53 protein-coding genes and 2 tRNA genes (2 of these 55 running past the window's edge) are annotated in these 57671 nt (G+C 63.5%); 35 read left to right on the top strand and 20 right to left on the bottom strand.

What is annotated here, in order from left to right:
* From LD110_RS04955 to LD110_RS04915, 9 genes are all read left to right on the top strand, one after another.
* On the top strand, window positions 1-967 hold the 3' portion of the coding sequence (locus LD110_RS04955) for a hypothetical protein (protein WP_225496781.1). The gene continues 800 nt to the left of window position 1, outside the view; only the last 967 of its 1767 coding nucleotides appear in the window; the start codon falls outside the window, past its left edge; the stop codon is at window positions 965-967.
* A 66-nt stretch (window positions 968-1033) separates the two neighbouring features.
* On the top strand, window positions 1034-2011 hold the full coding sequence (locus LD110_RS04950) for a tetratricopeptide repeat protein (protein WP_225496780.1): 978 nt from the start codon (window positions 1034-1036) through the stop codon (window positions 2009-2011).
* The gene (locus LD110_RS04945; RefSeq protein WP_225496779.1) at window positions 2011-3114 is read left to right on the top strand and encodes an NADH:flavin oxidoreductase/NADH oxidase; all 1104 of its coding nucleotides are present in this window, start codon (window positions 2011-2013) and stop codon (window positions 3112-3114) included. The genes LD110_RS04950 and LD110_RS04945 overlap by 1 nt, the downstream gene beginning before the upstream one ends.
* Before the next feature lie 20 nt (window positions 3115-3134).
* The gene (locus LD110_RS04940; protein WP_225496778.1) at window positions 3135-4052 is read left to right on the top strand and encodes an ABC transporter ATP-binding protein; all 918 of its coding nucleotides are present in this window, start codon (window positions 3135-3137) and stop codon (window positions 4050-4052) included.
* Complete coding sequence (locus tag LD110_RS04935; RefSeq protein WP_225496777.1) at window positions 4034-5605, top strand: transporter; 1572 nt, start codon at window positions 4034-4036, stop codon at window positions 5603-5605. The genes LD110_RS04940 and LD110_RS04935 overlap by 19 nt, the downstream gene beginning before the upstream one ends.
* A 74-nt stretch (window positions 5606-5679) precedes the next feature.
* Complete coding sequence (nagB, locus tag LD110_RS04930) at window positions 5680-6462, top strand: glucosamine-6-phosphate deaminase (RefSeq protein WP_225497320.1); 783 nt, start codon at window positions 5680-5682, stop codon at window positions 6460-6462.
* Window positions 6463-6470: 8 nt separating this feature from the next.
* Entirely contained in the window at window positions 6471-6809 is a 339-nt protein-coding gene (locus LD110_RS04925) for a DUF3039 domain-containing protein (protein WP_225497318.1), read from the top strand.
* Window positions 6809-8218 carry an MFS transporter gene (locus LD110_RS04920; RefSeq protein WP_225496775.1) on the top strand — a complete coding sequence of 470 codons (1410 nt, stop codon included), beginning with the start codon at window positions 6809-6811 and terminating at the stop codon, window positions 8216-8218. The genes LD110_RS04925 and LD110_RS04920 overlap by 1 nt, the downstream gene beginning before the upstream one ends.
* Window positions 8215-9987 carry a DEAD/DEAH box helicase gene (locus LD110_RS04915; protein WP_225496773.1) on the top strand — a complete coding sequence of 591 codons (1773 nt, stop codon included), beginning with the start codon at window positions 8215-8217 and terminating at the stop codon, window positions 9985-9987. Before LD110_RS04920 ends, LD110_RS04915 begins: the two co-directional genes overlap by 4 nt.
* A gap of 22 nt (window positions 9988-10009) precedes the next feature.
* Here the strand turns inward: LD110_RS04915 and LD110_RS04910 are convergent, their stop codons facing one another.
* Both LD110_RS04910 and LD110_RS04905 read right to left on the bottom strand, forming a co-directional pair.
* Complete coding sequence (locus tag LD110_RS04910) at window positions 10010-10678, bottom strand: isochorismatase family protein (RefSeq protein WP_225496771.1); 669 nt, start codon at window positions 10676-10678, stop codon at window positions 10010-10012.
* Window positions 10678-12006, bottom strand: a complete 1329-nt coding sequence (locus LD110_RS04905) for a nicotinate phosphoribosyltransferase (RefSeq protein WP_225496769.1) — start codon at window positions 12004-12006, stop codon at window positions 10678-10680. The genes LD110_RS04910 and LD110_RS04905 overlap by 1 nt, the downstream gene beginning before the upstream one ends.
* A gap of 37 nt (window positions 12007-12043) precedes the next feature.
* Between LD110_RS04905 and clpS the strand changes: the two genes are divergently transcribed.
* The 6 genes from clpS (at window position 12044) to rdgB (ending at window position 16441) form a co-directional block, all read left to right on the top strand.
* Window positions 12044-12409, top strand: coding sequence for an ATP-dependent Clp protease adapter ClpS (gene clpS, locus LD110_RS04900; protein WP_225496767.1), 366 nt, complete (start codon window positions 12044-12046; stop codon window positions 12407-12409).
* The gene (locus LD110_RS04895) at window positions 12402-12968 is read left to right on the top strand and encodes a DUF2017 domain-containing protein (RefSeq protein ID WP_225497316.1); all 567 of its coding nucleotides are present in this window, start codon (window positions 12402-12404) and stop codon (window positions 12966-12968) included. Before clpS ends, LD110_RS04895 begins: the two co-directional genes overlap by 8 nt.
* A 212-nt stretch (window positions 12969-13180) precedes the next feature.
* Window positions 13181-14137: a glutamate racemase gene (murI, locus tag LD110_RS04890; RefSeq protein WP_225497314.1), complete on the top strand. Its 957-nt coding sequence runs from the start codon at window positions 13181-13183 to the stop codon at window positions 14135-14137.
* Complete coding sequence (locus LD110_RS04885) at window positions 14134-14931, top strand: MBL fold metallo-hydrolase (protein ID WP_225496765.1); 798 nt, start codon at window positions 14134-14136, stop codon at window positions 14929-14931. The genes murI and LD110_RS04885 overlap by 4 nt, the downstream gene beginning before the upstream one ends.
* Before the next feature lie 50 nt (window positions 14932-14981).
* Window positions 14982-15740: a ribonuclease PH gene (gene rph, locus LD110_RS04880; protein WP_263854928.1), complete on the top strand. Its 759-nt coding sequence runs from the start codon at window positions 14982-14984 to the stop codon at window positions 15738-15740.
* A gap of 68 nt (window positions 15741-15808) precedes the next feature.
* The gene (gene rdgB / locus LD110_RS04875) at window positions 15809-16441 is read left to right on the top strand and encodes an RdgB/HAM1 family non-canonical purine NTP pyrophosphatase (protein ID WP_225497310.1); all 633 of its coding nucleotides are present in this window, start codon (window positions 15809-15811) and stop codon (window positions 16439-16441) included.
* Window positions 16442-16572: 131 nt separating this feature from the next.
* On the opposite strand, the gene LD110_RS04870 is transcribed toward rdgB, so the two are convergent.
* Complete coding sequence (locus LD110_RS04870; protein WP_225497308.1) at window positions 16573-17337, bottom strand: DedA family protein; 765 nt, start codon at window positions 17335-17337, stop codon at window positions 16573-16575.
* A 172-nt stretch (window positions 17338-17509) separates the two neighbouring features.
* On the opposite strand from LD110_RS04870, the gene LD110_RS04865 reads away from it, so the two are divergent.
* Both LD110_RS04865 and LD110_RS04860 read left to right on the top strand, forming a co-directional pair.
* Window positions 17510-18532, top strand: a complete 1023-nt coding sequence (locus LD110_RS04865) for an exonuclease domain-containing protein (RefSeq protein ID WP_225496763.1) — start codon at window positions 17510-17512, stop codon at window positions 18530-18532.
* Between the two features lie 83 nt (window positions 18533-18615).
* The gene (locus LD110_RS04860) at window positions 18616-19140 is read left to right on the top strand and encodes a DUF4395 domain-containing protein (protein WP_225496761.1); all 525 of its coding nucleotides are present in this window, start codon (window positions 18616-18618) and stop codon (window positions 19138-19140) included.
* 4 nt (window positions 19141-19144) lie between these two features.
* On the opposite strand, the gene LD110_RS04855 is transcribed toward LD110_RS04860, so the two are convergent.
* On the bottom strand, window positions 19145-20230 hold the full coding sequence (locus LD110_RS04855) for an ADP-ribosylglycohydrolase family protein (protein WP_225496760.1): 1086 nt from the start codon (window positions 20228-20230) through the stop codon (window positions 19145-19147).
* Between the two features lie 34 nt (window positions 20231-20264).
* Between LD110_RS04855 and LD110_RS04850 the strand changes: the two genes are divergently transcribed.
* The 6 genes from LD110_RS04850 (at window position 20265) to LD110_RS04825 (ending at window position 28146) form a co-directional block, all read left to right on the top strand.
* Window positions 20265-20642, top strand: a complete 378-nt coding sequence (locus LD110_RS04850; protein WP_308012406.1) for a DUF202 domain-containing protein — start codon at window positions 20265-20267, stop codon at window positions 20640-20642.
* Window positions 20643-20655: 13 nt separating this feature from the next.
* On the top strand, window positions 20656-21033 hold the full coding sequence (locus LD110_RS04845; RefSeq protein ID WP_225496758.1) for a DUF202 domain-containing protein: 378 nt from the start codon (window positions 20656-20658) through the stop codon (window positions 21031-21033).
* Between the two features lie 134 nt (window positions 21034-21167).
* Complete coding sequence (locus tag LD110_RS04840) at window positions 21168-22151, top strand: MIP/aquaporin family protein (protein WP_225496757.1); 984 nt, start codon at window positions 21168-21170, stop codon at window positions 22149-22151.
* A gap of 78 nt (window positions 22152-22229) precedes the next feature.
* On the top strand, window positions 22230-23444 hold the full coding sequence (locus LD110_RS04835; protein WP_225496756.1) for an exonuclease SbcCD subunit D: 1215 nt from the start codon (window positions 22230-22232) through the stop codon (window positions 23442-23444).
* The gene (locus LD110_RS04830; RefSeq protein WP_225496755.1) at window positions 23441-26518 is read left to right on the top strand and encodes an AAA family ATPase; all 3078 of its coding nucleotides are present in this window, start codon (window positions 23441-23443) and stop codon (window positions 26516-26518) included. Before LD110_RS04835 ends, LD110_RS04830 begins: the two co-directional genes overlap by 4 nt.
* A gap of 92 nt (window positions 26519-26610) precedes the next feature.
* On the top strand, window positions 26611-28146 hold the full coding sequence (locus LD110_RS04825) for an MFS transporter (protein WP_374200300.1): 1536 nt from the start codon (window positions 26611-26613) through the stop codon (window positions 28144-28146).
* 35 nt (window positions 28147-28181) lie between these two features.
* Here the strand turns inward: LD110_RS04825 and LD110_RS04820 are convergent, their stop codons facing one another.
* Complete coding sequence (locus LD110_RS04820; protein WP_225496754.1) at window positions 28182-28931, bottom strand: IclR family transcriptional regulator; 750 nt, start codon at window positions 28929-28931, stop codon at window positions 28182-28184.
* Between the two features lie 384 nt (window positions 28932-29315).
* Here LD110_RS04820 and LD110_RS04815 point away from each other — a divergent pair, with 384 nt between their 5' ends.
* The 3 genes from LD110_RS04815 (at window position 29316) to LD110_RS04805 (ending at window position 32882) form a co-directional block, all read left to right on the top strand.
* Complete coding sequence (locus LD110_RS04815) at window positions 29316-29804, top strand: flavin reductase family protein (RefSeq protein ID WP_225496753.1); 489 nt, start codon at window positions 29316-29318, stop codon at window positions 29802-29804.
* A gap of 86 nt (window positions 29805-29890) precedes the next feature.
* Window positions 29891-31345 (top strand): 4-hydroxyphenylacetate 3-monooxygenase, oxygenase component, encoded by a 1455-nt coding sequence (hpaB, locus tag LD110_RS04810; protein WP_225496751.1) that lies wholly within the window; start codon window positions 29891-29893, stop codon window positions 31343-31345.
* Window positions 31346-31550: 205 nt separating this feature from the next.
* Entirely contained in the window at window positions 31551-32882 is a 1332-nt protein-coding gene (locus tag LD110_RS04805) for an MFS transporter (RefSeq protein ID WP_225496749.1), read from the top strand.
* Window positions 32883-33088: 206 nt separating this feature from the next.
* On the opposite strand, the gene LD110_RS04800 is transcribed toward LD110_RS04805, so the two are convergent.
* Window positions 33089-33760, bottom strand: coding sequence for a phosphoribosyltransferase (locus LD110_RS04800; RefSeq protein ID WP_225496747.1), 672 nt, complete (start codon window positions 33758-33760; stop codon window positions 33089-33091).
* Between the two features lie 116 nt (window positions 33761-33876).
* Between LD110_RS04800 and LD110_RS04795 the strand changes: the two genes are divergently transcribed.
* On the top strand, window positions 33877-34290 hold the full coding sequence (locus LD110_RS04795) for a MarR family transcriptional regulator (RefSeq protein ID WP_225496745.1): 414 nt from the start codon (window positions 33877-33879) through the stop codon (window positions 34288-34290).
* A 76-nt stretch (window positions 34291-34366) separates the two neighbouring features.
* Here the strand turns inward: LD110_RS04795 and LD110_RS04790 are convergent, their stop codons facing one another.
* Together LD110_RS04790 and LD110_RS04785 are read right to left on the bottom strand one after the other, a co-directional pair.
* Entirely contained in the window at window positions 34367-35200 is an 834-nt protein-coding gene (locus LD110_RS04790) for an alpha/beta fold hydrolase (protein ID WP_225496744.1), read from the bottom strand.
* A gap of 5 nt (window positions 35201-35205) precedes the next feature.
* On the bottom strand, window positions 35206-36606 hold the full coding sequence (locus LD110_RS04785) for an amino acid permease (protein ID WP_225496743.1): 1401 nt from the start codon (window positions 36604-36606) through the stop codon (window positions 35206-35208).
* A gap of 260 nt (window positions 36607-36866) precedes the next feature.
* On the opposite strand from LD110_RS04785, the gene LD110_RS04780 reads away from it, so the two are divergent.
* From LD110_RS04780 to LD110_RS04760, 5 genes are read left to right on the top strand one after another with little or no spacing between them, the layout of a single operon-like run.
* Window positions 36867-37577: an NUDIX domain-containing protein gene (locus LD110_RS04780; protein ID WP_374200311.1), complete on the top strand. Its 711-nt coding sequence runs from the start codon at window positions 36867-36869 to the stop codon at window positions 37575-37577.
* Window positions 37574-38881 (top strand): quinolinate synthase NadA, encoded by a 1308-nt coding sequence (nadA, locus tag LD110_RS04775; RefSeq protein ID WP_225496742.1) that lies wholly within the window; start codon window positions 37574-37576, stop codon window positions 38879-38881. Before LD110_RS04780 ends, nadA begins: the two co-directional genes overlap by 4 nt.
* A 32-nt stretch (window positions 38882-38913) precedes the next feature.
* Window positions 38914-40626 carry an L-aspartate oxidase gene (nadB, locus tag LD110_RS04770; RefSeq protein ID WP_225496741.1) on the top strand — a complete coding sequence of 571 codons (1713 nt, stop codon included), beginning with the start codon at window positions 38914-38916 and terminating at the stop codon, window positions 40624-40626.
* A complete protein-coding gene (gene nadC, locus LD110_RS04765) occupies window positions 40619-41542 on the top strand; it encodes a carboxylating nicotinate-nucleotide diphosphorylase (RefSeq protein WP_225496740.1) in 924 nt (307 codons plus the stop codon). Before nadB ends, nadC begins: the two co-directional genes overlap by 8 nt.
* Window positions 41539-42696: a cysteine desulfurase family protein gene (locus LD110_RS04760; RefSeq protein ID WP_225496739.1), complete on the top strand. Its 1158-nt coding sequence runs from the start codon at window positions 41539-41541 to the stop codon at window positions 42694-42696. The genes nadC and LD110_RS04760 overlap by 4 nt, the downstream gene beginning before the upstream one ends.
* A 69-nt stretch (window positions 42697-42765) precedes the next feature.
* Here LD110_RS04760 and LD110_RS04755 read toward each other — a convergent pair whose 3' ends face one another.
* From LD110_RS04755 to LD110_RS04745, 3 genes are all read right to left on the bottom strand, one after another.
* Window positions 42766-43254: a GtrA family protein gene (locus LD110_RS04755; RefSeq protein ID WP_225496738.1), complete on the bottom strand. Its 489-nt coding sequence runs from the start codon at window positions 43252-43254 to the stop codon at window positions 42766-42768.
* Between the two features lie 111 nt (window positions 43255-43365).
* Entirely contained in the window at window positions 43366-44010 is a 645-nt protein-coding gene (locus LD110_RS04750) for a DM13 domain-containing protein (protein ID WP_225496736.1), read from the bottom strand.
* An 85-nt stretch (window positions 44011-44095) separates the two neighbouring features.
* Window positions 44096-44761 (bottom strand): DUF1684 domain-containing protein, encoded by a 666-nt coding sequence (locus LD110_RS04745; RefSeq protein ID WP_225496735.1) that lies wholly within the window; start codon window positions 44759-44761, stop codon window positions 44096-44098.
* Window positions 44762-44912: 151 nt separating this feature from the next.
* Here LD110_RS04745 and LD110_RS04740 point away from each other — a divergent pair, with 151 nt between their 5' ends.
* Together LD110_RS04740 and LD110_RS04735 are read left to right on the top strand one after the other, a co-directional pair.
* Window positions 44913-45755, top strand: coding sequence for a hypothetical protein (locus LD110_RS04740; protein ID WP_225496734.1), 843 nt, complete (start codon window positions 44913-44915; stop codon window positions 45753-45755).
* A gap of 75 nt (window positions 45756-45830) precedes the next feature.
* A complete protein-coding gene (locus LD110_RS04735; RefSeq protein ID WP_225496733.1) occupies window positions 45831-46637 on the top strand; it encodes a transglutaminase family protein in 807 nt (268 codons plus the stop codon).
* 190 nt (window positions 46638-46827) lie between these two features.
* Here the strand turns inward: LD110_RS04735 and LD110_RS04730 are convergent, their stop codons facing one another.
* The 7 genes from LD110_RS04730 to bcp form a co-directional block, all read right to left on the bottom strand.
* Complete coding sequence (locus tag LD110_RS04730) at window positions 46828-47292, bottom strand: MarR family winged helix-turn-helix transcriptional regulator (protein WP_225496732.1); 465 nt, start codon at window positions 47290-47292, stop codon at window positions 46828-46830.
* Window positions 47289-48419, bottom strand: coding sequence for an LLM class flavin-dependent oxidoreductase (locus LD110_RS04725; RefSeq protein ID WP_225496731.1), 1131 nt, complete (start codon window positions 48417-48419; stop codon window positions 47289-47291). The genes LD110_RS04730 and LD110_RS04725 overlap by 4 nt, the downstream gene beginning before the upstream one ends.
* Before the next feature lie 153 nt (window positions 48420-48572).
* Window positions 48573-51770 carry an efflux RND transporter permease subunit gene (locus LD110_RS04720; RefSeq protein ID WP_225496730.1) on the bottom strand — a complete coding sequence of 1066 codons (3198 nt, stop codon included), beginning with the start codon at window positions 51768-51770 and terminating at the stop codon, window positions 48573-48575.
* 75 nt (window positions 51771-51845) lie between these two features.
* Entirely contained in the window at window positions 51846-53348 is a 1503-nt protein-coding gene (locus LD110_RS04715) for a malate:quinone oxidoreductase (protein ID WP_225496729.1), read from the bottom strand.
* Window positions 53349-53427: 79 nt separating this feature from the next.
* Entirely contained in the window at window positions 53428-55083 is a 1656-nt protein-coding gene (locus tag LD110_RS04710) for an ABC transporter substrate-binding protein (protein WP_374200310.1), read from the bottom strand.
* Window positions 55084-55292: 209 nt separating this feature from the next.
* A tRNA-Leu gene (locus LD110_RS04705) sits at window positions 55293-55374 on the bottom strand.
* Window positions 55375-55493: 119 nt separating this feature from the next.
* Window positions 55494-55967, bottom strand: a complete 474-nt coding sequence (gene bcp, locus LD110_RS04700; protein WP_225496727.1) for a thioredoxin-dependent thiol peroxidase — start codon at window positions 55965-55967, stop codon at window positions 55494-55496.
* A 173-nt stretch (window positions 55968-56140) separates the two neighbouring features.
* Between bcp and LD110_RS04695 the strand changes: the two genes are divergently transcribed.
* Window positions 56141-56608, top strand: a complete 468-nt coding sequence (locus LD110_RS04695) for a MarR family winged helix-turn-helix transcriptional regulator (RefSeq protein ID WP_225496724.1) — start codon at window positions 56141-56143, stop codon at window positions 56606-56608.
* Window positions 56609-57107: 499 nt separating this feature from the next.
* Here LD110_RS04695 and LD110_RS04690 read toward each other — a convergent pair.
* Together LD110_RS04690 and LD110_RS04685 are read right to left on the bottom strand one after the other, a co-directional pair.
* Window positions 57108-57183, bottom strand: a tRNA-Lys gene (locus LD110_RS04690).
* Between the two features lie 114 nt (window positions 57184-57297).
* Window positions 57298-57671 carry the 3' end of a sorbosone dehydrogenase family protein gene (locus LD110_RS04685; protein WP_374200309.1) on the bottom strand. It continues 772 nt past the right edge of the window, so only the last 374 of its 1146 coding nucleotides appear in the window; the start codon falls outside the window, past its right edge; the stop codon is at window positions 57298-57300.

Genomic DNA, 57671 nt, shown 5'->3' with positions numbered 1-57671 from the left:
CGGAACCGCCGTCGGAGCGCAGGCCAGCAAGACGCCGCAGCCCTCACCGTCGGCGTCCGATGCAAACGCTGGGACGGACTCGGGCGATCCAGTGGTAGTCGACGCGCAGCTTAAGCGCATCCTGGAACAGGTGGCCAGCGCAGTCGCGGCCGGAGACGCCGCCAAGGACGCTGCCAAGCTGCAGCCGCGCGTTGACCGTATGGAGCTGCAGGTCCGGACGCAGAACTACAAGATCCGTTCCCAGGTGGGCAGCTACGAGGCCCGCATGCCCGTCCGCGCCAGCAAGCTTCTAACCAAGGTGGTCAGCAGCAAGCGGGAGTGGCCGCGCACCGTTGTAGCCGTGACCCAGGGCGACGGCAACGTGGTTCCACAGGTATTGACCTTGGTCCAGGCCGGTCCGCGTGAGAACTACAAGCTGTGGAATTCGGCGCCCCTCCAGCCCGGAACCAGCTTCCCCTCTATTCCGGCAGGCTCTACGTCGGCGCTGGCTCCCGGGGACAAGGGAGACCTGCAGTTCAGCGGCAAGGATGCCCTCACTGGGCTTGCCGACCGACTGAACAACCCCAACTCGGCGTTCAAGGACAAGCTGACGGAGAGTTCGTCGTCGCCCTATATCTCCGGAACGCTTGCGTACCAGGCGGACACGGTCAAGAACGGAGCAAACGGAACCTTTGCCTTCTCCCACAAACCGGTGGACGGCGACACCCAAGTCTTCCGCACGGCGGACGGCGGTGCTTTGGTGATCGGTCGGCTTGAGTTCGCTTTTGACGGCACGCCGAAGGCGGAAGGCGACAAGCTGGTCCTCAATGAGGACTCCGCGGTCTTCGCGGGTGGCAAAGAGACGAGCACCGGCATGGTTCTGAACTTTGCTGAGTCCGTTGCGGTTTATGTTCCGCCGGCGGGGTCCAAGGATCCCATGCGGCTCGTTGCCGCCACGCGCGGCCTGGTGGGTGCCAGCTTCAAGTAGGCCTCGCCCAACAAAGACCCGGCTGGCGGCGGTGGAGCGTCAGGGGCAGCGGCTAGAGTGGACCATATGAGTTCGCCTGGATCACGCCCCGCCCCACCTGCCGCCAGCACGCTCAACCTGCGCGGCGCCGTCGATCTTTCCTCGCTCCGCCGCCCTGCTCCGGCTGCGCCGACGGCTGGATCTCCGGCCTCTGGCGAAGCCGGTGGTGCGCCGGAAGGGACGCCGCAGCTTCGCGTCGACGCGACGGAAGCCAACTTCCAGAGCCTGGTGCAGCTGTCCGCGCAGGTGCCGGTGGTTTTTGTTCTCTGGTCCCAATACGCGCCGGAGTCCTCGGGTCTCCTGGACACCATGGAGCGGGTCATCACCGGCCTTGGCGGAAAGGTTGTCCTGGCGGCAGCCGACGTCGACGCTTTCCCCCAGCTCGCCCAGGCCTTCCAAGTCCAGGCGGTGCCAACAGCGCTTGCCGTAGTCAAGGGGCAGCCGGTTCCGCTGTTCCAGGGCGGTGCTTCCGAGCAAGAGATCCGTGCCCTGATGGACGAACTGCTCAAGGTGGCAGCTGCAAACGGAGTCTCCGGTAGCGTTGGCGGCGCCCAGCCCGGGGAAGCTGCAGCGCCGCCGCCACTTCCGCCACTTCATCAGGCTGCTTTCGACGCCATTGAAGCGGGCGATTACGACGCCGCAGCCGCTGCCTATCGGCAGGCTCTCGCCGAAATGCCGGCGGACTCCGAAGCCAAGGCTGGCCTGGCCCAGGTGGAGCTCATGCAACGACTGGAAAAGGTTTCCGCCCCGGAGGCTGACGCCCTTCGCCAGCGCGCGGCGGAGCAGGCCGACAATCTTGAGGTGCAGTTGGCAGTGGCAGACCTGGATGTATCCGGCGGCCATGTGGAGGATGCCTTCAACCGGATTGTCGCGTTCATCGGACGCCACCACGGACCCGAGCGAGAGACGGCCCGCGTGCGCTTGCTGGAATTGTTCGACGTCGTTGGCATCACCGATGAGCGGGTAGCGAAGGCACGGCAGAACCTGGCCAGGGTTCTGTTCTAATGGCATCCTCGGCCCTCTTCACGCCGCTCACGCTGCGCTCCTTAACCCTTCCCCACCGCGGGTGGGTTTCGCCGATGTGCCAGTACAGTTGTCCGCCGGAAACTGGCGAAGGTGTGCCGAACGACTGGCATCTTATGCACCTTGGATCGTTTGCCGCCGGCGGCGCTGCGCTAATCCTTACGGAGGCTTCTGCAGTCAGTCCGGAAGGGCGCATCAGTCCCTTGGATGCAGGTCTCTACAACGACCAGCAGGCATCCGCGTGGGCCAGGATAACGGATTTCGTCCATCGGCACAGCGCCGCAGGTGCACGGATCGGGATTCAGCTTGGGCACGCCGGCCGGAAGGCATCTACCTACGCGCCGTTTTCGGAGTCCAAGGGGACTGTCCCACCGGCGGAAGGCGGGTGGGAGACGATTGGTCCCGGCAGCCAGGCATTCGACGGTTACAGGGCGCCCCGCGCCATGCATGAGGACGAAATCCGAAAGGTCATCCAGGACTTCCGTTCGGCCGCCGTGCGTGCGGTTGACGCCGGATTCGACACCGTGGAAATTCATGCCGCCCACGGCTACTTGCTCCACCAGTTCCAAAGCCCGCTGATCAACAACCGCACCGATATCTGGGGCGGAAGCGAAGAGAACCGCAACCGCCTGACCCTCGCCGTGATTGACGCGGTCCGCGGCGCCATCCCGGATGGTATGCCTCTCTTGCTCCGCATCTCGGCGAGTGACTGGGCCGACGGCGGCGTGGACATTGACGCGTCGGTGCGCCTCTCGAAGGCGGCTGCTGAGCGGGGCGTTGACTTAGTGGATGTGTCCAGTGGGGGAGCAGTTCCTCATCAAAACATTCCGGTAGGGCTCGGCTACCAGACGGCCTTCTCGGAGAAGATCCGGCGCGAGGCCGGAGTAGCCACCGGAACCGTTGGATTGGTGACGTCCGCCACCCAGGCGGAACACTCATTGGCAACAGGCCAGGCCGACGCCGTGTTTATCGCCAGGGCAGCGCTGCGCGATCCGCATTGGTGGCTGCGCGCGGCCTTCAGCCTTGGACATGACCTCGAGTGGGCGCCCCAATACCGGCGGGCCATACCTCGGCACGTGTTCTGATCCCGGGATAGGGTTGTGCCATGACGGACCAGGGTTCTGCCTTCCCGCCTCATTCGGCGCAGCCGTCAGGCGATCCTGCGCCGCAGGGGCCACGGCAGATTGGAGCGCCACAGGCGGACGCGCGGCGGGGAGACGCTCGGCAGGGAGACGCTCGGCTCCCCGAGCCGTTGCCGGAGAACGCGCATGTGCCGGCACTTGCACTGCGCGGAGTCGCCAAGCGTTTCGGCGGGAAGATCGCAGTCGACGGGATCAGCCTGGATGTCCCTGTGGGGTCCTTCTACGGTGTTGTCGGTCCAAATGGCGCGGGTAAGACCACCACGCTCTCAATGGCAACGGGGTTGCTTCGCCCGGACTTTGGTACGGCGCATGTGCACGGCGTGGACGTGTGGGCCCATCCCCTGGAAGCAAAACGCCTCATGGGCATATTGCCGGATGGCGTGCGACTGTTCGATCGGCTCAGCGGCGAGCAGTTGGTGACCTACGCCGGCCTATTGCGCGGAATGGACCGCGACGTTGTCCGTTCCCGCGTGGCAGACTTGCTCGCAGCCTTAGACCTCCAGCAGGACGCTGGAACGATGGTTGTCGACTATTCGGCCGGCATGACCAAGAAGATCGCGCTTGCCTCCGCGCTCATCCACGCCCCGAAACTGCTGGTGCTGGATGAGCCCTTCGAGTCGGTCGATCCGATTTCCGCGGCCAATATTCGTAGCATCCTGGACAGTTACGTAGCCTCCGGCGGCACGGTGATCGTATCCAGCCACGTGATGGACCTCGTGCAGCGGATGTGTGACCACGTCGCCATCGTCGCTGCCGGGCGGGTCCTGGCTTCCGGCCGCACTGAGGAAGTGCGGGCCGGATCGAGCCTGGAAGAGAGGTTCGTGCAATTGGTCGGTGGAGGTCATCGTGCGGGGGGACTGGAATGGTTGCGCACCTCCTGAGCTTGAAGTGGCGGCTGCTCCTGAATGGATTCCGCCGCAGCCCCGGGCAACTCGTTGGCATTATCATCGGCTCGCTTTACGCCTTGGGCGTGGTGGCCGTCCTGGTGTTCGCACTTTTCATCCTTCGCTGGGCGCCTTTGGACGTGGCAGCGGCTGCGGTCACCCTGGGTGGTGCCGCCGCCATGCTGGGCTGGAGCCTTGTACCCCTGGTTGCGTCGGCCGCCGACCTGACCCTTGACCCTGCACGCTTTACGACGTCGGCAATTCCTGCGCGTGAGTTGCTGGCGGGACTTGCGCTGGCCGGCTTCATCGGGCTGCCCGGCATCGCCACCGCAATGGTCTCCCTGGCAACTGTTTTTACCTGGAGCCGAAGCTTCGCTGCCGCTTTTGGTGCTTTGGTAGGGGCCGCAATGGGGGCGCTGACCTGTGTGGTGCTCTCCAAAGTGGTGACGACGGCTACCGCGAGCCTTGCTTCCTCGCGGCGGTTCAAGGACATCAGCAGCATAGTGTTCATCGTTCCGCTAATGCTCCTCGGTCCGATTTTCGCGGGCGTAGTGTCGGGCGTTTCAGAGTCTGCAAGCTTCCTGATCGACTTGTCGGAGGTGGTTTCGTGGACTCCGTTGGGTGCCGCCTGGTCTCTCGGGGCGGACCTCGCTGCGGGCAACTTACTGGCGTCCTTGGCCAAGTTCCTTGTGGCCGCCTTGACGTTGGCGGTGCTCTTTGGGGCGTGGCATTTCCTGCTGCAACGGGCACTCGTCACTCCTCCCTACGCCGGGAGTACGGCCAGGAAGGGCGGCAGGCTCGGCCTTTTCCGTGCGCTACCTGCACATCCTGCGGGAGCCGTGGCAGCGCGTGCGCTGTACTACTGGCTCCGGGACCCGCGCTACGCCGGCTCCCTGGTGGTGGTTCCGTTGCTGCCTGTCCTCTTGATCTTCCCCGTGGGTCAGAGCGGCACATCCGCTCCACTGTTGGTGCTTGGTCCCTTGACGGCCTTCCTCCTGGCGTGGTCCATCTCCGCGGATGTGTCCTACGACAGCACTGCCTTTGCCTTGCACCTTGCCAGCGGTGTCAGGGGAGTGCATGACAGGCTTGGCCGGGCCCTGGCCTGCCTGTCCTTCGCGCTGCCCGTGACCCTGATTTTCACGGTTGGCTCGGTGGCCATGGCCGCACAGTGGGAATTGCTGCCGGGCATGCTTGGCTTGGCAATCGGCGTCCTGTTGTCGGGCCTTGGCCTGTCTTCGGTCGTGTCGGCCCGCTACACAGTCGCGGTTCCGCTGCCGGGTGAAAGCCCGTTCAAGAAACCACCGGGTAACGTTGCCCAGACCATCGCTGTGCAACTGATTGGGATGCTGGTGCTGACACTTCTGGTACTGCCCGAGGCAGCGATCCTCGTGTGGCAATTGGTTTCCGGTACAGGGGTTGCCGGATGGATCAACCTGCTGCTTGGGACGGTACTTGGATCAGTGCTGTTCGTGGTCGGTATTAGCCTGGGTGGCCGATGGCTGGATGCCCGGGGGCCGGAGCTTTTCGCGGAGCTATCGGCAAACAGGTGAACTTGCTCGCTAACCTCTAAACAACAGCAACACGGCGGACTCCGCGTGCGCCGTCCAAAAGAAAGGCCATGGCGTTGGAAGTTGTTATCCTCCCTGGCACCCGTCAAATCGCCGGTTTGGCGGCCGACGCCATAGAAGCACTGTTGCGGCGCAAACCCAATGCCGTCCTGGGCCTCGCCACAGGTTCGTCCCCGTTGCCCATCTACGACGAACTGGTGCGCCGCCACGCTGAGCGCGGACTGGACTTCAGCCAGGCACACGGTTTTGCGCTTGACGAATACGTGGGACTCCCGCCAGGCCATCCGGAGTCGTATCGGGAGGTCATTCGTCGCGAATTCACCAACCGGATCAACATCCAGCCGGAGAACGTCCACTGTCCCGATGGCTCAGCCGAGGACATCCCGGCAGCGTGCCAAGCCTATGAAGACGCCATGACTGAGCTTGGAGGCGTGGACCTCCAAATCCTCGGGGTCGGAACGGATGGCCATATCGGCTTCAACGAGCCGGGGTCGTCCTTTACCTCGCGGACACGCATCAAATCCCTCATCGAACAGACGCGGAAGGACAATGCCAGGTTCTTCAAAGGCCTCAGCGAGGTTCCCCACCACGTCGTTACCCAGGGGCTTGGCACCATCATGGACGCCCGGCATGTGATCCTGGTGGCGACAGGCGCCCAAAAAGCGCAGGCAGTCCGCGATTTCGTGGAGGGGCCGGTGGCAGCAATCTGCGCCGCATCCATACTGCAGTTCCACCCGCACGCCACCATCCTGATCGACGAGGCGGCTGCCTCCTCGCTCAAGTTGGCGGACTACTATCGGCATACCTTCGACAACAAGCCGAAGTGGCAGGGACTCTAGCGGCTAAGATGGATGGCATGACTACGCTGCCCCCGGATCCCTTCGAAAACGACCCCATGCGCGAGCTTTCCGGTCCCGGAGCGTCCACCGCCACCATCGAGCGCGAGGAACTCCGGGAGGAACTTGAGCCCGGCGACCGCGAGCGATTCGCGCACTACGTGCGCAAGGAAAAAATCATGGAGTCCGCCATGACGGGTGAGCCGGTCATTGCCCTGTGCGGCAAGGTTTGGACTCCCGGCCGCGACCCACGCAAGTTCCCTGTGTGTCCCACATGCAAGGAAATCTACGAAGGCCTTCGCCCTGGCAACGAAGGCGGGGACAAGGGCGGCCCGGGTAACTCCAAGTAGTGGAGGCGGGACCGCTTTCTCCCGCCTTCCGGTCGCTGACGATCGGCATCATTGCCCTCGTCAGTTGTGTAGCCTTCGAGGCGATGGCGGTCACCACAGCGATGCCGCTAGTGGCCAGGGACCTTGGCGGTGAGTCGGCCTACGGCCTGGCGTTTTCCCTGTTCCTAACGGCGTCCCTTCTTGCCACTGTGGCTGCTGGGGCTTGGTGCGACCTGAAAGGGCCACGGGCCGCGCTTCTGGCTGGCCTCCTCCTCATGGGTGGGGGACTGGCGGTGTCCGGGACGGCTTTTTCCTTTGTGACGATGGTGTTGGGAAGGGCAGTGTCCGGCCTCGGTGGCGGGTTCCTGATCGTAGCGCTTTATGTCATCATCGGTGAGGCCTATCCGGGCGCGGCCCAGGCCGTCGTCTTCGGATGGATGTCAGCTGCGTGGGTGCTGCCCTCACTGATTGGGCCCCTCGTATCGGGCTACCTCGCGCAAAGCGTCAGCTGGCGGTGGGTCTTCCTGGGCGTCATTCCCATCATCGCCGCAGCCTTGTTCCTTTTGTGGCCGCGACTGCGTAGTCTGAGGCCTCCGGCACAACCCACCATGGACGCTTCTTTCGGCCGGCGCCGCAGTGTGCTTGGGCTGATCCTCGCACTGGGGGTATTCGCAATCCAATGGTCGTTCCATGCGGGCGGTTCCGGAGTTCCCGGATGGCTGGCCGCCGCCGTCGGCACTGCCGGTGCGGCAGCCGTCGTCGTCGGCGTCCCGCGGCTCCTGCCGCCCGGAGTTTTCACCATTCGGCAAGGATTGCCGAGCGTCATGGTGACACGGGCCATTCTGGCCCTTTCTTTTTTCGGTGCCGAGGTGTTTGTGCCACTGATGCTTGTCACGGTGCATGGACTCCCCGCCGCCCTCGCCGGCCTGGCGCTGACTGGCGGCGCGCTGGGGTGGTCCGTCGGGGCATTCGCCCAGGGCAAGGCTAAGATTGAACGTCACTGGATTCTGGTGGCCAGTACGCTGGCTGCAGGCTTGTCTCTCGGCAGCCTGGCCTTGCTGACCCTGCCCGGCGTTCCACTCTGGCTGGTCATGCTGGACTGGTCCGTTGCCGGGTTGGCGATGGGCGCGGCATTGTCCACAACGTCAGTGCTCGTCCTTAAGCTTTCGTCACCGAGTGATCGCGGTCGCAATTCTGCTTCGTTGCAGTTGGCAGACCAGCTTGGCTCAGTGGCAGGTACGGCCGGTGCCGGGGCGGTCTTTGCCGCCCTGCATGCGCCGGAACATCCGGAACAGATTGGTGTTTTTGTGGTTATTTGGGTTTCGCTGGGGGCCATCGCCCTGCTGGGCATTCCGGCAGCTGCACGAAGCCGGGTGGCGGCCGGAGCACCCGGCCAGGCGATCGAATCGAAGCAGGTGGAGTCGGCGTGACTGAGACCCTATTCGGCGGACCCGTTCTGCCCCCGGCGTATCCTGAACGCGCAGCCTGGGGAACGGCGCCCAAACTCCGGGCCTGGCAGCAGGAAGCGCTGGACCTTTATCTGACGAGAGCGCCCAAGGACTTCCTGGCCGTGGCAACGCCGGGCGCCGGCAAGACCACGTTCGCGCTGCGCGTGGCGTCCATCCTGATCGATTCCGGGGTCGTCAACCGTGTGGTGATCGTGGCGCCGACGGACCACCTTAAGCGGCAGTGGGCCGATGCCGCGGCCCGGGTAGGCATCGCGATCGACCCCAACTTCAAGAACTCGGACGGCCAGCATGGCCGCGGCTTTATCGGCGTGGCAGTCACCTATGCCCAGGTGGCCAGCAAACCGCTCCTGCACAGGGCAAAAACCGAGGCCGCACGAACGCTGGTGATCCTTGACGAAATCCACCACGGCGGCGAGGCGCTGTCGTGGGGCGACGGCCTCAGGGAAGCGTTCGACCCTGCCGTTCGACGGTTGGCGCTGACCGGCACGCCTTTTCGCTCGGACACTTCCCCCATCCCGTTTGTGGACTACGTCGAGGATCGCGAAGGGATTCGGCGTTCCAAGGCCGACTACACCTATGGCTACGGCAATGCCCTGCGCGACCACGTGGTCCGACCAGTCCTGTTTATGGCCTATTCCGGCCAGATGCGGTGGCGCACCAGCGCCGGAGATGAGATGGCGGCCTCGCTTGGCGAGGCCGCTGTCACGAAGGACGTCACCTCCCAGGCCTGGCGGACTGCCCTGAATCCGGCCGGGGAGTGGATCCCGGCCGTGCTGTCCGCGGCTGACAAGCGGCTCAGCGAGGTTCGTCGCACGGTTCCGGACGCTGGCGGCCTGGTCATAGCAACGGACCACGAGGATGCGCGGGCGTATGCAGGGCAGCTGAAGAAGATTACGGGGGAGTCCCCCACAGTGATCCTCTCGGATGATGCCAAGGCCTCCAGCAAGATCGAGGAATATTCCGACGGCGACAAGCGCTGGATGGTTGCCGTTCGTATGGTGTCTGAAGGCGTTGACGTTCCCAGGCTGTCTGTTGGTGTTTACGCAACGTCCACTTCCACGCCGTTGTTCTTTGCCCAGGCCGTGGGACGCTTTGTGCGTGCCCGCAAGCGCGGCGAGACGGCGTCCGTCTTCCTGCCGTCAGTGCCGCCGCTTTTGGCCCTAGCCAACTCGATGGAAGCGGAGCGGGACCACGCCCTTGACCGTCCGCAGCAGGACGAGGACGGTTTGTTCGACGCCGAAGAGTCCTTGATGGCAGAAGCCAACCGTGAGGACAAGGCCTCGGACCAGCTCACCAAGGGCAAATTCGAGGCATTGGATTCGCAGGCCTCGTTTGACCGTGTACTTTTCGACGGCGGCGAGTTCGGGACCGGAGGAGACATCGGTTCCGAAGAGGAATTGGATTTCCTTGGTATTCCCGGACTGCTCGACGCCGAGCAGGTGGGCGTGCTCCTTCGGCAGCGCCAGCACGAGCAGCTGTCCCGGAAGAAGAAGCCCGCGCAGTCACCATCCGATGCTCCGGCCGTCCCGGACCACCGCCTGCTGATGGACCTGCGCAATGAGCTGGCTAAGAATGTGTCGGCATGGAGTGCCCGGACGGGAACGCCCCACGGAGTCATCCACAACAAGCTGAGGGACGTTTGCGGTGGCCCTGCCGTGGCCCAGGCAAGCGAGGCGGAACTCAAGGCCCGGCTGGCAAAGCTGCGGGACTGGTTCGTGGGTCGGCAGTAGGGCCCGCCGCTCAGTAGGAGACTCAGTGGGAGACTTCGACCTCGACGCCGCCGAGTTCCAGTTCGGCGATGGTCTCGCTGAGGTCCGGTGCAATCCCGGCCGTCAGGTCTCGCAGTACCGTCACGGAGTATCCCGCTTGCACGGCGTCCAGCGCTGTGGCTTTCACGCAATAGTCGGTGGCGATTCCCACAACGACGACGTCCTCCACGCCGTGGCTCTGCAGCCAGTCGTCAAGGCCAATGGCGTCCTTGGCTGATTCCTCGTCCGTCCCGGCGTCCTCGGCGGGGCCGGCGCCGGGAGGAGCAGCGGACCGGCCCATGGCCGCCCCGCCCGCGGGAACCTCGTCCTCCGGGGTAAGGACACCTTCGAACCCCGAGTAGGCCGCTGCGAACTGTCCTTTGCGGAAGAATGCCTGGATGTATTCGGTGTCCAGCTCGGGATGGAGTTCCGCACCCCGGGTTCCCGCAACACAGTGCGGGGGCCAGCTGTCGATGAAGTCGGGCTGGTCCGCGAAGTGTTCCCCCGGTTCAATGTGCCAGTCCTGGGTGGCCACAATGTGGTCGAAATGGCGGTGGTTGGCGTCGACGTATTCGCTGATGGCGCCTGCCACCGCGGCGCCGCCCTCGACTGCCAGCGATCCTCCCTCGCAGAAGTCGTTTTGTACGTCGACGATGATCAGGGCCCGTGACATCAGTCCTCCTCGAAGACCGTGGGAATCGCCGGTTCTCCTCGCTGCAGCCGGTTGATGACCGACGGGAGCTCGGCCATGGAATCGTCGTGGCGCTTGCCGGCCCGGACCACACCCTCGTGCCCTGTCCAGCCGGGAATCAATTCGCCGTTTTTCATGAACTGCTGCAAGAGCGCGCGGTCATTGCCGTCGTCCTGCGGGCGGTGGCCAATCCCGACGATCTCCTGCATTGCTTTGCCATGGTCGTCGAGCCTGCGGAGGGCATATTTCCTGCCGCCCTTGCTGATCTTGTTTTTGGCCGCCTTCGCAACGGACACGTACTCGCCGTCGTCGTTTGTCCTGCTGACGAGCTTGTAGACCATACTGGCCGTCGGGGCTCCCGAGCCCGTCACGAGTGAGGTCCCGACGCCGTAGGCGTCCACCGGCGCGGACTGTAGGGCCGCAATGGCGTACTCGTCGAGGTCAGAGGTCACCACGATCCGTGTGTTGATGTTCCCAAGGTCGTCCAGCAGTTCCCGGACAGATTGCGCCTGGGCAACGAGGTCGCCTGAATCCAAGCGCACGGCGCCCAGCTTGTCGCCCGCGAGTTCGACGGCGGTCCGAACCGCGTTCTCGACGTCATAGGTGTCCACGAGCAGCGTGGTGCCGGGACCCATGGAGGCGATCTGCGCTTCGAAGGCGTCGCGTTCGCTGTCGTGCAGCAGCGTGAACGAGTGGGCAGCGGTGCCGACGGTCTTGAGGCCGTAGCGCCGCCCCGCTTCAAGGTTGGAGGTGCTCGCGAAGCCGCCGATCACCGCAGCCCGCGCGGCCGACGTCGCGGACTCCTCCTGGGTGCGGCGAGAGCCCATCTCGATGCATGGGCGGCCGTGGGCCGCGCTGGTCATGCGTGACGCCGCGGAGGCGATGGCGCTGTCGTGATTCAGCACAGACAGGAGGTACGTTTCCAGGATGCAAGCTTCGGCGAAGGTGGATTCCACGATCAGGATGGGGGAGTACGGGAAGTAGACCTCGCCCTCCGCATAGCCCCAGACGTCACCGGAGAAGCGGTAGTCGGCAAGGTAGTCCAATGTTTCCGCATTGACCACTGCGTTGTCCTTGAGGAAGGCCAGCTCCTCGTCGCTGAAACGGAAGTTGACGATCCCCTCCAGGAGCCGCCCGGTTCCGGCCACTACGCCGTAGCGGCGGCCGTCAGGCAGCCTGCGGGCGAACGCCTCAAAGACCGAGCGGCGGTGGGCAGCCCCCGAATGGAGCGCAGCCTGAAGCATTGTCAGTTCGTAGTGGTCGGTGTAGAGGGACGTGCGCGGGTGGTCCCAGGCGGCGGATCTACTCACGAATTCACTCTAGTGCGCATCGCCCTAGAATGGACAGATGACCCCTAGCGTTGCGATTGGCACCGACATCGAGGAACGCACGGACACCGAACAGCAGTCTTCCACCAGTATTTTGGCGGCTCCGGAGGTCCCTTGGAACCTTGTCATCTGGAACGACCCCGTCAACCTCATGAGCTACGTGAGCTTCGTCTTCCAAAGCTACTTCGGATATTCCGAATCGAAAGCAAACAAACTGATGATGGAAGTCCACAAAAAGGGCCGGTCGATCGTGGCCCACGGCAGTAAGGAACAAGTGGAGCAGCACGCGGTGGCGATGCATGGCTACGGCCTCTGGGCCACAGTGGAGAAGGCAGCGGGCGGCAGCGCCAGTGGCGATTCAGCAGGGCGGCGTGGCCGTGGCTAAGGCCTTCAAGTACGGACTCAAAGGCATTACCGGCCATCTGGAGCCCGCGGAACGCGAACTCCTGCGCGGCCTGCTGGATGACGTGATTTCCATGTTGGAACCGGAGGAACGTCCGGACCAGGATCCGCTCGCAGCCCTCATCGGCCTGGATATGGACGTCAAGGAACCCACTGACCGCGCGCTGCAGCGCTTGCTCCCCAACGTCATGAAGGACGACGCCGCTGCGTCACTTGAGTTTCGCCAGCTCACCGAACGCTCGCTGCGGGAGAGCAAGGTGGGGGCCCTGCGTGCCACGGCCCTGGGCCTGGACAAGGAAGACCTTGTGCTGTCTCCGGAGGACGCCCGGCATTGGTCCCGGGCCTTGAACGACGTGCGCCTTGTGCTGGCCGAGCGCCTGGATATCCGGGACGAGGAAGACGCCGACCACATCCACACGATGCAGGATTGGTCGCAAGCCGAAGACGTGGAAAGTTACCTCGCCCTGGTCTACAACTTCACTACCTGGCTTCAGGAGTCCCTTGTGCAGGCAATGCTGGCTGCGATGGAGCGCAAGTCGTAGGTTTTGTGCATTGTCACCTGAACTGGTCATAAATGCCATGTGACAAAGCAGACACGTCGCGCAGGCCACAAGTGATGGCCGCAACACTTGGCAGGCCGTATTCTCAATAAATCATGAATTCAGCACCGGGGAATGAACACGCCGTCCCTTCCACTTCGGAAGCCGCGGCGGAGTCCGCAGCCGAAGGGTCCCTGCCCGAAGTCGAGGACCACATGGGGTCCCGTCCCATTGGAGTTTTCGACTCCGGCGTCGGCGGACTGACGGTGGCCCGCTCCATCATCGACCAGTTGCCCAACGAGGCCATCCTCTACGTCGGGGACACCGCCAACGGCCCCTATGGTCCGCTGCCCATCGCTGAGGTCCGCGCCAACGCCCTTGGCGTTATGGACGAACTGGTCGATTCCGGCGTGAAGCTTCTCACCATCGCTTGCAACTCTGCATCGGCCGCGGTCCTTCGTGACGCCAGGGAACGGTATACCGCCAAATACGGCATTCCGGTCATCGAGGTCATCCAGCCGGCCGTGCGACGTGCCGTGGCCGCGACCCGCAACGGCAAGGTTGGTGTAATTGGCACCTCGGCGACTGTCGGATCACGTGCCTATGAGGACACATTCGCCGCAGCCCCGGACCTGTCTATAACGTCTGTAGCCTGCCCGGAGTTTGTCAGCTTCGTGGAGGCGGGAGTCACTACGGGACCGGAACTGTTGGCTGTGGCGGAAGGCTATCTTGCCCCGCTGCGGGAGGCTGGCGTGGACACGGTAGTCCTGGGATGTACGCACTACCCCCTGCTCACCGGCGTCATTTCCTACGTTATGGGCGAGGACGTCACGCTCGTCTCCAGTGCCGAGGAAACCGCCAAGGACGTCTACCGTGCCCTGGTAACACACGGCCTGCAGCGCACATTGACTTCTCCACCCGTGCACGACTTCATCGCCACAGGCGACGCCGCGCAATTCGAAACCCTGGCCCGCCGCTTCCTCGGGCCCGAGGTTCTTTCAGTGCGCCATGTTGACCATGTTGCCGCGCAGTACCCCACCGGGAGCCTGGCCCGAATCACCCCGGAAATGCTGGCGGCAGCAAGGCGAGGCGCTTTGTCCGGCTCCGCCCGCCGGTCCAATTTCGTCGCTGCCGCCGACGGCTGGCCGCACCGTGGAGGCCAGGCCCTGTGAAGTTGACCATTGTGGGATGCACGGGCTCCTTCCCGGGGCCTGGCTCGCCGGCGTCGTGCTACCTGCTGACTGCCGACGACGGGATGCGGCGCTGGAAGATCGTCCTCGACCTGGGCAGCGGTGCCCTTGGCGCCATCCAGCGGTACACAGACCTTGAGGACATTGACGCGATATTCCTGACACACCTGCACCCCGACCACTGCATGGACTTGTGTGGGCTGCACGTGGCAGTGCGGTGGAAGCCTGGCGGCTGGGGGAGGGACAGGATCCCGGTGTGGGGCCCAGCGGCGACCGCGGACCGAATGGCCACAGCCTACGGCCTTGAGCTGGATCCTGGTATGCACGAGGAGTTTGACTTCTCCAACTGGACAGAACGGCAAACAGTGGAGCTGGGGCCGTTCAAGGTCACACCCTACGCTGTCAACCACCCGGTCGAGGAAGCCTACGCGCTCCGGGTAGAGGCCACGGAACCTGGACCGGACGGCCAGCCCGTGACCAGGATCCTTACCTACTCGGGAGACACCGACTCCTGCGCGGGACTTGAGGAGGCAGCAAAGGATTCGGATCTTTTCCTCTGCGAGGCCGCTTTCGAGGAGGGCCGGGACGACGGAATCAAGGACGTCCACCTCACCGGAAAGCGTGCCGGCCAGGCCGCGGCGGCCGCAGGCGCCCGCCGCCTACTGCTGACCCACATCCCCGTTTGGACGTCGCAGACCACCGTTATGGCTGAGGCCAGGCCGGAGTTCGACGGCGACGTGGCTGTTGCAGTAGCAGGCGTCCACTACTCCGTCTAAGGCCATTTCCGGCCGTCCGGGGCCGCCTCCGAAATCGATAAGCTGGAGGCATGACATCTGAAGCCCAAGCAACCCCAGTCATCCGCGCGGATGGCCGAACACCAGACCAGCTCCGCCCCATCAGCATCACCCGAGGCTGGTCCAAGCAGGCCGAAGGATCGGCGCTTATCGAGTTCGGGAACACAAGGGTACTTTGCACGGCTTCACTGACCGAGGGCGTCCCGCGCTGGCTCAAGGGTGAAGGTCGCGGCTGGGTTACCGCCGAATACGCCATGTTGCCGCGCGCCACAAACATCCGCTCCGACCGTGAGTCGGTCAAGGGACGGATTGGCGGCCGCACGCACGAGATCTCCCGGCTGATCGGCCGGTCGCTCCGTTCCATCATCGACACCAAGGCGTTGGGCGAGAACACCATAGTCCTGGACTGCGATGTCCTGCAGGCCGACGGCGGAACACGTACCGCTGCGATTACCGGCGCCTACGTGGCGCTCGCCGAAGCCATCCGCTTCGCTCGGGAGAACAAGTTGATCGCAGACAACGCCGAGCCCCTTACCGACACGATTGCGGCCGTCTCCGTGGGCATCATCGATGGTGTCCCTATGCTGGACCTGCCCTATGTGGAAGATGTCCGGGCGGAGACCGACATGAACGTTGTGGTCACCGGCTCAGGAAAGTTCGTGGAGGTCCAGGGAACGGCAGAAGGCGCCCCGTTTGACCGTGACGAACTGAACGCCCTGCTGGACCTGGCTCTCATCGGAACGGGCCAATTGGCCGCCATCCAGCGCGAAACGTTGGCGGAAGCCCCGTGAGCCCGGACTATCCCGTGAACCCGGACTACCCTGTTAGCCCGGACCACCCTGTCTCCGGCAACCCCACGCTGGCCGGTGCTCCCCGGCTTGTGTTGGCCACCCGTAACACAGGCAAGCTGAGGGAACTCCGGGAATTGCTGCGCGGCCAGGTGCCAGGGCTGGACGTCGATACCCAGGTTATTGACGCGGCCTCCGCCGGGGCTCCCGACGTGGCCGAAACCGGGGTCACATTCGCCGAAAACTCCCTGCTCAAAGCGCGTGCCGTCGCCGAGGCCACGGGCCTGGTGGCGATCGCGGATGATTCGGGATTGTCCGTTGATGTCCTCGGCGGGGCGCCGGGGATCTTTTCCGCCCGCTGGGCGGGTCGTCACGGTGACGATGCCGCGAACCTCCAGTTGCTGCTTGACCAACTGGCCGACGTTCCTGACCAGCACCGCGGGGCTGCATTCGTCTGCGCCGCAGCGCTCGCGGTTCCGTCGTCATCCGGCGATGCACACGAAGTGGTGGAGTACGGCCAGCTGGAAGGCAGCTTGCTGCGGGAACCGCGTGGTGACGGTGGCTTCGGCTACGACCCCATCCTCCTTCCCAGCGGCCTGGACCGCAGTTGCGCCGAGTTGGCACCGGAGGAGAAGAACGCCATAAGCCACCGTGGCAAGGCCTTTCGGGCACTGTTGCCCTCGATCGTGGAGGCGCTTCAATAACCGTTCTGCCTGGACCTTCAGCTCCAGAGGAGATGCAGGAGGCTCCCGTTCAGTTGAACGGGAGCCTCCTGCATCTCAGGTACCTATGTGGCTTTGGAACCCAAGCACCCCATCCGGCGCCGTTGCAGCCCCTAGCGCTCGCCGCGGGCTTTGGGTTCTTGTTCCTCGATGAACTCCCCAACTGCTTCGGTGCCCAGCTTCTCGCCCTGCCGTTTGGCCTGGGCGCCGCGCAATAGCTCGATGCCGATGGGGATGACGGAGACCAAGACGATCACGATGAAGATGATGTCCAGGTTGTCCTTCACCCACGGAACGCTGTCACCGAGCAGGTAGCCCAGCAGCGTGACGCCGCCGCCCCAGAGCACTGCGCCAATAACGTTGAAGATGAAGAATTTGCGCCTGTCCATTTCTGCCACGCCCACGATCACGGGAACAAACGTGCGGATGATAGGCACGAAGCGCGCGAGAATCAGCGCCTTGCCCCCATGCTTCTCGAAGAAGGCGTGGGCGCTTTCGACGTTTTCATGCTTGAAGAGCCGGGAATCCGGCTTGTTGAAGATAGCGGGGCCCGCTTTCCGGCCGATCAGGTAGCCGCACTGGTTCCCAACAATGGCGGACACCACAATGAGCCCGGCGAGCAGCCAGATATTGATTTTGATGGTGTCCGTGGCGACCAGCAGGCCAGCCGTGAAGAGCAGTGAATCCCCTGGGAGGAAGAACCCTACCAAAAGTCCGGTCTCCGCGAAGATGATGCCGCATACCAGCAGCACCACCCAAGGCGCCAAAGCAGGGTCGGCAAGGAAAACCTGAGGGTTGAGCCAGTCCGGGAGGAAGGACGCGAGGTGCGGCTGGACCGGTCCGGCGCCCCCGAGCATGGAAACGGCCGTGTCGCTGATCGCTGAAAAGTTCACTCCCCAAGCCTACTGGAGAAGGCTGAAGGCACCCTTAAACAAGGCGCCCCGACTCTCCAAAATGCGTCATGCCCTGAAAGGCCAAAAGTGCGCCACGCCCAGGGGCCCGAGCCGTGCCTGCCACGGATCCGGCCACTTGCGCCTGTAATCTTGGGGGGTGCCACTGGACTTCACCGCGATCGACTTTGAGACCGCCAACGGATTCCGGGGCTCTCCTTGTTCCGTTGGCCTGACCAAGGTCCGCGACGGCGTAGTGGTAGAAGAAGCGTCTTGGCTGATGCGGCCGCCTGCCAACCACGACCACTTCGACCACCACAACGTTCGAATCCACGGAATCCGTGCCGAGGACGTTGCCGGTGCTCCGCGGTTCGGTGAGTTATTCCCCGAGATTGGCGCCTTCATCGGTGACGACATTCTGGCCGCCCATAACGCAGCATTCGATTTGGGCGTTATTCGTTCCGGCCTTGAAGTGTCCGGGCTGGCCGTTCCGGCTTACGACTATGTCTGCACAGTGATGCTTTCGCGCCGATGCTACTCACTGGTGTCCAATTCCTTGCCTTATGCGGCTGAAGAGGCTGGCGTTGCCTTGGTGAACCACCACGATGCGGCCGAAGACGCGAGGGCCTGTGCCGGCATCCTTATCGATATCGCCCGGCGCAATAGCGTCGACAGTATTGCAGAGCTCTATCTTGCGCTTGGGCTCTCCGTTCCCCGACAGGCGGCGTTCCGTCCAGGCCAAGCGCTGTCCAAGCCCACCCAAGCCGCGCTCGCCGAGATGTCCCGGGCCACGGTGGCGAGGGCGGCTACGGCGACCATCGACGGCGAGCCGGCTCTCCGCCGTCGTTGGACCAACTGGCCGCAGGAGGGCGCCAACCCGGAGCCTAGTCCCACTGCAGAGCCGGGACACCCGCTGTTTGGCCAGACGGTGGTGTTTACGGGGGATCTTGCCATTGCCCGTCCGGAAGCAAAACAGCGTGCCGCTGAAATGGGCGCGAAACCCGAGAGTCGAGTCACCGGCCGTACCACGGTACTGGTGGTGGGCGATGGCTTCGTTGCGGGCGATCTGCGGACGGGACGCCTTACCGGAAAGGCACGAAGGGTGTTGGAGCTGCACGAGCGTGGTCAGCGGATCGAAGTGCTGTCCGAGGGCGAATTTATGCAGATGATCAGCAGTTCCTAACCTCTCCGCATGGTCACGCCCCATGGGTCACACTGCGCAATAATGCTTCCAGCGAGGCCACGTCGCTCCTACGCTTTTGACGCATGGGTAACGGCAGGAGAGAAGAAACTGCGGGCACGGCGAGCCGCGCAACCGATCTTTTCGCGTTTCCGAATCCTGTCAATGAGTACGCGGCACGCATTACTGCCGGCCTTGTGGTTGTGTTGGCAATTGCCACGCTCCTGGGCGGCTTCGGCTGGGGGCTGGTGCTCATCGCGGCAGGATTCTGGCTGCGCGTCCTCTTCGGGCCACGCGTGTCGCCGCTGGCAATCCTTTCGGTCAAAGTCCTGGCCCCGCGGCTAGGCCGGGTGAAGCTGGTGCCCGGTCCTCCCAAGCGTTTCGCACAAGGCATCGGGGCCGGGCTAACGACGGCGGCGGCAGTTCTTTACTTTGCTGGGGCGGCTCCAGCCGCGTGGGTCCTCTTGGGCTTGTTGATCGCAGCAGCCTCGCTGGAAGCCTTTGCAGGCTTCTGCCTTGGGTGCGCCATTTTCGGATTCCTGCAGCGCCGTGGCCTCGTTCCGGACGACGTCTGTGAGGCTTGCAGCAACGTCCCGTCCCGTACGGCGTGAACGGTTAGGCGCCTACTGCGTCGATCAGGCGGCCGGCCATGCCGAGGATGACGTCGGGACCCTCCAAGGCAGCCAGCCACTCTTTCGGCAGGGCCGCCTCGCCATAGAAGGCGCCCAGGATGTTGCCGGCGATTGACGCCGTCGAGTCACTGTCGCCGCTGTGGTTTACTGCCACGCCAATGGCGTTCCGGAAGTGCCGGGCAGGGTCCGCCTGCACCGGGTCCGCCTCCTCCGTGGCGAGCACCGCGTAAACCGCGACGGCGAGAGCCTCTTCGGCAACCCAACCCTCGCCGAGTGCGGCGGTCAGCTCCTCCGGGGCCACCGGGGAACCGGACCCTGCGAGCGTGACGGCGGCGGACAGGCGTTCCTGCACTTCCGGCGCCGGGGAGGGCAGGGCCGTGGAATGCTCCAGGGCAGCGGTCACTGCCGCCCGAACATCGCTTCCGCCGGCAATCGCGTTGATGATCAGGCTGAAAACACCAGCGCTTTGCAACGCGGACGGATGCCCATGGGTGAGGGCAGCGGCGTCAACGCTCAGCTTGTACACCGCCTGGCTGGGGATATGCGGGACCAAGCCGAAAGGGGCCGAACGCATTACAGTTCCGCAGCCCTTGGAATCCGGGTTGACGGGCCGCGCCTGGGTTCCCATTTCGCCGGTCGCGAGGCCGCTGAGGCATGCCGTTCCCGGAGCCCGTCGATGGTGCAGCACCGATTGCTCATCGATCCAGCGCGGTTGGGGCTGTGGCGCCGAGGACGGCACCGCCACGTCCTGGGTAGCCAGCCAGCGGAGGTACGCAAGCCAAAGCACGGCGGTCTCATCCGCTGCGACGCCCGCATTGGCCCACTCAAGGGCTTCCACAATGCCGTCCACCGTGTACAGCGTCATCTGGGTGTCGTCCGAGAAGTGGCTGCCGCCGTCGAGCTGCTCGAAGCCGGTCAACCCGGCGGGTCCGAAACGCTCCCGAATGGTGGAGATGGAGTCGAACTCGACGGCGTACCCGAGAGAGTCGCCCAGGGCGCCTCCCAGCAGGCAGCCCCGGACACGGGATGCGTGCGTGGGGGAGGGCAGTTCGACTGGGCTATGGCTCATGCGGGTAAATTTACCTTGGTTGGTATGACGGAATGTGACGGGGTGGAGGATCAGAGTGCGGGAACCGGCTTGGAGGCAGCAAGGAAAGACACCTGACTACCGGTTTTCGCTAGCCAATGAGAGGACGTTCCTGGCTTGGATTCGCACTTCACTGGCGCTCCTTGCAGGCGCTGTGGCGATTGACCAGCTGGCTCCGAACATCGCACCGCAACCGGTCCGTATTGTCCTCTGCGTCATCCTGTCGCTCATTGGCGCCTCGTTGGCCGGACTGTCGTACCGGCGCTGGGGGCAGATGGAGGCCGCTATGCGTCGCGACGAGGCTCTTCCGTTCTCCCGCGTCATGCTCTTTATGACCATCGTGGTGGCAGTGGCCGCCTTCACCTTCGCCGTCCTGATCCTGGTGGCGCGATGAAGAGGGCAAGCTTGTGAGCGGCGCCAGTGGAGACGCGCCGGGCGTCCCGGATGCCCGGGATCCAGGTCTGCAACGCGAACGTACCACCCTCGCCTGGCGCCGGACGCTCATCTCCCTGCTGGTGGTTGACCTCTTCATCTGGCGAGCCTGGCTGGCGTCGAAGAGCGCTCCCATGCAGGGCGGTCCGAGCCAGCTTGGGATCGACTACCAGGGTATTTGCGCTCTCGCAGCCGCGGCTGCCACGGTGGTTCTGGCCGTCGCAGCCTGGCAGCGTGCGCACCAGCTTCACTATGGAACTAATGCCCCGTCGTCGGCCGTAGTCCTTTCCTGTACGGCGGCTGTGGTCCTCCTTGGCGCTTCCGCCGTTGCCGCAATTTCCTTGGGCGGCTAGGCGGTTCCCGTTATGCCGACATTCAGGAACTGTCCAGAATCGGCTGGCAGGATACTCAACGTGTCCGGCCGTTCTGGCCATGAGTGCACAGCTTTCCGCTTAGCACGTCGACCCAATCAAAGGATCACTTCGTCATGTCCCTGACCGTGCCCGCCGTTCCTGTCCGCAGCCCTCGGCTGATCGCCCGTCTTTCGGCCGAAGCCCTTGGAACGATGTTCCTGGTGCTGGCTGGCATCGGCGCCGCAATGTTCACCGTTTCCCAGGTAAGCACTGTTCCGTCATCCTTGGCCGCGGGGCTTGCGATCGCCGCCTCCATGCTGGCGTTCGGGCACATCACAATCGGCCACTTCAACCCGGCGATCACTTTGGGCAGCATGATCGCGGGCAGGACGCGGCCGCTGGAAGCCTTGGCTTTCGTCGTTGCCCAACTGGTGGGCGGACTGGCCGGAGCCCTCGTGATTTTTGGCGTGGTACGTACGATTCCCAGCCTCCAGGACAGCCGTGCGGCTTTTGATACGGTGGCTGCCGGTTTCGGTGAACACTCCACCGCCCAGGTTCCGCTCGCGGGGGTCCTGCTGCTGGAAGTTATTGGCGTGGCGCTCCTGGTCGGCGTCTTCCTGGCTGCCACCTCGCGGCGCAACGTCAACCGGGCGATGGCTCCCTTTGCCGTCGGGCTGAGCTTCGCGGTTCTGGTGCAGTTGGGCATGGCCATTGGCAATGTCCCCTTCAATCCCGCCCGGGCTACGGCCAATGCCATCTTTAGCTCCAGTTGGGCACTCGAACAGCTGTGGCTCTTCTGGGTGGCGCCGCTGGCTGGGGCCACGATCGCCGGACTCGTTGTGCGGGGATTCTCCGACCTTGGCCAGCCTGATGCTGGCATTGTCCCTGTTGAGGCGCCCGAGTCGGTGGCCGGCACTGCTGACGCACGCCCTTCCGCTGACCTGCCCGACGACGGCGGGGCACCTTTCGCGGCTCCGGACGGGATCGCGGCGGGCCACCGTTCCGATCAGGCGCCAGGCGGTGCGCCCGGCGAGATCTCCTTGGGCCAGTCCGCGGCCAAGGGCGAAGACGACGGCGGTGACGAGGCCCGGGAGTTCTTCGACGGAAAGCGCGGCTAGCAGGCGGAGGTGGACTGTCTCCGCGACCGCCCGGCGGTGCGACGGAATTTTGTCAGTGCCTCGCCGTAGCGTAAAAACATGAGGCTTTTGCACACTTCGGACTGGCATCTAGGGCGGTCCTTCCACGGTGTTGGGATGCTGGAGGCGCAGCGCAGGTTTGTCGACCAGCTGATCGCCGCCGTCCACGAACACTACGTGGACGTTGTACTGATCGCCGGTGATGTCTATGACCGGGCCTTGCCCGGGTTGGATGTGGTCCGGCTGCTGGACGATGCCCTGGTTCGGCTGTCGGACGCGGGGGCCACTATGGTGCTGACCAGCGGAAACCACGACTCCGCCATTCGGCTCGGGTTCGCTTCGCGACTCCTGGAACGCGGGGGAGTGCACCTGCGCACGCGTGTTGATGACATCGCCGTGCCGGTCATGCTTCCCCTTGGGTCCCGGGCCGTTGGCGATAGCAAGCGGCCCAGTGTTGCCGAACCTTCGGAAGGGTGGCTTGCGATCTATGGCATCCCCTATTTGGAACCGCGCCTTGTAGCGGAGCAGTTGGGTGCTGAATCTGCCAGCCATTTCGGTGTCACTAGGGCGGCCGTGGACTTGATCGAAGAGGACCTCGCCGGGCGGCGCCGCGACTCCGCCGTTCCTGTCCATTCAGTGGTGCTCGCCCACACGTTCGCCAGTGGGGGCGTCACATCAGACAGTGAGCGGGAGTTGAGCATCGGCGGACTAGACGTTGTTCCCCTTGATCTCTTCAACGCTTTTGATTACACGGCACTTGGGCATTTGCATGGGAAGCAGGAGCTCTCTGGCCGGGTCCGGTATTCGGGCTCGCCGCTTGCATACTCATTCTCTGAGGCGGCCCATCGCAAGGGCGCCTGGGTGATCGATGTGGACGGTGGGGGCGTCACTTCAGTACAGGAAATCCTGTGGGAGGCGCCCCGAAAGCTCGCCACGCTGCGCGGAACGCTGGACGGACTACTGGCGGATCCTGCCCTTGACTGGGCGGAAGCAGCCTACTGCCAAGTCACGCTGACTGATGCTAGTCGACCTGCCCAAGCCATGGAGCGGCTGCGAACGCGTTTCCCGGAAACCTTGGTGCTTGCCTTCGAGCCAGAAGGAGCAGCGCGGGAGGCTCTCTCAAGCTACAGTGGCAGGCTGGCGGAGGCCCAGGATGATCTGGCTGTGTGCTGCGGTTTCCTGGAGCACGTACGCGGCAGGGAAGCCAATGCCGCCGAGGGAGAGATCCTGCGGGCTGCCCTGGAGGCTGTCTGGCTGGAGGAGGCTGAACTGTGAGAATCCATCGCTTGGAAATGTGTGCATTCGGCCCCTTCGCAACAGTGCAGGAAATCGATTTTGACGCGCTCGCCTCGCAAGGCCTGTTCCTGCTTAATGGCGCCACCGGTGCTGGCAAAACGAGTGTGCTGGATGCCATTTGCTTCGCCCTGTATGGCTCCGTTCCCGGTGCCCGGCAGGATGGAAAAAGACTTCGTAGCGACCACGCCGCACCGGATATGGAGCCGCGGGTGGTATGCGAGTTCTCAGCACGGGGAAGACGGTTCGAGGTCACCCGGATTCCCGCTTGGGATCGACCCAGCACGCGTGGACGTTCCGGTTTCACGCCACAGAAGGCCAAGACGCTCCTCCGGGAAAAGGTCGACGGGACCTGGGTGGAGAAGACGTACCGCAACGATGAGGCCGGTGCTGAGATCACGGGTCTCCTCGGCATGGACCGCGAACAGTTCACTCGTGTGGTGATGCTTCCCCAGGGCGATTTCGCCGCATTCCTCAGATCCAAGGCGGGGGAACGGATGGAACTGCTGCAAAAACTCTTCGGGACCTACCGTTTCGAGGCCATTGAACAGGAACTGGGGCGGCAGGCTGCAGCGGCCCGGATGGCGATGGCAGAGTACGAACAAGGCCTCAAACTCCTGCTTGACCGTGCGGAGGGAGAGGCCGCAAGCGTACTTTCTGAGGAGTCCCGGGCTGGGGCTGGCGATGCACCTGATCCACAGGAGCGAATTGCCGGTCTTGAGGCAGCTGCCCAGTCCGAAGAGCGGCGGCGGCACCTCGAGGCCGGGGAGTCAAAGGCATTGGCGTCCGGTCTGAGTGATAAGTTACGGCAGGCCCGCGAACGCGCCACGAGGCACACTCGGCTTCGCGCGGCAATGGTCCGCCAGGAAGATCTCGCCGGACGCCGTCCCGAGGTAATGGCAGTGCGCCAGCGCCTTGCGACTCATCACAGGGCTGCGGTTCTGGGGGGCCAGCTTGCCGCCGTGGACGCGGCAGTTTCGGCGGTCGCGGCGGCCCGAAGGGAAGCCCGGAACAGCATGAATGCGCTCGTTGCTGCGGGCTTGGATTCGGGCGACCTTGGGTCCGCAGCACTAGCGGCGGCGGATCTGGCAGAAGGCGCGCTGGATCCGGAGAACATCGCTTCCGAAACGGTGGATCGGGCCCTGCGCAGGGTCCAGGAAACCGCTGCCGTGTTGGAGGCACGTCTGGGCGAGGAAAAGCAGCGGTCAGAAGTTGAGCTGCGCATCGGCGAACTAGAGTCGTCGAATCGTGAGCACAAAGCACTCATCCTCAGATTTACACAAGAGCTTGCGCAGCTTGCATCCGAAGCCAACGCCCACCTCGAAGCCATTGCACTTCTTGAATCTGAGTCCGCCAGGATGCCGGAGTTGGAGGCCGCGGCGGAAGCGGCACGCTCTCGGAGGGAACTGACTATCCAGTATGCCGCTGCCACTAACGAGCTGGGCCTTGCCCAAGACAGCGAACGCAATGCAGCCGGCAACAGCCAGCGGCTGAGGCAAGCCTGGCTGGACCTCAGGGAAGCCCGCCTCACCAACGCCGCAGCTGAATTGGCGGCGGGACTGGCTGCAGGCGCCCCTTGTCCAGTCTGCGGAAGCTGTGACCATCCTTCTCCGGCACCCGCAGCGCCGTCTGTCCTAACAATTGCTGAGGAGGAGGAGGCCGCCCGGGCCCGTTTCGAGGAGAGCGACTCACTTGCCGACGCAGCGGCTGCCCGGCGCGCCGCCGCCGAACGGTCGGTGGCAGTTTTGGCGGCACAAGGCGGAGACATCGATCCTGAAGAGGCGTCCCGGGCTGAGCTGTCGGCAAAGGCATCCCTGGATGCTGCCCGGGCGGCGCATGCTCAACTGTTGCAGGCTAAGCAGCGCCTCGAGAAGGTGGAAGCGAACCTGGGGGCACTGCAAGAGGCCAAGGCCGCCACGGAAGCTGCGCTCGTTCAGGACCAGGCTGCCGTGGTCATGCTCAAGGAACGGCGTGATTCGCTGGACCAGATCCTTGGCGGTCTTCGCGCAGGGCATCCGACGTTGCACGGACGCCTTGACGCTCTCCGGGCGGATCTTGAACTTCTTGAAAGTGCATCTGCCGCCGCCGAACGGCTTGATCGAGTATTGGAACGGGCAGCCTCGGCGGAAACAGCCCTGGCCGACGCACTGCCCGGTGCTGGGTTCCACTCAGCCGAGCAAGCGCGAAGCGTTTTGATGGAAGAAGTGGAGGCCGCGGCGGCCGAAGGCATGGTCCGCCAGTACGACGCTGAAGTTGCGCGTCTTGAGGAACTTTTCGCCTCAGACGATCTGGTCCTCGCGGCCGCGGAGGATGCTGAAGGGGAGCCGGTTCTTTCAAGTGATGAGTTATCAAGCCTGGAAGCTCAGGCCCAGCATGCTTCCGAGGAGGTTCGGAGGATTGACCTTGCCGCAGGCCTGGCAGCCAAAGCCGCCGCCAACCTCACGAGGATTCGGGCTGAGTACAAGGATCGTGAGGAGGCCGGACAGGCACCGCGGGAGCACGCCACCATGCTGAACCAACTCGCTGATACGGCACGCGGATCGGGGGACAACAATTACCGGATGAGCCTGAACAGCTACGTCCTTGCGGCAAGGCTGGAGCAGGTGGCCGCGGCGGCTTCTGTCCGGCTGACCACCATGAGCGACGGCCGCTACACACTTCGCCACACGGACGCAAAAGCTGCCAGGGGCCAGAAGTCCGGACTGGGGCTTGAAGTTGTGGACGAGTGGACAGGACAACACCGTGACACTTCGACGCTCTCAGGTGGGGAATCGTTCATGGCTTCGCTGTCCTTGGCCCTAGGGTTGGCCGATGTTGTGCAGCAGGAGGCAGGTGGTGTTGACATTGAGACCTTGTTCGTCGACGAAGGCTTCGGAAGCCTCGATGAACAAGCCCTTGAGCAGGTGATGGACGCCTTGGAAGGACTTCGCGAAGGTGGGCGGGTGGTAGGGCTCGTCAGCCACGTTGCAGAGATGAAGCAACGCATCGGTAGCCAGCTCCAAGTCATCAAGGGCAGAAACGGCTCCTCCGTTCAGGTAACCAACACGGCCGCCTAGCCCATTTCCTGGCTTCGGGTAAACTAGTTCAGTTACCGGGTATCGCGCATCGGGAGGAGGGACGATGCGCTCGATTTGGTGAACCCGGAGTCATGAACGACCATCCTACTTCCACTCCCCACATTTATTCCGCCGGGACTCCGGCAACCGAGTACCATGCCCGGAGTTCCGTAGACGGCAGCAGTTCCGCAGAAAGCAGCGCTAAGGCACAAGGCACGCGCAAGCGCCTGCCGGGTCGTCTTGCTCGCTTGCCGGAGCTGGCTGGCCGGGGCTTCCTGCCGCTGGGACTGTTTGCTCGTTTACCGCTGGCCATGCTCACGGTAGGCACCCTCACATTAGTCACGTCCGTGAGCCATTCCTTTGCGCTGGGTGGCACGGCTGCCGGCGGCGTTGGCATCGGCTCTGCGCTAGGCGCACCCCTGCTGGGAGCCTGGGCCGATAGGTCCGGTCAGAAGCTGGTACTGCTTACGGCGACAGTGGCGAACACAGCAGCCGTTATCGGTCTGTTGATGGCCTGCTACATGATGCCGTCCGTGTCCGGAATAGGGGAGTCATGGCCCATGCTTGCGTGCGCGCTGGCCGCAGGCGCCACGTGTCCGCAGGTCGGCCCCATGGCGCGCGTCCGCTGGATGGCCCTGACCACACGAAGCATCGAAAACCGTTCGCCCGCCCCAGGGAACACCGCGGGAGAGTATGCCGCCAGGGACCACAACCCCGCCCTAACCCCTTTAGCCCGGGGTAGCCAGATACCAGCAGCGACCGTAGCGGCCTCCGGCAGCGTTGTCTCCGCCCGAGCCGATCTGGACACGGCCCTCTCCTACGAAGGCACCGCTGACGAAATCACTTTTGTGCTGGGACCGGCACTCGTGGGCGCCTTGGCGAGCCTTGTGGCTCCGTGGCTGCCTTTGGCGGTTGCAGCTGCGATGACCGCATTCTTTGTCCCGGCCTTTGCTGTCCACCCCAGCCACCTGGCGGTGGTGCCCGTACCGCACAAGCCGGCTGCCGGCGTCGGGCATGCGGCGGTTGGCCTGCCGCGTACGGGTGGCTGGCTCCGGGTTGCGGTTCCCGTCCTCGCGATGGTGTGCATGGGCACGTTTTTCGGCGCGACCCAGAACGCACTGAGCGCCTTCGCCGCGGAAGTGGCTGAGGCTGAACTCGCCGGCCTGCTCTATGCGGTCATGGGACTCAGCTCCGCCGTCGCCGCGTTGTCGGTTGCCTTCTGGCCGCGGCGATTCGGAATCGGCACGCGCTGGGTGACCGCAGCGGCAGCCATGCTGGCCTTGACGGGCTTGCTGTACCCGGTGTCAGGACTTGGGCCAATGGTGGCGGTGCTGTTGGTTCTTGGCATTCCAGTGGGACCAGTGATGGTCGCTATATTCAGCATAGGCGGGCTAGTTGCACCGAGCGGCCGGATGGCCACGGTGATGACGGCATTGGCCAGCGGGATCGTTGCGGGAACCGCATTGGGTTCCTTCCTTGCGGGTGTGCTGGCCCAGGGGAGTGGCTACACGGCAGCGTTCCTTGTAGCGTCAGGGGCCTCCGCTTGCCTCTTGGTTTTGGGGCTGACCGCAGCCGCAATCATCAGCCACGGCCGGGGGGCTGGGGAACCCGGGGAGGTCGGGAGCTAGCGCTCGCCAGGGCCTGGAACGGTGGACCCTGGCGATCAGGCGAGCTGCGACTCGATTCTTGCAGCGCTTGCAGCCAGCGCCTGGCCGACGGCGGCCTGATCCTGGTCGCGGCGGATATACACGACGGCGATCGCAGCTGGACGGCTTCCCGGTACCCTGATGGGCGCAGCCAGAGACGACAGCCCCGCGATAACTTCGTCGTGGCTGGCGGCGTAGCCGAGTCGCCTGGCTTCAGCTGCTTCGGGACGATAGGGCAGGTCCGGAGCCAGGACGGACCACTCTTCGGCCGTCATGGATGACTGGATCGCGATGCCCGGGGCACCGGCGGTAACAGAGTGCCGCGTACCGGGATGTTGGGCCAGCGTGGCGGCGGAGTGTCGCGGCTCCACAGTGACAAGGGTGACGCAGTCCTGCCGGTCCCAAACTGCCACGAACGCCGTCATGTTGAGGCTGTTGGCCAGCTGCGTGAGTTCGGGAAGCGCGGCGGTCTGGAGGTCACGCGAAACTGCGCGCGCCAGGACGGCAAGGCCCGCGCCCGGCTGCATGCGGCCGGCGTCGTCCCGTACCAGCAACGCGTGGTCTTCCAAGGTGCGCAGGATTCGGTATGCCACGGAACGGTGCACTCCCATTTCCGAGGCGAGTTCCGCAATCGATAAGGGCCGCTCGGCCGCCGCCAGGATTTCCAATGCCCTGATGCCTCGGGAAAGAGTCTGCGACGGCGGGACGGACTGCGCGGCGTCGGCCGGTGCTGGCGCCTGACGAGTGGAAGAACGAACGGGACTCATGAGCTCAATCCTATGTGGGTGGCCGTATGGCAGGATGGCGTCCTTCCCCGGGAGGGAAGGCCTTGTGGAACGTTGCTGGGGTGAGTATTTTCAAACTGAGTAATGCGATATTGGAATGACCTGTTCGATTATTGAACACCACCATCATGGATCAGATAGCTGGGGAATGCCAGCCCTCCGATCCGGTGTCACAGGGGATCAACGATGATTGCTGCACCCGGTCTCAGTGGGAGTGCCGGCCGTCGCGGTGGAGGCGCCAACCCGGGCGAAGGCGCCGACACGGGCGGAAGCGCCCGTTTTAGGTGGGACGCTCGCGCCGAAAGTGACGCGGGGGGCCAGAACCTGCCTGCGGAACGGGCAGCTGCACCTCCTCCGCGCCCCTGGATGTCACCACCGCGCGCGCATCATTTCCGCGGCAGCCTGGGACGCTTCGCAACGGGCGTGGCCATTGTGACCTTCGACGGTGTCACCAAACGCCACGGAATCACCGTCAATTCCTTTACGTCCGTGTCCATGGAACCGCCACTGGTCTTGGTCAGCATTGCGCGCAAGACCCGCGCCCATGATGAGCTTGCTGGCCGCCCCTTTAGCGTCAACATCCTAGGCGCGGAGCAGCGTCAGCTGGCCCTGCATTTCGCTGGCCGGCCCGGTTCTGAGCCTGAGTGGGTTGAAGGGCCGATTGCCCCCCGGCTGGCCCGGGTCCTGGCCTGGTTTGAGTGCAAGCCATGGGCAGCATACGACGGCGGCGACCACACCCTGTATCTGGGCGAGGTGGTGGACTTCGACTACCGCAGCGGCGACGCGCTGGCGTTCGCCAACAGTGTATTTACGACCATTCCGGAGAGCCAGTTGGGAATGGAGGATCTGCTCTGAGTTTCGGCCGGCGGAGGCCAGGCCCGGAGGCTCCGACGGTTCAGTTTCACCCTTCCGGGAACGAATTGAAGGAGTGGAGAAGCACCATGGGAATCCGCACAGGCCAGCAGTACCTTGACAAGCTCAACTCGATGAAGCCTCATATTCTGATTGATGGTGAGGTGGTCAGGGAGAAGGTCGCAGACCACCCGGCATTCGCAACGGTGGCACGGACATACGCGAAGCTCTTCGACATGCAGCACGATCCGCAGTACATGGAGGCGCTGACCTACGAATCCCCTACCACCGGCGACCGGGTGAACGCCTCATTCCTGCTGCCCCGGACCAAAGAGGACCTGGCCCGGCGCCGCGCTGCTATCAGGACGTGGGCTGAATACTCGAACGGATTCCTTGGGCGTACCGGCGACTACATGAACAGTGCGCTGACGGCCTTGGCGGGGGCCGAGAAATGGTTTACCCAGGCAGATCCAATGTTTGGCGAAAACATTAGGCGGTACTACGAAATGTGCCGTGAGAACGATCTGCTTGCCACACACACGCTTATCCCGCCGCAGGCCAATCGCTCGGTATCCGGATCCGAGCAATTGGGCGGGCAGTTGGCTGCGCGTGTGGTGGAGGAACGCGGCGACGGAATCATCGTCCAGGGCGCCCGCATGCTGGCAACAATCGCCCCCATTGCCGATGAACTCCTGGTGTTTCCCTCCACGTTGCTGAGGGCGGCTCCCGAGGATGCGCCATACTCCTACGCTTTTGCCGTTCCCAACGACTCCGAGGGGATGCGCTACTTGTGCAGGGCATCGCTGTACAACGGCGGCAGCGTGCACGACGAGCCGCTTGCCGGGCGTTTTGAAGAGATGGACGCGGTGGTGGTCTTTGACAACGTGTTCGTGCCGAACGAGCGGATCTTCATGCTGGGCCATCCGGAATTGTGCAACGCTTTCTACTCCGAAACTGGGGCGGGCGCACTGATGACGCACCAAGTCGTCTCGCGGACCCTGGCGAAGAGCGAGTTCTTCCTGGGCCTGGCATCCGAAATAGCGGGGGCCATTGGCATCGATGGCTTCCAACACATCCAGGAGGACCTCGCGGAGCTGATTGAAACGGTTGAGATCGAGCGTGCCCTGATGACAGCCGCGGAGGCGGAGGCCGCGCCAAGTCCCGACGGCGTGATGCTGCCGCGCTGGGCGACGCTCAACGCCGCCAGGAACTGGTATCCGAAAGTAGCACAGCGGTTCCCGCAGATAATTCGCAAGTTCTGCGCCTCCGGACTTATGGCACTGCCGGGCGAAGCAGATGTTGCCAGCGAAGCCCTGCCTGACATCGAAAAGTACCTCCAGGCCAAGACGCTGACCGGCCCGGAACGCATCAGGCTCTTCAAGCTTGCGTTCGATGCAAGTATCTCTTCCTTTGCGGGCCGGCAGTCGCTGTATGAGTACTTCTTCTTCGGCGATCCCGTGCGGATGGCCGGCGCGCTCGTGAACAGTTATGACCGGGAGCCTGCCCGATCGAGGGTGCGTGAGTTCCTGGCCCGTGAGGAGTAGCAAAGTCTGTTGGCAGTGGGCGGTCCGTGCCTCCTCGTCACGAGAAATAGGTGTTCTGAATCACAAAAAAGTACTGTACCCTTTTCCTAACTGACCGTTCTGTCGGTAATCCAGAGCCGGTGACCCCGTGAAGGATGCCACCACAAGGCATGTGCCAAGGCAGTAGGCAGGAAGTTCCCCACGCCCCAAAAACAATGGAGTTTTTATGACCGCAATGTCCTCTGTCGACACCCAGGCCGGTCCTAGCACTAAGCGCGAGGAGCGGAGGGTCCTCGCCGGAACCCTCGTAGGAACCACCATTGAGTGGTACGACTTCTTTATTTTTGCCCAATTGACGGCAACGCTCCTGTCGCCGTTGTTCCTGTCGCCGTTGGAGAAATCCAACCCGGGCCTGGCCCAAATACTGTCCTTCGCCACTATCGGCATCAGCTTCCTTTTCCGTCCACTGGGTGGTGTTGTCGCTGGACACCTGGGGGACAGGTTGGGCCGGAAGGCGGTACTGGTCATGACACTCGTGACGATGGGCGCTGCTACCGCGCTCATCGGCCTGTTGCCGACATACGAGGCCATCGGCTTCTGGGCGCCCGTGCTGCTCATCGCGCTCCGCGTTGCCCAGGGCTTCTCCGCCGGGGGCGAATGGGGCGGCGCAGCCCTGATGGCCGTGGAACATGCCCCCAAGCCAAAACGCGGACTGTTTGGCGCCTACCCACAGATCGGTGTTCCGATTGGCATGATCCTGGCCACGGGCCTGCAGTACTTCCTAACCTCCAGCATGTCCAAGGAAGCACTCACGACGTGGGGTTGGCGGGTTCCTTTCCTGCTGTCTCTTGTGTTGATTGTGGTGGGTTACCTCATCCGCCGGGCCGTGGGAGAAAGCCCGGTCTTCAAGGAAATCGCCCAGCGCAAGGCCGAAAGCAAGGCCCCACTGGGTGAGCTGTTCCGCGAGAACAGCAAGGAGGTCATCCTCGCGGCCCTGATCTTCATAGCCAACAACGCCGCAGGCTACCTGCTGATCGCCTTCTTTATCTCCTACGCCACCAAAGCCCTGAAGATGCCCGCGCCGCCGATCTTGCTTGCCACGACGATCGCCTCGTTCGGTTGGCTCATCTTCACCATGGTGGGCGGCTGGCTGTCCGACAAGATTGGCCGAGTCAAGACGTTCCTGCTCGGCTACGCCTTGGTGTTTGTCTGGATGATCCCGCTGTTCGCGATGATCGATTCCAAGGACCTCACGCTGTACGGGGCCGCGCTCTTCGTCCTGACGATTGGGCTGGGCCTGTCCTATGGCCCGATGTCCGCCATGTACGCGGAAATGTTCCCGGCCCAGGTGCGCTACTCAGGCATCTCCATTGGCTACGCGCTTGGCGCGATCCTGGGCGGAGCCTTTGCTCCCATGATCGCCCAGGCACTCCTTGACAGCACCAAATGGTCCGGTTCCGTGGGCATTTACATCATGGTCCTCTGTGTCGTCTCGGCCCTGGGAGTTGTCCTGGCCCGCGAAACCCGCGGACGTCCATTGGGCTACAGCTCCCACTAGACGCCACCGGGCGCTGCAACCGGGCCAAGTAGCGGCCCGCGCCGTTAACCCGGCTGCCGCCGTCGGATGAGGGTCCGACGGCGGCAGGCGCCTTTAACCCGACGGCTCGCCCGATCTGAAAACGCCAAGCGGCGCTGACGAGGGACCCTCGCAACGCGGGATCGCCCAGGTGGGGAGCATGCCAGCCAGATGTGGCCGAAGCCCGTTCAGCGGCCAGCTGAAGGAAGTTTGGCGGCGTCGAGGATCCGGATGACGTCATTGTCGCTGAGCTGCTCGAAATGCTCGTAAAAGGCGCCCACCGCATTGAACCGCCCCGGAGTGTAGAGGCAGATGACGGCATCGCAGACCCTGGCCAGGGACTCGGTGGCTTCCACGGATCCGACCGGGACCGCGACCACTACCTTCCCGGGCCGCTGCACCCGGACGGCTTCAACAGCGGCACGCATGGTGGCCCCTGTTGCCAGGCCATCGTCTACCAGAACCACCGTTTTGCCATCGAGGTTCTGGTTGATACGGGGGTATTTTTCCACTCGGCGCAACAGCTCACTGCGCTCGCGGGTCTCCACGTCGTCCAGCCATTCCTGGCGGATACCGTGCTGCCGGATCTTCTCCATCAAGGGCTTGTTGACGATGCGCACAATGCGCCCGGCAGACCAGGCCAAGGCGCCATAGGCGGTTTCTTCATGCCCTGGAATGCCGAGTTTGCGGACCAAGAGCGCAGCGAATGGTTGATACAGTGCCGTGGCGGCCGTGGCAGCAACCGGGACGCCTCCCCGGGCGAGTCCCAGGAAAATGGTGTCCGGCAGTTCGCGAAGCTGCGGCAGTCCAGCAGCCAGGCGCCTTCCAGCGTCGGCGCGGTCCGCGAAGCGCATAGCCATCAGTCCTACTTCCACTTTTGTGTTCGCCGCTATGCCCAGCCTACTCGTGCGACGCCCTAACAGAGCGGCTTGGCGGATGCTTGCTGCCTGGCCCCGCACCCTGCCACGATGAGCCTGTGAACAAGCCCATCGGATACTGGCTCAAGCGCCTGGACGCCGACCTCGAAGCCCATTTGGACGGCACCTTGGCTCGGCTGAAACTCAGCCGCCGCCAATGGCAGACGCTTAACGTGTTGGCGGACTCGCCACTGCTGCCCGACGACCTGGCGGAGACTCTCCGTCCGTTTTGGGAGCACGACGACGCCAAGCGGGAACGCGAGCTGGCCAGTTTGGTGGGGCGCGGGCTAATAATCCTGCTGGACGGACGCCTGACGCTGAGCGAACAGGGCCGCGCCCTGCACGCCGCGGCCAACCGAATGGTGGATGACGCCCGCAAGGAGCTGACGGCGGGCATCGGCTACGACGAATACGCCATAGCCTTGAGCGTCTTGGAACGGATGAGCCTCAACGCCGAGCGCCTCGCCCGATGAGCGGAACTCCACAACCTCACGTCCTCGCGAGGCAGGGCAACCACCAATTCCGTTTTCCTCGGGACCCGTAACAGGGCTAGGCGGCCAGGAACTCTATGGCAGCGTCTTTGAACACCCTGCTGGTCACGGTGTTGGTATGGGTCCGCCCAGGCACCAGCACCTGCTCAACGATGGTTCCGGCCTTTGTTGCGATGGCGGCCAGGTCTGGCAGGGTTTCGGCCCGTTCGTCCTGGTCTCCGGCCACCAGGAGGATGGGCATGTGCGGTACGGCCTCGGCAGGGTCGTAGGGTTCACCCTTGATGGCCTCTACCAGGGTCAGCAGGGCAAAGAGATCGTTGCTGGGCAGCAGCTGCGCCATTTTGAGCAGTCCGGCCGTCGACGCGTCGGCGATTGGTGTTCCGTCAGCGAGGTGCCTCTGCGCCGCGACCAGGTCGAACTGGGCCAACGGATCCTGGGTATTCGGACCGCCAAGGACCAGGCGGTGCACCAGCTCCGGCTGGGTGGCGCCGAATTCCCAGGCGAGCCGTGAACCCAGCGAGTAGCCGATGATGTCCAGGCCGCTGGAAGGGTCACCATCCCGCAGCGGTCGCGCTCCGGCGTCGAAGGCTATCTGGAGGAGGTCCGCACGGATCCGGCTGGGCGAGTAGGAGTCCAGATCCTCCGGCGATCCGCTGCGCCCGTGGCCCGGAAGATCGGCAGCGATGACGCGGCGACCGGCATTTTGAAGGGCCGAAATCCAACCGGTGTCGCCCCAGTTCAACTTGGTGGACGAGGAAAAACCGTGGATCAGCAGGATCGGCCGCAGGGCTGCGTCCTTTCCCGGGGCCGGGTCATGGACCTCGACGTACAGTCCGGGGTCGGTGCCTTCAACTGTGTGGGCGTGCTGCTCTCCGGTGTGCCTGCCGCTCATGGTGTTCAGTCCTCATCAACTACTGCGCCCGCTGGAACCGGCGCGTCGGTGCCTTGCCCCCACTGTACCCGGCGGTTGCGCCGCACTGCGGCGATTCGGCACGCCGCGGCGATTGCCGCCACCAGTAGCGAAGTGCCCGCCAGTTGCGCGGCGCTCGACGGCGACAACAGTCCAACAACAACCACAGCCGCGAGCAGAACCATGCCGCCCACGGTGACAGCAGGGAAGGCCGCCATCCGCAATGGGAGAGGCATGCCCAAGCGGTCCGCCCGGCGTCGAAGGATGTACTGCGAAACCAAAGCCGCACCCCAAACCACCAGGCATGTTGACCCGACCAGGTTCAGCAGCGCCGGGAGCACCGCGGCGGGGAACAAAAGTTCGAGCACGGCCGCGACCAGCCCGAACAGGACGGAAACAACGACGGCGGCAAGCGGCACGCCGTTTCGGCTCACTCGAGCGAACCGCACTGGTGCCTCGCCCCTGTCCGCGAGGGAGCAGAGCATCCGCGAGGCGCCGTACAGGTTGGCGTTCAATGCCGAAAGAAGCGCGACGGCGGCTACCAGGGTGATCGCTGTGCCAGCACCGGGAATCCGCGCAGAGTCCAGAACGCCGGCGAACGGCGAGGCGAGTCCTGCAGAACCGGCCGGAAGGACCGCCGCGATAACAAACACCGATCCGATGTAGAAGACGAGGATCCGCCACAGCACTGTCTTAACGGCTCGTCTGACGCTGCGCCGAGGATCGGCCGTCTCCGCTGCCGCAACGCTGACGATTTCGGTGCCACCAAAGGCGAAGACCACTACGAACAGTGCGGTGGCGATGCCGGTCCAGCCCGACGGGGCAAAGTCTGCGGTGATGTTGTTGAGTCCCGGGGAGTGGACGTCAGGGAGGAGTCCAAGGAGCAGCGCTGCCCCTATGGCAAGGAAAGCCACGATGGCCGCCACTTTGAGGATGGCGAACCAGAACTCGAACTCGCCGAAATTCCGAACTCCGCTCAGATTGACCGCAGTGAGCAGTGATAGGAAAAGCAGTGCGAGTGCCCACACAGGAAGCGCCGGCCATACGGAAGCTAGGAGTCCGGCTGCGCCCAGAGCCTCGGCTGCTATCACCACAACCAGTTGCAGCCACCACAACCAGCCAACTGTCGCTCCCGCCGTTGGGCCCAGTGCCTTCCCGGCATAGATGGAGAATGCTCCGACGTTGGGATCCGCGGCGGCCATTTCGGCGAGCGCCCACATGACCACGATGATCAGTGCGCCTGCCACCAGGTATGAGATCAGCACTGCGGGGCCAGCGGCGCTAACTCCTGCCCCCGAGCCGAGGAAGAGGCCTGCGCCTATGGCACTGCCGAGTCCCATCATGGTCAACTGGCGCGGCTTCATGGATGGCCTGGACATCTTTGTCATGCAGATACCTTCTTGTGGATGGCTGTCTTGCCTGCGGCTGCCGGCGGGCGGATCGCCTGGACCGGCGGAAGTTGGCCGCCTGCGTGTCGTGGTTCGACGTGTCCTGATGGGACCCAATGAATTTACCCCACGTTGGCAAGGGGCGTTCACATGCCGGAATCATTTGGATTCGTCCGGCGCCGCCCTTACCATTAGTTCTAGTCAATGTGACTTTAACTAATCGTGAACGCGTCGACGATGCCGGAAGCGGGGTGAAAACCGTGTACACAAGCTCAGCCAATGTTGCCGAACGCAGGCTTGCGCCGCCGTCGTTGGCTATCTCCACGGTGATTTTCGCCCTGCGGTCCGATGGCCCCAGCGGCCGAAAAGCCCTCTGGCTGCCCCTCGTCCGCCGCATCAGGGAGCCCTACAAGGGACTGTGGGCGCTGCCCGGCGGTCCGCTAGTGCACGATGAATCCCTACAGGATGCTGCCGCCAGGAACCTTCGGGACACAACCGGGCTGGCTCCGGAGTACCTCGAACAGCTTTACGCGTTTGGCGGCCTCCACCGGTCACCTACGCAGCGGGTGGTGTCCATCGTCTACTGGGCGCTGGTCCAGCCGACGGAGGCAGCGCTCGCCGACGAATCGGAGAACGTTCGCTGGTTCCACGCGGACCGCCTCGATGAACTGGCGTTCGACCACAACGCGATCGTGGACTATGCGCTCTGGCGGCTCCGCAACAAGATGGCCTACAGCTCTATCGCCTACCACCTACTGGGCGAGTTCTTCACGCTTGCGCAAGTACGGGAGGTCTACGAGGCCGTCCTGGACTGCCGGCTGGACCCTGCCAATTTCAGGCGGCAACTCAAAGCAACACCGGAAATCGAGGCAACCGGTGAGTACCTGCAGGGCGGCAAGCACCGTCCGCCCCGCCTCTACCGCTTCACCGGCGCGCCCGGCCTCGGGCCAGACAACAGGAGTACACCATGACCAGCGTCAATACGGCGATCCAGCTCATTACCCGCGAGGAAGCCGAACGCGGCGCATCCGCCAGGGGAGCTACGTGCAGCCCGGCGCTCGCTTCCGGCCCTTGGGAATATGATCTGGCTGAGGCCCTCGCCGGTATTCCCGCCTACGGTCCAGGTGCCTCCAGCTTGGACTCCGCCCCCGCGGCAACCCCGCGGCAGGGTCAGTTGCCCGAAGAATACAAGCTGGCCAGCGACGAGGAATTGGACGCCCGGATTCTGGCAGCCAAGGAACGCCTGGGCGACCGGGCGGTCATCCTGGGCCACTTCTACCAGCGCGACGAGGTGGTCAAGTACGCCGATTTCGTAGGCGACTCCTTCCAGCTGGCCAATGCCGCCCTGACTCGTCCGGACGCGGAAGCCATCGTTTTCTGCGGGGTCCATTTCATGGCTGAAACCGCTGATATCCTGTCCACTCCGGAACAGGCCGTGATCCTGCCCAACCTCGCTGCCGGCTGCTCCATGGCTGACATGGCTGACACGGATTCGGTGGAAGAGTGCTGGGAACAGCTTGAGGAACTGTTCGGGACGGAGCCGGACGATGCGGGCCGGGTACCCGTCATTCCCGTCACTTACATGAACTCCTCCGCGGCGCTCAAGGCATTCTGTGGTCGCAACGGCGGCATTGTGTGCACGTCGTCTAATGCCAAAACCGTCCTTGAATGGGCTTTCGAACGTGGCCAGCGTGTCCTGTTCTTCCCTGACCAGCACCTGGGACGCAACACCGCCAAGGCCCTGGGTGTGCCGCTCGAGCAGATGCCCATGTGGAACCCCCGCAAGGAACTGGGCGGCAACGACCAGCAAACCCTCCTGGACTCCCGCGTGATCCTCTGGCACGGCTTCTGCTCGGTCCACAAGCGCTTCAATGTGGGCCAGATCGAAAAGGCCCGGCAGGAATACCCGGGCGTTAAGGTGATCGTCCACCCCGAGTGCCCCATGGAAGTTGTGGACGCTGCCGACTCAGCCGGTTCCACGGACTTCATCAAGAAGGCCATCGCCGCAGCCACCGAGCCCACCACATTCGCCATCGGCACCGAGATCAACATGGTGAACCGGCTGGCGGCGGAGAACCCGCAGCACACCATTTTCTGCCTGGACCCGGTTATCTGCCCGTGCTCCACGATGTACCGCATCCACCCGGGTTACCTGGCGTGGGTCCTGGAGGAACTCGTGGAAGGCCGCATCGTCAACCGCATCGCAGTGGACGACGACGTTCAGGACAACGCCAAGATCGCCCTCGAGCGCATGTTGGCAGCCAAGCCCCTCTAGGCCCGCACAGTACGCCAAATTCGGAGGCCCAAGTGAACCAGGCACCCCACCCTTCCGCCGTACGGCGCAAGCTGGTCGTCGTCGGTAGCGGCATCGCAGGCTTGTACGCTGCCCTGCTGGCTGCCGAAGGCGGTGCTGACGTTGTGCTGCTGAGCAAGGCATCCCTTGCTGACAGCAACACTTCGTATGCACAAGGCGGAATCTCGGCGGTTCTGGAGCAGCCTGCGCCCGGCGACACAGTGGCTGCGCACATCGAAGACACCTTGTCGGCCGGGGCCGGACACTGTGACCCGGAGGCCGTACGCATACTGTGCCGGGAGGCCTTCAAGGACATTGCGGGACTTGTCCGCTTCGGCGTGCCTTTCGACGTGAATGACCATGGAGCGCACGCCTTGGGACTGGAGGCGGCGCATTCCGCACCCCGCATCCTGCATTCAGGCGGCGACGCGACCGGCGCCGGAATTTCGGGCGCCCTGATCGCAGCCGTCCTGACGGCACAGGACGGCCCGGAAGCACGAGGCCGGGGCCGCATTCGCGTCCTTGCCAACACCCAGGCAACCTCCCTGATACAGGACTCCGGCCGCGTGTCCGGCGTCGAGTACCTGCACGCCGGGCGACTGGAAGCCGTTACTGGCGATGCAGTGCTGCTCGCCACCGGGGGAGCAGGCCGTCTCTTTGCGCAGACCACCAACCCCGCCATAGCCACGGCAGACGGAGTCGCGCTCGCCTGGCGTGCCGGAGCAGCTGTGGCAGACGTGGAATTCTTCCAGTTCCACCCCACTTGCATGGTCCAGGGCGCAGGGGTCGGCGGTGTTGCACCGGAGCCGCTCCTGATTTCGGAGGCAGTACGCGGTGAGGGAGCAGTCCTCGTTGACGCCAACGGTTACCGTTTCATGCCCGACTACCACGTGGACGCCGAACTCGCGCCCCGGGACGTTGTTTCCAGGAGCATTGCCCTGCACCTGGCTTCCCTGGGCACTCCCAACGGCCATGTGTTCCTTGACGCCACTGTGATAGAGCAGGCCAAAGGGCCGGGCTTCCTTGCCAAGCGGTTCCCGACAATCACCGTCCGCACCGCCCAGGCAGGCGTCGACTGGACCAGGGAGCTTGTGCCTGTGGCGCCGGCGGCCCACTACTGGATGGGCGGCGTCCTGACGGACCTGGACGGACGTACTTCCGTGCCGGGACTGCTCGCTGCGGGGGAGGTCGCCTGCACCGGCGTCCAAGGCGCCAACCGGCTTGCCAGCAACTCCTTGCTCGAGGGGCTCGTGTTCGGGCGCAGGGCCGTTGAGGCATTCCTATCCCAAGGGGATGAGGCTGTGGTTCCCGCGCGTCGTTCTTCTGGAGCGCCAGGCGACGGAACGCCCAAGCCGGCCCTTGTATTTGGGACGAGGGGCCTGGACAAGAGAGATCCAGTCCCTCCCTTCTCACGCACAGCACTGCAAAGGCTCCTGACAGCCAATGCCGGGGTTTTGCGGAATGGTGAGTTGCTCCAGTCCGCGGCGGACACCCTGGGCGAGTGGGCCGCCGTCGTACTTCCTGAGCTGGCCGCCGACGCTCTGGACCCCAAGGCCCATGAGGACGCCAACCTCCTGCTGGCCGCCCAGTTGCTGGTGCAGGCTGCCCAGGCGCGAACCTCCTCGCTGGGCGCCCACTACCGCAGTGACGCGCCACAGCCGCCTGCCCACAACGATCTTCTCCATCGATACACCATGAGCCGGAAAGCGAGCCTCGTCCATGACTAGCCTGACCCTCCCCGCCGCGCCCGTACGGGACATCCTGGAGCGGGCCTTCGCGGAGGACGCACCGAACGGCGACATTACCTCGCAGCTGTTGATTCCGGCGGAGGCCCGGGCCACGGCCGTCCTCAACGCGCGGGTGCCCGGCGTTTTTAGCGGAGGAACTGTCTTCCGGGACGCCATGAAGCTGGTGGACCCGGAAACGGAAGTGGAACTGCTGCTGGCGGACGGTGAGGCGTTCGACGCCGGAACGCAGCTGGCGCGCGTCAGCGGCAGGGCCCGCTCGGTGCTGCTCGCGGAACGGGTCGGACTGAACCTGGCGCAGCGTATGAGCGCCATCGCCACTAAGACGGCAGAGTTCGTCCGGCTCGTGGAAGGCACAAAGGCCCGGATCACCGACACTCGAAAGACCACGCCGGGGCTGCGGGTCCTGGAACGGTACGCGGTCCGCTGCGGCGGTGGAGCCAACCACCGGTACAGCCTTTCTGACGCTGTCCTGGCCAAGGACAACCACCTGGCTGTTATGACCGGTGGAGACGCGCGGAAACTGACTGCCCTTTTGGCCACGGCCAAGGCACAGCTGGGGCACACCACCCACTTCGAAGTCGAAGTGGACAGTCGCGATCAAATCGAGCCCGTCCTGGCCGCCCAGGTGGACACCATCATGCTGGACAATTTCTCGCTGGAGGAGCTGCGTGCGGGCGTGCAGCAGGTGGCCGGCAGGGCAATCGTTGAGGCCAGTGGAAACGTCAACCTCGCAACCGTTGCTGACATCGCTGCAGCCGGCGTGGACGTCATTTCCATCGGAGGCCTGACTCACAGCGTTGCAGCGTTGGACCTTGGTTTGGACGTAACGCTGGACATAGCTCCGGGTGCAGACGCAGCCCACCGCTTGGATGAAACAGCGGCAGTGGCACCGTGATCTTCCTGGATGCAGCCGCGACTACACCCGTGCGCCGTGAGGCGCTCGAGGCGATGTGGCCTTTCCTGACAGGTGAATTCGGAAATCCCTCGAGCCATCACACCCTCGGTGAGGCTGCGGCGAACGGACTGGCATCCGCACGAGCCTCCGTGGCCAAGGTTCTTCGCTGCCGTCCAGGCGACGTCACATTCACGTCCGGCGGCACCGAGGCCGACAACCTGGCGGTCAAGGGCCTTGCTTTGGCGCGCCGGGCGCAGGATCCCTCACTCGACCGGGTGCTGATCAGCGCAATCGAGCACCCGGCGGTTGAGGAATCCGCGCGTTACCTCGAGCGGGTACACGGTTTTGTGGTCGACGTCGTCCCGGTTGACGGCTACGGCGTGGTTACCCCGGACGCGTTTCGCGCGGCCCTGCGGCCGACAACCGCCGTCGCCAGCATCATGTACGCCAACAACGAGGTGGGAACTGTCCAGCCCGTAGCGGAGCTCGCCCGAGTGGCCCATTCGCTGGGCGTACCGTTCCATACCGACGCGGTACAGGCCGCGGGTTGGCTGCCGCTCGACGTCGAATCTTTGGGCGTGGATGCCATGAGCATTTCCGGGCACAAGATCGGCGCCCCAAAGGGTTCCGGGGTCCTTTATGCCCGCGGGCGGCAAAAGCTGGAACCACTGGTCCACGGCGGAGGCCAGGAACGCGGACGCCGCTCCGGTACGGAGAACGTTGCGGGCGCCGTGGCCCTGTCAACGGCACTTACCTTGGCCCATGCCGAACAGGCCACCCTGCATTCCAGGGTGAGCGGCTTACGCGACGAGTTCATTCGGCGGGTGTTGTCCGAGGTGCCGGGGGCCATCCTGACCGGACACCCTGAGCTTCGGCTCCCGTCGGTGGCTTCTTTCTGCTTCCCTGGTACAAGCGGCGAGTCCGTGCTGCTCGAACTGGAACGGCTTGGTGTGGTTTGTTCCAGTGGTTCGGCATGTGCCGCGGGTTCCGACGCGCCGTCCCCGGTATTGCTGGCCCTCGGAATTGACCCCGCTGTGGCACAGACAGCGGTGAGGTTCAGCTTCAATTCCACCGTCACCGAGGCGGAACTGTCCCAGGCCGCCACAGCCGTGTATGAAGCCGTCGGGCTCGTTCAGGGGCTGGGAAGGCGCTAGTCCACCGTCCGGTCCAGGTTCGTCACAAGCAGGGTCCGTCAGGCGGGGCAAACCCGGATGCGGCCCGTCTCAGATGTGGCGCGCCCGGCGGAAAATCCAGTGCCGCAGCAGCCAAAACCTCGCCGCCGTCGCAAACCAGCCGGCAACGGTGGTTGTCCAAAGCTCCTCGGCAACATCCGCCTCCGGCCGAACCCAGTGCAGCACTGCCAAGCTTCCGCCGGTCATGACCAGCGCCAACGCCATCACCAAAAGTCCATGAAGGTGGTCCTGCAGCACACGACGTTTGTCGGCGATTTTGAAGGTCAGCCGGCGGTTCATCGCCGTATTCATGACGGACGTGATGATGAGGGCGGCCGCGTTGGCTGGCTGGGCGCCAATCCACGGACGGAGCACTGCATAAAGGGCCAGCGACGTCACGGTGCAGACTATGCCTACTCCTGTGAACCGGATCAGCTGACGCACCACCGGGTATTTCAGCAAACCCTTGCGGTGGCGCGTGGATAAGGACCTTGAGGGGGACACTTTGCGCTGTGCGGTGGCAACAGCGCGGGTCTCCATGCCCTAAGCCTTTCACATGAGGCCGGACGTTAGCCAAGTGTGGCCCTTGAGTTCATTGAATCAGCTGAGGGCGCTCTTCAACCCAGAGCGCCCTTCAGCCCAGCGCGCCGTTCAACCCAGAGCGGCGGAACCGAACGCCACGCTGAAACGGTCACACCAAAGCACTACGGTTGCCAGGCCCGAAACATTTGCACCGGCCGGAACCACGTAGTTCTGGTTGCCGTGGGTGGCCTTGACGGGTCCCAGGTCCAGGTATCGGCCGTTGCGGTATTTGAACCAATCGCCTCCGGCTGCCTGATCGCTGAGCCACACTTTGACGTCCGGACCGTCACTGCTTGCCAGGTTTTCCAAGCGGACCACATGGCTGCCGTCCGGGAGCCTGACCAGGCTGGCTGTCCCGGTGGTGGTGTGCTCCTGTGACTGGAAGGCACCGGTGGAAACAACAACTGGCGCGGCGGGCGGGGCGCTGTTCAAGGGCCTGCTGCCGGACGCTTCAGCCGCCGTCGACCCCGCAGAAGACTGCGGAGAGGACTGCGCTGAAGGCGAGGAGGGCGAACCCGCGGCAGCTGAAGTGCTGGAACCGGGCAAGGACTCATTGACTACACTGCTCGTAAAGATCCGCCAAGGCTGGAAGAGGTAGGCGCCGACGGCGAGCAGCACCAGGACCACTATCAGGACTCCGGATGTGGCCAGGGGATGTTTGCGGACCGCAGCGCGGATCACTGTGGCGCCCCTAACCCGCGTGTTGGTTTCCATGCTTCAAGGCTAGGCCGACGTTTCCGCCACGTCGCCGCCCAGAGATTACCGTCCGCTTACAGGTGCCTACAGCGGCTACATGTGCTTACAGCGGCGGGTACAGCTCACCCACGGGCACCTCGACGGCCAAACGGTTGTCAGGTCCGGCAAGGGGACAGGCCCACGCCTCGTTGTACGCACACGAAGGGTTGTACGCGAAATTGAAATCGAGGATGAATTCGGCAGAATCGCCGATTCCGTGCAGTCCGAGGAACGAACCTTTGATCGTGTCAATCAGGTAGCGTCCTGCGCCATAGCTTCCACCCGGTTTCCCGGCGGTGGCATCCCGGAAGGGGACAAAGATCCCGCCGCCGTAACCCAGGAGCCGCCAAGCGGCCAGCTTCCCCAGGCCCGGCAACTGGAAAGTGCCCAAACGACGGAACGGCACAACCCCGTCCGTTCCGGTGTGGACATTCATTTCCTGGCCGGCGCCCTCAGGCTGCAGAACAGAGCGGAAACGGTAGCTCGGGTCGTACTCTGCCGTCCGCAGCCCCCGGAAGGAGGCCTTGGCGGCAGGAGTCAGTGCCGACGCCGGATGCGTGCCAAAGATGGCGTCCCGCTCCGCACGCCAGAAACCGTGGGCCTCCGCGGGGTCCTCCGCCGCCAAGCGCCGGACGGTCTCGTAAATAGCGAAATTGCGCAAGCGCCAGTCGGCGATATCGACGGCGGACATGTGGGCAATTGCTTCCTCGGCCTCATCCAGCTCACTCATGGAACCAGCCCAGCTCAGTCATGCACCCAGCCTAGTCCCGGATAGTCCCGGACGCCCCCGCGGGTCTCGCGAACACTATCCGATCCAACACGAGCGAAACGCCGATCACCCACAAGGACGCCCGACCAGCCGCCCCCGCTAGGCTGGGCGTATGAAAGGGACCGGCACATTCCTGACCATCAACGGGCCACAACTGCCGAAGGCGCTATCCGTGGCGGCGCTCGTCGTGGCTGCCGCTGCCCTGGTGACGGGCTGCGGCAGCGACAGCAAGGGAACGCCTGCCTGGACGGCCCAGCCGGAGTCCCACTCGGCGTCGCCCGCTCCCACACGAGGAGCGTCCGGCACCCCAACCGCTGGAAGTTCGACGACGGCGTCCCCTGGCGCCAGCGGCGCCTCGCCTTCTCCGGGAGCCACCGCCGCAGCCTGGAAGAACTATTCGGACCCCGGCCGCAAAGTCTCCTTCGACCTCCCCCAGGACTGGATCGCACAGTCCGTGACGCCGGATTCAGGGTCCCTGCCGGGAGCCCTCAAGATTGAGGTCAAGGATGCAGCAGGCCGTTACTTGGCAACCCTGCACACCGGACTGGCACCCGGGACAACGCAGCCCTGTGCGGCAGATGCGGCAAAGCCCTACGTCGTGGTCAGCAGTGTTCCCGTGAGCCTGCCCGCTGCCACGGGGGAGGGCACCATTCCGCCCAGGGTCGTCTACCGCGTGATCCAGGGCTACAAGTTCTTCGGATCGTATGGAATCACCAATGCCGTTGGCGGGACCGATGGCAAGGCGTGCACCCTGCGCAACGTTATTCAAGGGCCGGCCGGGAAGGGCGACTATTACTTCGGCGACCTGCCTTCGTTGCGGGCCTTCGCTCCTGATGAGAAGGTCGCGCCGGCAAAGTCTTTCGACACGCTGGACCAAGCGTCGAAGTACGTCAACGAGGGCTCGGAATTCGCCAACGTCCAACGGATGCTACTGTCACTGAAGGTCAATCTGTAGTCAGGGCGGCCACTTAGGACATCGGGCGGCATTGGGGGCTGTTCCGCCACACACTACGCCTGGAAAGTACCCATTTTGGAACGCACTGTTGCCGCCCACCTTGAATTCAAGACCGTCGCCAACACCAAAGTCGCGCTCGCCGTTGCCGTTGCGCGCAACTCCGGCTACTCCTCGCTGACGGAGTCCCTAACGGTGACTACCTCGGATGGCGCTGACGTCCCGCTTCGTGAACTTGAGGACCAGCACGGGGGCCGCTTCCACTACATGGAGTTCGTGGATCCGAGTGTGGTCACCGTCGACTACAAGGCGACCGTAGTGGGGACCGCAGTGGCTGAAGAGCCTGGCCGTATGGAGTTGATTCGGTATGTCCGGCCTAGTCGCTATGCGGAATCGGACCGGCTCCTTCCCACGTCGTATGCCGAGTTTGGCGCGCTCCAGGGCGAGGCGCTGCTGCGCTCAGTTCGGGACTGGGTCGGCAAAGAGCTCCGCTACATCAGCGGATCTTCACGAGGCACCGACGGGGCAGTGGAGACCCTCCTGCACCGCCGTGGCGTGTGCCGCGACTTTGCGCACCTGGCCATCGCGCTCCTGAGGTCCAAGGACATCCCTGCTCGCTTGACAGCCGTTTACGCACCTGGGCTGAGCCCGATGGATTTCCACGCCGTCGCTGAGGGCTATGTGAACGATGCCTGGCACGTGATCGACCCCACAGGACTCGCTCCGCGCGAAACGATGCTGCGGATCACTGCAGGGCGGGACTCTTCGGACACCGCTTTCCTGTCAACGGTTGGCGGTAGCTTGTCACTCTCGTCCATCAAGGTCAGTGCCGTGGCGGATGATCTGCCGGAAGAGGACGCTTCGAAGCTCGTCGTCCTGCACTAGCTCGTCCTGCACTGTGTTGTCCTGCCCTAGCTCGTCCTGCACTGTGTGGTCCCGCATTAGCGGATCAGCGCCTGGGCCGCCTGGACCTAGCGGCCGCGGGGCAGCGCCCCGCGGAGCTAGCACTTGGGCGGCCTGGACCTAGCGGCCACGGGGCAGGGCCCCGCGGAGCTAGCACTTGGGCGGCCTGGACCTAGCGGCCACGGGGCAGTGCCCCGCGGAGCTTTTCCGTCAGCCTCAGCAGTTCACGCTGTTCCTCTACCGTGAGTGCAGGCCCGATGAGCGCCGCGATGTCCCTGACGTGGTCACGGCCTATCTCCCGCTGTAGTTCCCGCCCGGCGTCGGTGAGGCCCAGCAGGACTCCGCGGCCGTCGTCGGGGGCGGCCATCCGTTCCACGAGTCCGCGTTTCTCGAGCCGGTCCACGAGCCGGCTCAGGCTCGACTGGTGGATGAGGACATGGTCGTTGATCTCGTTGAGCCGGAGCTGCCCGGACGGGCAGCGGGACAGAGTGAAGAGGACGTCGTACTCCTTGACCGGGAGCCGTTTGAACGCCGGACCGGCCTGCAGCCGCCGCATGACGGAAACCTGGGCCCGGAACAGCGACTCCCAGGTCTCCGCAGCGAGGCGCACCGCCGAGAATGTGGCCTGCTCCGTCATTGTGCGTCCTGTTCTGCCTTCTGCCGCTCAGTCGACTCGAGGTTGGATGCGGAGTCGAGCAGGGCGGCAACCCGGCTGGCGTGAGTGGGTGCATCGGGTACGTGGGCGGGTTTACGGTCGGCGTATTCCTTTCGGAGGACCGGGAGTACTTCCTCGCCGAAGAGGTCCAGCTGCTCCAGGACGGTCTTCAACGGAAGACCCGCATGGTCGATCAGGAAGAGCTGGCGCTGGTAGTCGCCGAAGAACTCACGGAAGGTCAGCGTCTTCTCGATGACTTCCTGTGGGCTGCCTACCGTCAGCGGCGTTTGTGCGGTGAAGTCCTCCAGCGACGGGCCGTGGCCATATACCGGCGCATTGTCGAAGTAGGGGCGGAACTCCCGCACGGCATCCTGCGAGTTCTTGCGCATAAAGAATTGACCGCCCAGTCCAACAATTGCCTGGTCCGCCTGGCCGTGACCGTAGTGCTCATAGCGCTCCCGGTACAGTCCAATCAGCTGCTGGTAGTGCTCCTTGGGCCAGAAGATGTTGTTGGCGAAGAAGCCATCGCCGTAGTAGGCGGCCACTTCGGCGATCTGCGGGCTGCGGATGGATCCGTGCCACACAAAGGGAGCGACGCCGTCGAGCGGCCGGGGGGTGGACGTAAAGTTCTGCAGCGGCGTCCGGTGCTTTCCGCTCCAGTTGACGATCTCTTCGTCCCAGAGCTTCCGGAGGAGGCTGTAGTTTTCAATGGCCAGCTCTAGGCCGTCCTGGATGTTCTTGCCAAACCACGGGTACACGGGAGCTGTGTTGCCACGGCCCATGATGAGGTCCACGCGCCCGTCTGCGAGGTGCTGCAGCATGGCGAAGTCCTCTGCGATCTTGACCGGGTCATTGGTGGTGATCAGCGTGGTGGCGGTGGAAAGCGTGATTCGTTCAGTCTGTGCGGCGATGTACGCGAGTGTGGTGGTTGGCGACGACGAGAAGAACGGACGGTTGTGGTGCTCGCCGATGGCGTACACGTCCATCCCGATTTCTTCGACCTTCTTGGCAATCTCTACTGAGGCCTTGATGCGCTCGTTCTCAGTTGGTGTGTAGCCAGTCGTCGGATCGGTGGTGATGTCGCTGACGCTGAAAACGCCGATCTCCATGGTGTGCCTTCCTGTTGTACCGGGTGCCCTTCTGGCATCCAGTCTACCTGAATTACATGCATTTGCATGTATCGCCGGGCATAACAGGACACTTGTGCGATTTGTTCCCGAAAAATGCTCCTGCTGTCCGGAAGGAGCGTGAAGTCGTGAGGGTTAGTCCACGCGGTCCGGTGCGGCCCTGCGCCCCGTGACCTTGGGCATCATGCCCGTAGTCCAGTCCAGCGATTCGACTGCCAGCCTGTGAGCGTCCGCTCCAGGTCGCTCCTGCAAGGCCCTTAGCAGTGCCTTGCGTTCCCGGCGACCCTCCACCAGGCGGTACAGCACAGGGACCAAGACCAGCGTCAGCAATGTGGACGAGACCAAGCCACCGATGACGACGATCGCCAGCGGTTGCGAGATGAAACCGCCGCCTCCGGTCAGCCCGAGTGCCATCGGCGTAAGCGCGAATACCGTGGCAAAGGCTGTCATCAGGATGGGGCGCAGGCGCTGGCGGGCACCGTGCGTAATGGCGTCCGCCACGGACATCCCTGGCCTTCCTCCAGAGGGCTGGCGGTACTGGTTGATGAGGTCGATGAGGACGATCGCGTTCGTCACCACGATGCCCACCAACATCAGCATCCCGATCAGCGACGGCAGCCCCAAGGGAACGCGGGTGGCCAGCAGGAGCCCGACGGCGCCCGTGGCCGCGAAGGGCACGGACACCAGCAGGATCAGCGGCTGCACCAGCGACTTGAACGCGGCAACCATAATGACGTAAACGATGGCGATTGCGGCCAGGAGCGCCAGCCCCAACTGGCGGAAGGACTCTGCCTGCTGGGTGGTGGCCCCGACGATCGTGGCGGTGACGCCCGCCGGCAACTGCACCGTTGTGAGACGCTTTTCCACTTCGGCGCTGACGGCCCCAAGATTGGAGCCCGACGGCGTCACGGACACTTTCGCTGTCCGCTGGCCATTGCTGCTGGTCACTGAGACCGGGACGTTGACCTGTTGGACAGATGCGATGCCGGCTAGCGTTACCGGACCGGTCGGCGTCGGGAGCGGGATATTCTTGACCGCGTCGATGCTGGTGAAGCGAGTGCCCTCTCCGATACGGACCGGGAGGTCATTGGCGTCGATCCTGACCGTTCCGGCGGGTACCGGACTCACCGTCGCAGCGAGCACGCCGGCAATCTGTTCTTCGTTCAGTCCGGCGGCAGCGGCTTTTGCCCGGTCGACACGAACCTGGACCACCGGCTGGCTTCCCGCAAGGTTTGTTGTGACCTCAGAACTTCCCGGAACGCCTTCCAAGGCTGCCACAAGGGCATCGCTGGCGGCGGCCAGGTCTGCCGCCGTCGCAGCCTTGACGGTGATATCCACGGTGGAAGAAGTGCCAAATCCGCCCTGCTGGGCTCCGACAGTGATTTTGCCCGCTGCGCCGCTGCGGGTGAGCTCGTCCCGGACTTGGTTCTGGAGTGCGGCTTGGTTGGCCTTCTCGTCCGTAACCACGGTGAACGTCGAGTTTGAGGCTCCGGTTGACGTCAGGGCGGTAAATCCGGTTTGGGCGTTGCCGGACGTCACCTGGACATCCTTGATCCCGTTAATTCCCTGGAGTACTTTCTCCACCTTGGCCGCCTCGTTGCTGGTGGCCTCCAGGCTGGTGCCGGCGGGCAGGACCTGTCGGACTGTCATGCTGTTCTCCCCTGAGCGGCCCAGGAGGTCGGTGGCCAGCAGGGGAGACATGGCTGCGGTGCCTCCCAGGACCAGGATCGCGGCAATCAGGGTCAGTACCGGCCTCTTCTGGGTGGCCGAGAGGACCGGCAGATAAGCGCGCTGGAGAAGGGTGCGCTGCTCCGCCTCATGGGCCTTGGCCGAGATTTCCCGGGCCGTTGCCTGGCTGTTTGTGGGTACCTTGAGGAACCAATAGGCCAAGACAGGCACGATGGTGAGGGACACAAGCAGCGACGACAGCAGGGCGATGGTTATTGTCAGTGCGAAGGGGCGGAAGAGCTCTCCAGCCAGGTCACCAACGAAAGCGATCGGCAGGAAGACCGCCACAGTGGTCAGGGTTGAGGCGGTGATGGCCGCCGCAACTTCACGGATCGAGGTAAGAATCGCCGTGATTTTCGGTTCGCCGTAGCTCAGGTGCCGCTTGATGTTCTCGATAACCACAATAGAGTCGTCCACCACGCGGCCAATGGCGATTGTCAGGGCGCCGAGCGTCAGGATGTTCAGAGAGTACTTCGTGGCCGAGATGCCAATGAACGTAATGAGCAATGACAGGGGAATGGAGACAGCGGTGACCAGCGTGGATCGCACGGACCACAGGAAGAGCAGGATGACAACGATCGCGAAGCCGAGTCCCAGCAGGCCTTCGGTTGTGAGGTCCTTGATGGACTTTTCGATGTAGGGCGCCTGGTCGAAGACCGGAGTGAACTTTGCGTTGGAACCCAGTTCGGCTTCCATGGAGGCCAGCGAATCCCTGACAGCGTGGGAGATCGCCACCGTGTCGCCTTCGGGCTTCTTGGTCACGGACACGGCCAGGGTGGGCCTGCCGTTCGTGCGGGTGATGGACGTCTGTGTGTCGTCCTTGACGGCGACGTCGGCCACCGCGCCGATGGTGGCCCCATCTTTCGCTCCAGCGAGGGGGAGGGACCTGATCACATCCACCGAGTCAACTGGGCTGCCAACCTGAAGGGAGAGGGACCTGCCCTGGTCTTCCACCGTTCCGGCCGGAACCAGGGCCCCGTTGTTCTTCAAGGCGTTGCTGATCGCCTGCAGGCTCGCGCCCTTCGCGGCCATGGCGTCTGGCCGCGGTTGGATGGTGATGTGCTGCGTGGCTCCGCCGGTTACATCGGCACCGCGAACGCCGTCGATCTTCTGCAGCTTTGGCACGCTGAGCCGTTGCAGGTCGGCGTTTAGCTGGCTGAGGGGCTTGTCCGAGGATATTGCCAGGAAAACGATGGGAAAGTCGCTGATGTTGCCTGCGATCGACTGCGGCTGAACGTCCGACGGCAGGATGCGCTTGGCGTTGGAGATTGCGCGATCGATCTGGTTTCGGGCACGGTCGAGGTTCGATCCATAGCTAAACACCATGGTGATTTGGGACACGCCGGTCCGTGATGTCGACGACGTGGACTCCAGGCCCTCCACGCTGTTCAACGCAGTCTCAAGCGGCCGGCCTATTTGCTTGTCAACAACTTCCGGGGAGGCGCCAGGCATCGATGTGATGACCGTGATCTGGGGGAACTCGATGGAGGGGATCAGTTCCTGTTTGAGGGACGTCATGGTGATCACGCCGAACACCGACGCGAAAACTGTGATCAGGGCGATCAGTGCGCGGTTCCCAAGCGAGAGCCTTGCCAGACGGAACATCGGTGCGTCTCCTGCAAACTGTGGTCTGGTACGCATCCGGCCCCGGCTATTGCCGGGGCCGGATGGTGGACGTTCTTAGTGGTTGACCGTTGCGGTCTCGAGTTGCAGTGAACGGGCTGTGGACGACTCAATCTCTGCAGCCAGTTCGGGATTGTCGTTCAGCTTGACGCCGTACCCTGGCATCATTTCCTTGAGCTTGGACTGCCAGCCCTTGAAGTTCTTCGGGAAGGAGCGCTGGAGCAACTCGATCATGATCGGAACGGCAGTAGACGCTCCCGGTGATGCGCCCAGCAAGGCGCCGATGGATCCGTCGCGAGCCGTAATGACCTCGGTACCGAACTGAAGAACGCCGCCCTTTTGGGGATCCTTCTTGATGATCTGCACGCGCTGCCCGGCAGTGATCAATTCCCAGTCGCCGCCAGCGGCCTTGGGGTAGTACTCACGCAGGGCCTCAACCTTGGCCTCGTGCCGTTTGGCCACTTCCTTGATGAGGTAGGCCGTCAGGTCCATATTGTCCTTGGCCACCGCCAGCATAGGAACGATATTGCCTGGGCGGATGGACAGCGGCAGGTCAAGATAGCTGCCGGACTTGAGGAAGTTCGTAGAGAATCCGGCGTACGGGCCGAAGAGCAGCGATCTCTTGCCGTCAACGTAGCGGGTGTCCAGGTGCGGGACGGACATGGGCGGAGCGCCGACTGACGCCTGGCCATAAACTTTGGCGCTGTGCTGGGCAGCGATGGCCTCATCCGTGCAGCGGAAAAACTGTCCCGACACCGGAAAGCCGCCGTAACCCTTGCTCTCCGGGATTCCGGACGCCTGAAGCAGATGAAGCGCACCGCCGCCGGCGCCCACGAAAACGAACTTGGCGCGGATCCGGCCGTGTTCACCCGATGCCGGGTACTTGAGCTTGAGGTCCCAGCCGCCACCAGGGGCGCGGCGGATATCAGTGACGTCATGCCCATAGTTGACCTCCACGCCGTTGTTCGCGAGGTAGGTGGTCAGCTCACGGGTAAGGGTGCCAAAGTCGACGTCGGTTCCTTCGGCCGCGCGGGTAGCAGCCACGCGCTGCTTGGAGTCGCGACCGTTGATGATCAACGGCGCCCATTTGGCGATCTGTGCCTGGTCTTCCGTGTACTCCATGCTCCGGAACAGCGGGTGCTGCTTCAGCGCCTCGAAGCGGGTCTTGAGGAAATTTACGTGGTCGTCCCCGATGACAAAGCTCATGTGGGGCACGGTGTTGATGAACTTCCGCGGGGAGCCGATCAGGTTGTTGTCCACAAAGTAGGACCAGAACTGCCGTGACAATTGGAACTGCTCGTTGATGTGCAGTGCCTTGGTGGGGTCTACGCTGCCATCCTTGGCAGCGGGAGAGTAGTTCAACTCGCACAATGCCGCGTGGCCGGTCCCCGCGTTATTCCACGGGTCCGAACTCTCCAGGCCTGCCTCGTCCAGGCGTTCGAACAGTGAGATGGTCCAGTCCGGTTCAAGCTGCTTGATGAACGCACCTAGCGTGGCGCTCATGATGCCGCCGCCAATGAGGACGACGTCGGCATAGTGTGTCTTGGAAATGAAGGTCACGATCAATCTCCGATAGCGGCGGCACTGGCTGTCACAGAATATCCCCGGGCGGTCTAATAACTGAAATTGCGCCGAATCGTCAAGACTTCAGGCGTACGTTTGTGAAAACTTCAGATAAGACCGGCGATGCAGGGTACTTTTCCACCCGGTCAGACAGGGCCAGGGCGGAGATCGGGAACGCTATGGGCACGGCCGGGACGGCCGTTGCTATCTCTGCGTTGATGGCCTGGTACAGGCTGGTCCGTTCCTTGCCTTCCGGGAGTGAACGGGCACGGTCCACCTTGGCGAAGACGGTGGAGTCCTGGTAGCCGAATTCGCCGTTGACCTCACCGAAGAGCGGCGCCAGGAAGTTGTCGGCATCCGAGTATGCCCCGTTCCAGCCCAGAAGGTGGAGGGCATGGTCGCCCGGCGACTGCACCTTCTGTAAATAGCCGTCACTCCAGTCGACCGGTACGGGTTTGATATTGAATCCGACGGCGGTCAGCTGGCGGCTCAGTTCCGCATAGATCTTCTCTGGCGTTGGAAGATAAGGCCGGGTGACATTAAGCGGGTAGTAGAACTTGAGTTCCTCGCCCTTGTATCCGGCCTCAGCCAAGAGCTTTTTCGCCTTCTCCGGGTCATAGCCAAGGGAAGGTGCATTGTTGTTGAAGCCGCTCAATTTCGGTGGCACGAACTGGGTGGCCTGGGCAGTGTTGTCGATGAAGAATTTCCGGATCAGGGTTTCCTTATCCACCGCGAGTTCGATGGCCTGCCGGATCTGGGGCTTCTGCAGCGGTGCAACTGACTGATTGATTCCGAGGTACATCACTGAGAACGGATCGCGCTGGATGATCTGTTTGCCCTTCTTGACAAGGGGATCGAAATTCGCGGCCGTGACTAGGTCATACCCGTCGATCTTGCCGTCCAGCAGTGCCTGGAGCCGTGTCTGCGGGTGGTCGTAGGGAATGAAGTTAACCGTGCCGATCTGTCCTTTGTTCCCCCAGTAGCCCTTATAGCTGGTCAAGGTGAGTTTGTCTTTGGTCCACGACGAGAATACGAACGGACCTGTGCCAATGGGATGAAGCGCATACGCGGAAACCGGCATTCCGTCCTTGGACTGGTTCAGGACATTTGCCGACTGTGAAGCGAGGGCCTGCGGCGAAGAGATCGCGAATGCCGGAAGCGTGAGTGCCTGGAGGAAGCCGGTAAACGGCCGCGTGAGGCTGATCCGGACGTTGCCATCCGACAAGGAAGCACAGCTCTTGAAGATCGACAGGACCGGCGTGTCGGAGAATGCCTTGAAAACACCCTTGAACGACATTCCCGGCGCCTGCTTGCGGAGTTCCTCCGGGAAGGTGAACCAGCGGTCGAAATTGGTGCAGACGGCGGCTGCGTTAAAAGGTGTGCCGTCGTGGAAGGTCACACCTTTTCGCAGGGTGAAGTCATACTTCAGGCCGTCGTCGAGCTCTTTCCATTCCGTCGCGAGGAGCGGTGCAGGCTGGCCGGTAGAGCCGTCCACACCCACCAAACCCTCCAGGACTTGACGCGTAACCCGGTACGATTCGGCGTCGGCGGTCAGCGCAGGGTCCAGGCCCAGGGGCTGGGATGGTGTGCCGAAATTGAAAGTCGCAATCGGCTCCGACGACGGTGTGGCTGAGGTGGATGTGGTTGGGGCAGGGCCGGGGGTGGCGGTGCACGAAGCTAGGGCTATAACTGCAAGTCCGGCGCCAATGCTCCGGATGAACCGCCCCGCGATGCGTCGTACCACGTATCATCCCCTGTTCACGCGAAATGGACTTGTCAAAGCCACTTATCTAAGGTGGCGGCCTCCTGCTGGACCGCGAACAGTCTAATTGACGCTAACTTGGGCAAGCTGAATGCAACTACCGGCGGTACCCCGCTCCAAACTGCAGGGTACCGCCGGTACTGTTGCCGCTGCTCCACCGGAGCCCAGCTGTCGATTAGTGCGCAAGGGGGGACTTGAACCCCCACGCCCGAAGGCACAGGAACCTAAATCCTGCGTGTCTGCCAATTTCACCACTCGCGCTAGCGTCGGGGTCCATTCTATAGCCATGTTTTGGCCGGGGCGGCATGGGGCAAGCAACGGCGAGCCGAACTGATGCCCTAAAAACCGGTTCGTGGCCTGCGAAACCGCTGCCGACAGCCCTAGGAGTCCAGCTTCAGGTCCCGTCGAAGCTTGGCAACATGGCCCGTAGCCCTGACGTTGTATTGGGCCAGTGACAACGTTCCTTCCGGGTCCACTACGAACGTCGACCGGATGAGTCCCTGGTAGGTCCGTCCGTAGTTCTTCTTTTCTCCCCACGCTGCGTAGGCGTCGGCCACTTCGTGTCCCTCATCTGAAAGGAGCGGGAAAGTCAGGGATTCTTCCTCGACGAACTTCGCCAAGGCGGCCACAGGATCGGGCGAGATGCCCAGGACTTCGTATCCCCGGGCGCGCAGCGGTTCAAGGGAATCGCGGAAGTCGCACGCCTGCTTTGCGCAGGCCGGGGTAGACGCTGCCGGATAAAAGTACAGAATCGTCTTCTTGCCCCGGAAATCTGCCAGGCGAATCTCCTTGCCCGAGGAGTCCTTGAGGGTGAAATCAGGGGCGGGATCGCCTGGTGCCAGTCGTTCAGCCATTGCTATTGCTCCTTGCTCCTGTGCACGGCGCTCCGGTGCACGGCTATCCAGCTTAGTGATGGTGGCAGGGGCGGGACGAATTTTGTTTGATAATGAGGCAAACGGACAGGCCAAAGCACATAAATATGCCATTTCGGACTCAAGCCTCACCGCCACTTTGTATACTTGCGGCTATGCCAGACATGGAACGTTGGCCGATGGGCCGCCTGCTCTCAACGGCTGCCCGTCTCGTCGAGCATGCGTGGAATGAGAAGCTCAGCGACGTGGGACTAACCCATGCCGGCGTGATCGCGCTCGACGTCCTCACCGTAAAAGGGCCGATAACGCAGGCCACGTTGGCGCAGATCGTGCGCGTGCAGGCACAAACAATGGGCAAGACGCTTACTCGGCTGGAGGCCCACGGCCACATCAAACGTGAACGCAGTCTTTCCGACCGACGCAGCCACGTGGTGTCCATCACCGAAGCAGGAAGTGCGGCGCTGGTGGAAGCACATGAACTTGAGCACCAGGTACTTTCCACCGTGGCCATCGATGCTGACAAACTTCGACGCGAGTTGAAGATTGTGGTCCGGGAACTTGCCGCCCGCGATTCAACGGCCGTTGCCGACGCCATTGTGGCCGCGGCGGACCAGGGTCACTAAGCGCCAATACCTAGCGTCGCGCCACGCGAACGCGGGACTCCGGCCGATAACGCCTGCTTGGGTACGAGTGGCCTGCACTCGTTGTTCCCCAAAAAAACGAGTACCAGCCCTCCTGTTGGCCTGACCAGCTTTGATCTACTATCGCCTGATCAGATGCCTATGGGAGGGGGAGTCATGGTACGCCGACCATCTGAATTTAGGTGTCCACGCTGTGACACACTGCTTGTGGAGCGCTGGGACGTGGCGCAGGACAGCACAGGGGAGGCGTCGGGCGGAATGGTCCAAATAGGACGACCATATTGCCCGCGCGGCCACTACATTTCCGCTTGGACCGCTGACGGGGCACCGCTCCAGGCCGCTTAGAAAATCCCCGGCCCGAGGCAAGGTTCGCAGCCGTGGAGGCAAAGCACTTAGAAGAAGAGTTGCTCCGGTTGCGGTACTGCCAATAAAAGCAATCAGCCCCTGACCGCGTTTCCGCGTGTCAGGGGCTGATTTCCCTTGGTGCACCCCCCGGGACTCGAACCCGGAACCCATTGATTAAGAGTCAATTGCTCTGCCAGTTGAGCTAGAGGTGCAATCCGTTGTCTTGTTCAATCGAGGAGCTTTCTTTTCCTCGTTGACCTCCGCAACGACATGTAACTCTACACGAGATCGGGTCGTGTGTGAAATCGAGGCTAAGCACCCTGGTGTCATCGCGCCAGTGGCCTCAAAATCAGCGCAAAATCAGGGTTTTTGTTGTTTGTGAGGACCCACAACCTGCCGTCAGGCGCCTTGGAAACGTCCCTCAGCCGACCATACATTTGTGTGAAATGAGCCACAGCCTGGGACGCGTTTTCGCCTTCAAGTTTGACGGTCCACAACCTCTCCCCCCGAAGCGCTCCCAAATAGGCAATTCCGTTGACGATCTCCAGCCCGCTCGGTGAGGACTCAGCTGTTGATGGCCACACGAGCTTCGCGTCGATGAATCCTTGGCGGCCCGGCGCGCCCGTGACCTCCGGCCAGCCATAGTTGCCGCCCGGCGTAATGAGGTTTAGCTCGTCGTTGACATCGGGCCCGAATTCGC

Source organism: Arthrobacter sp. M4, assembly GCF_020251205.1.
Classification (GTDB): domain Bacteria; phylum Actinomycetota; class Actinomycetes; order Actinomycetales; family Micrococcaceae; genus Arthrobacter.
The sequence above is the reverse complement of the archived record's forward strand: the minus strand, read 5'-3'. Positions and strand labels throughout refer to the sequence as shown.

What these genes read in the sequence shown, in the direction of transcription:
- LD110_RS04950 (WP_225496780.1), top strand. Translation starts at nt 1,034, where the DNA reads ATGAGTTCGCCTGGATCACGCCCCGCCCCACCTGCCGCCAGCACGCTC.
- LD110_RS04945 (WP_225496779.1), top strand. Translation starts at nt 2,011, where the DNA reads ATGGCATCCTCGGCCCTCTTCACGCCGCTCACGCTGCGCTCCTTAACC.
- LD110_RS04940 (WP_225496778.1), top strand. Translation starts at nt 3,135, where the DNA reads ATGACGGACCAGGGTTCTGCCTTCCCGCCTCATTCGGCGCAGCCGTCA.
- LD110_RS04935 (WP_225496777.1), top strand. Translation starts at nt 4,034, where the DNA reads ATGGTTGCGCACCTCCTGAGCTTGAAGTGGCGGCTGCTCCTGAATGGA.
- LD110_RS04925 (WP_225497318.1), top strand. Translation starts at nt 6,471, where the DNA reads ATGGATGGCATGACTACGCTGCCCCCGGATCCCTTCGAAAACGACCCC.
- LD110_RS04910 (WP_225496771.1), bottom strand. Translation starts at nt 10,678, where the DNA reads ATGTCACGGGCCCTGATCATCGTCGACGTACAAAACGACTTCTGCGAG.
- clpS (WP_225496767.1), top strand. Translation starts at nt 12,044, where the DNA reads ATGACCCCTAGCGTTGCGATTGGCACCGACATCGAGGAACGCACGGAC.
- murI (WP_225497314.1), top strand. Translation starts at nt 13,181, where the DNA reads ATGGGGTCCCGTCCCATTGGAGTTTTCGACTCCGGCGTCGGCGGACTG.
- rph (WP_263854928.1), top strand. Translation starts at nt 14,982, where the DNA reads ATGACATCTGAAGCCCAAGCAACCCCAGTCATCCGCGCGGATGGCCGA.
- LD110_RS04860 (WP_225496761.1), top strand. Translation starts at nt 18,616, where the DNA reads ATGGGTAACGGCAGGAGAGAAGAAACTGCGGGCACGGCGAGCCGCGCA.
- LD110_RS04855 (WP_225496760.1), bottom strand. Translation starts at nt 20,230, where the DNA reads ATGAGCCATAGCCCAGTCGAACTGCCCTCCCCCACGCACGCATCCCGT.
- LD110_RS04840 (WP_225496757.1), top strand. Translation starts at nt 21,168, where the DNA reads ATGTCCCTGACCGTGCCCGCCGTTCCTGTCCGCAGCCCTCGGCTGATC.
- LD110_RS04835 (WP_225496756.1), top strand. Translation starts at nt 22,230, where the DNA reads ATGAGGCTTTTGCACACTTCGGACTGGCATCTAGGGCGGTCCTTCCAC.
- LD110_RS04825 (WP_374200300.1), top strand. Translation starts at nt 26,611, where the DNA reads ATGAACGACCATCCTACTTCCACTCCCCACATTTATTCCGCCGGGACT.
- LD110_RS04820 (WP_225496754.1), bottom strand. Translation starts at nt 28,931, where the DNA reads ATGAGTCCCGTTCGTTCTTCCACTCGTCAGGCGCCAGCACCGGCCGAC.
- LD110_RS04815 (WP_225496753.1), top strand. Translation starts at nt 29,316, where the DNA reads ATGTCACCACCGCGCGCGCATCATTTCCGCGGCAGCCTGGGACGCTTC.
- hpaB (WP_225496751.1), top strand. Translation starts at nt 29,891, where the DNA reads ATGGGAATCCGCACAGGCCAGCAGTACCTTGACAAGCTCAACTCGATG.
- LD110_RS04805 (WP_225496749.1), top strand. Translation starts at nt 31,551, where the DNA reads ATGACCGCAATGTCCTCTGTCGACACCCAGGCCGGTCCTAGCACTAAG.
- LD110_RS04800 (WP_225496747.1), bottom strand. Translation starts at nt 33,760, where the DNA reads ATGGCTATGCGCTTCGCGGACCGCGCCGACGCTGGAAGGCGCCTGGCT.
- LD110_RS04790 (WP_225496744.1), bottom strand. Translation starts at nt 35,200, where the DNA reads ATGAGCGGCAGGCACACCGGAGAGCAGCACGCCCACACAGTTGAAGGC.
- LD110_RS04785 (WP_225496743.1), bottom strand. Translation starts at nt 36,606, where the DNA reads ATGACAAAGATGTCCAGGCCATCCATGAAGCCGCGCCAGTTGACCATG.
- nadA (WP_225496742.1), top strand. Translation starts at nt 37,574, where the DNA reads ATGACCAGCGTCAATACGGCGATCCAGCTCATTACCCGCGAGGAAGCC.
- nadC (WP_225496740.1), top strand. Translation starts at nt 40,619, where the DNA reads ATGACTAGCCTGACCCTCCCCGCCGCGCCCGTACGGGACATCCTGGAG.
- LD110_RS04755 (WP_225496738.1), bottom strand. Translation starts at nt 43,254, where the DNA reads ATGGAGACCCGCGCTGTTGCCACCGCACAGCGCAAAGTGTCCCCCTCA.
- LD110_RS04750 (WP_225496736.1), bottom strand. Translation starts at nt 44,010, where the DNA reads ATGGAAACCAACACGCGGGTTAGGGGCGCCACAGTGATCCGCGCTGCG.
- LD110_RS04745 (WP_225496735.1), bottom strand. Translation starts at nt 44,761, where the DNA reads ATGAGTGAGCTGGATGAGGCCGAGGAAGCAATTGCCCACATGTCCGCC.
- LD110_RS04740 (WP_225496734.1), top strand. Translation starts at nt 44,913, where the DNA reads ATGAAAGGGACCGGCACATTCCTGACCATCAACGGGCCACAACTGCCG.
- LD110_RS04730 (WP_225496732.1), bottom strand. Translation starts at nt 47,292, where the DNA reads ATGACGGAGCAGGCCACATTCTCGGCGGTGCGCCTCGCTGCGGAGACC.
- LD110_RS04725 (WP_225496731.1), bottom strand. Translation starts at nt 48,419, where the DNA reads ATGGAGATCGGCGTTTTCAGCGTCAGCGACATCACCACCGATCCGACG.
- LD110_RS04720 (WP_225496730.1), bottom strand. Translation starts at nt 51,770, where the DNA reads ATGTTCCGTCTGGCAAGGCTCTCGCTTGGGAACCGCGCACTGATCGCC.
- bcp (WP_225496727.1), bottom strand. Translation starts at nt 55,967, where the DNA reads ATGGCTGAACGACTGGCACCAGGCGATCCCGCCCCTGATTTCACCCTC.
- LD110_RS04695 (WP_225496724.1), top strand. Translation starts at nt 56,141, where the DNA reads ATGCCAGACATGGAACGTTGGCCGATGGGCCGCCTGCTCTCAACGGCT.